Origin of the sequence: Winogradskyella sp., assembly GCF_025210595.1 — a bacterium.
Lineage (GTDB): Bacteria > Bacteroidota > Bacteroidia > Flavobacteriales > Flavobacteriaceae > Winogradskyella.
In genome coordinates this window covers 1-45,219 of the sequence record NZ_JAOARH010000064.1, presented here as the reverse complement: position 1 = coordinate 45,219, position 45,219 = coordinate 1, and the positions used below count along the sequence as shown (strand labels likewise).

Below are 45,219 nucleotides of genomic sequence, written 5' to 3'. Positions count from 1 at the left end.
AGATTGGTCAGGTCATCGTTGTGTTGGTACTAATGGTATGTGTAAGATTGAGCCAATGTTGGAAGGTAATTCATTCCTGAAAATTGAAAGTAATAAACTTGTTTTTATAGTTTATAGAGATAAGCTCACTTTAAGGGAAGAGATTACGATATTAGGAAAGGAAATAGCTGAGGAAGGAGAAGATATTTTTCTTATGCCAGAATCATTTCCTTTAAATAGAGAGATTAGTAATGCCTTAGGAATAAAAGAAGATGCTAGTATTATAGCTGGAGAATGTCCTATGATTATTACTAAAGATGTTATTGAAATTACATTTGAAATAGAAATGAAATAACTAAAAGGTTGTGCTAAGGTAGTCCTTGTTTAAAATCAAAGAAAGATGAGGTTAGGTATGTTACAAAAAGTATTGTTTGTAGTAGGGTTATGTTATGGTCTTTTTGGCTATTGTGGTAATAACCCCAATAAAGATATCGATATTGTATTGACGCAATGGGTAGATGAGATTAAAGAAATAAAATTTAGTTATGAAAAGCTAAATACACCATTGTTAAAAAGATTACAAAAAAATAAAAGTAGATTATGGAATACCAATGATAGTGAGGAACAATTGAGGTTATTGATAGAAGCAAAAAAGCTAGAAGATCAATTAAGCTACAATTACAGAATGGAGGCAACAGACCTTAGTAAGATAAGGTATATTAAAGGTTTGCAAATTATTAAAATATTATATGAAAAATCACTCTCATTAGACCATCATTTTGCTTCAGTAGCAACATTTAATGAAATTAATAATCTTAGTAACCCTAACCATTACCCGGAATTTTTAGAGTTAAAAGGTGATTTAAGTAGTAAGCAAAATAAAAAGACAGGTTTTAACCTTACGTCAATACTTGGTAATAATATTTACACATCTGTAGTGCATTCATTTGTGTCACTTTTTTCTAATGACAATACATCTAGAGCAAAAAAGGAAGCTGATCTCAAGGATGTTGAGTGTATTCTAGACTTTACCTTACGTATGCACAATGATCTTAATACCATTTATTTTGAAACAGCTTTTTTGCAAAAAAGTAATGACGGAATTTTAAAGGAACTAGAGCAGTTGTTTGCCGACTTTGCAAAACCAATAAGCTACAAAACAGCACTAAAAGAGTGTCGTAATAGCGATGACTGGGATACAGTAAAGGAAAAATTAAATGCATTTATGGATGAACTCACAAAGTTTGCAAATGATGAGTCATTAAAGTATAAAGCTCATAAAATGAGAATAAATTTGGAGTTTTCAATTGATAGGCTACTCAATTTTATTGCGGTTTATAACGCACACATAGACCAAGGTACTAAGTTCTATGAAAAGTTTAGAATTATGCTAAACAGTTATGAGAATGAGCAGCAATGTGCTACCAAAATACCACCAGAATATGCTAAGTTAAAAGAAAATATAACCATTACCATAGAAAAGTTTAATACAGCCTATAGACCTGTTGAAATAAATGGTAGTAAAATGAAAGAAATCCTATACGGTATTAATGAGTATGAATAAATAGTTAGTGATAGTTTAAGTACTTATTTATAAGACCACAACAGTGTGAAAATATTGTTGTGGTTTTTTTGTTTAATACTTTGGAAATCAATGTTTTAATTTAACATTTTGTATGGAGAAACCATAAAGAGCACTTGCAAACGCACCTTAGTTTTACGGTAGAATTTTGAATGCATTCGGATTTTAAAAAACAGTAAAAATTTAATAATCCAAAAACAAAATGAAAACCAAACTAATTATAGGAGCATTAGCTCTGGGAGTATTTTTATGCTCATGTACCGCTGAAGAATTACAAAACGATGACAATAATCTTAACGAAATTGAGGACATCTATAACGAAGACACAACTAGTGAGACAGATCTTGATACGGGTGGAGAAGAAAGTGAACCAGGAGAAGATTAATTATATAAACACATCTCTTTTTTTCTATATTTAGAACATGAAAAGAACGTTATTTTTAATAGTAAGTATGATAGTCTTGATGCTTTTGTCTTGTAAAAAAGGTCAAAGTCAAAGACCTAGCAAAGAACCACTCTTGCCAAAAAGAGTGGATTCTTTATTTAATGCTGCTTACAATAATGATATTTCTATAAAAACTAGAAAAGAAGCGATAAAGAATATAGAAGACTATTTAGGCCAAAGAGCGAACGATTCTACTAAGAGAAAATGCTACTTAAGAGTTGCTAGCAGGTATTATGTCATTAATGATTTAAAAGGAGAATATAATAGTGTTGTCAAAGCTTATAAACTAGCTTTAAAAGTTAAGGATACCAATATTATTGCTCGTAGCTGTATGTATATTGGACATAATTATTTAAACCGAAATATGATGGATAGTGCTTTTTATTACAATTATAAAGCTACTACGTTTTACCCAATAACTAAAGATAAAAATACTCAAAAGAGAGCGCTTTCTAATTTATCATTAATTTTAAAAACGGTAAAAGACTATGATAAGAGCGAACAGTATGCGGTTGAAGCTTTAAAAGTTGTAGAAAAAGATAGTAATTATGCAGCCAAATATGGTGTTTATAATACCTTAGGTAGATTGTTTATGCAGACCAACAAACTTAGTCTTGCTTTAGATTACCATGAAAAGGCCTTAAAAGCTACAGAGCAATTTAATAATAAACAACAATCATATCGGTTACGATTAAAATCTCAGTCTTTAATAAATATCGGTGTAACCATGATGTTACAAGGTTACCATAAAGAGGCAGAAGAGTACTTTAAAGAAGCGGATGATATTAATGTATTGTCCAAACAGTATCCTATTAATTATGCGTATTTATTAGAAAATAGAGCTTATAATTTACATAAGTTGGGTAAAACAGATATAATGCCGTTGTTTAAAAGAGCTTTAGAGGTGCACGACAGTATTAACTCAAAGAGTAGAGGTAATGCAGAGTTATTATTAGCAAACTATTATAAAGATATTAATAAAATAGATTCATCATTTTATTTTGCAAAAAAAGCCTATTTGTCGTCTAAAGAAGAAAGTGAGTTAGACCAAGAGCTAAAGGCATTACACCTTATGGCACAAACAGATGATACTAGTAAAAAACCATATTGGTACGAAACTTACTTGTCTACTCAAGACAGTGTTGCAAAAAACAATCGCCAACAACAAGAAAAGTTTGCATTAATAGCTTTTAATACCGAGAATATTAAAAAAGAAAAACAATTTGCAGAAGATGAAAGAGACAAAGCCAATACACGTTTTTGGAGTGCATTAGCTATAAGCTCACTTTTTGCTTTTGCTCTGGTTATGGTCTATATAAATCGTAATAGAAAATTAAAAAACAAGGAGTTAAAGTTAGCACAAAAAGAGTTGGAGGCTAACGAGACTATTTATAGTCTTATGTTAGATGAACAGTTTAAGATAGAGCAAGGCAAACACATAGAGAAAAAACGTATATCTCAAGAACTGCACGATGGTGTTTTGGGTAAGCTTTCAGGTATTCGTCTTAATTTGTTTGTGCTCAATAAAAAGCGAGATAATGAAACAGTAGAAAAATGCTTGCCATATATAAAAAGTCTACAAGAGGTTGAAAAAGAAATCAGAGCTATTTCTCACAATCTAAGTCAAGATTTATTTTCAGATCAAGTTAATTTCACAAAAATGGTATCGGGTTTGTTTGAAAATATAGCTGGGCATTCTAATTTAAAACTCAAATTATATTTTGATGAGCTTATTGATTGGAAAACCGTATCTAATACCACAAAGATTGAAGTGTACCGTATGCTTCAAGAAGGCTTTCATAATATCCAAAAACATGCTAAAGCAAATAATGTTGTTGTACGTATGGTACAAAACGAAACAGATATTATTGTAGAACTTATAGATGATGGTATTGGTATGTCAAGCTCTAATATATCTAATGGAATTGGGCTAAAGAATATGAAAGAAAGAGCGGATAAAATTAATGCAAAATTAACTATAGAATCTCAGACTAATAAAGGCACTGTACTTTCTGTAGCCATACCCAAAGCTTTCTAAAAAATAAAAACATTAATAATCATACACATAACAGTTCGTTATAAATTAATTTCTCTATATTTAAATTCTAAATTTATCTACGTCTTTAGAACTAAGTTATGGAAGTATTGATTATTGACGATCATCCTATACAAATAGATGGGTATAAAACAACACTATCTTTAAGCGACATAGAAGAACCTTTAAGGTTTACATCTTGTAATAATTGCGAAGAAGCATACAAGGTAATTACAGCGCCTCAAAACAAAAACCGATTTACCTTAGCCATTATAGATTATAGCATTCCACCTTTTGAATCTCAAAAGCTTTTTAATGGAGAAGATGTAGCGTTATTAATGCAACAACATTTTCCTGAAACCAAAATAGCCATTATTACATCTCATACCGAAGCTATAGTGCTTTATAACGTATTAAAAAAAGTAAATCCGCAAGGTCTTATGGTAAAAAGTGATATAGATGGCGAAAGTTTACTAGAGGCATTTTCTCAACTTACAAAAGGTAATGGCTATTATTCCGAAACTGTAAGACAAGCAAAAAAGACATTGATCTCTAAAGAAGATCTTTTAGATCCAACAAATAGAAAAATTATAGAATTATTAGCACAAGGTATAAAGACAAAGAATATACCAACACACTTAGCGCTGTCTCAAAGTGCTGTAGAGAAACGCAAATCTAGAATTAAAGATGTTTTAGATATTACCAAAGGTAATGACGAGGATATTTTAAGAGAAGTACGCAAATTAGGACTGCTTTAATCTATAAAATAGAGCCCTCATTTTTTATATCTGTTTCTATTTATTATTGTCATTCCTGCGACTTGTACTGAGCTTGTCGAAGTAAGGCGGGAATCTAAATAACGTGATTTCCATTAAAGTTATAATGTCACCTTGAAGATTAGTTGAAATCAAAATTTATTTTGATTGAAAGCACACTATAAGGTAGTCGAAAGGTCTTGAAAGCTTTATCTTTATAAAGATTATTACCGCTTTAATTATTAGTGTTTTACACTTTAACAAATAGTATGGTTTTACCGTAACGACACCTTTTCTTCCCTAATTACTTTTACAAAGTCAATACGTTGCAACAAAAATTGGTATTGTATAATTAATTAAAAAATCTTTAAAATTTAAAAAAATGAAAAAATTTAAAACTTTTGTCACCTTATCACTTACAATATTTCTTTCTTTTTTGTCTTCTGCTCAGGAAGTGAAGAACTATGGGAATATGAAAAATCCATTTGATAAAATAGGGCAATTACACAATGATGCGTTAGATTATATTATTGAACGCAATAGTAAGATTGATGTTAAGGAAATATTAAGCTTGGCAGATGAATATTTAAAAGCCAATAACTCTAAGCACTCTTTTAAGAATTCTATTGAGGCTAATTCTGAAACGGTAGATGCTTATTATAAAAGCGGAGATAAAGTTAATTTTTTACTTAATGGTAATTTCCTTAGTAATCAAGGAGCTTTAGTGTACGTAAAAATAATGAACTTGAAAACAAGTAAAGAAAATCCAGCAAATGTAATTAATAAAATAAAGGAAATAGAAGGTGAAATAATATATAACAAGAATCTTAAGGAAAAAGAGAGGCAACTTTTTTTAGTAGCTACATCGGTTTACAGATACAGTATAGCTTATTGGACTAACCCGAAGAATACTTCAAAGTGGGGAATTCCAAATAGTAACATGCATAATATGCAAAGTAAGTTTAGTTGGGGTGATTTAGCAGGAAGTGATGTTGAAGGTGCGATAGCAGGTGGAATAGGTGGTGCTTTTGGAGGGTCAGTTACACTTCCTGTAGTTGGAACAGTTGCTGGATGGGTTGCAGGTGCAGCTGGTGGTGCTATTGGAGGATCAGCAGCTAATGCTATTGGTCAACTTACAGGATGGTGGTAATAATAATTTAATAAACAATACAATGAAAAAAATCGCAATCGTAATTATAATAGTTTTAGTTTTTTATCCTTTGAGTAAACTTAATTTTTTTGAAAATTCAATAATTTTTAGTGGAATATTAAAAGGTATTGAAATAGCATTAATTGTTTTAACATTAAAACAAAAAGACTCAAATAATAAAAAATAATATTTCAAAAAGAGCTTTTTTTTGCAATAAAGTATTTACATGTGATTTTTTATGTAATAAGGTGATTCAATCATGTAATATTAACTTCGAAATCTATTGCTAAAAAGTTGGCAAGATTCAAAATACAGACATATTTGTTAGCCGTATTATTAATATTAGAAATAAGTTATCGTAGTAAGGTTAATTAAAGTATACTTGAAATCTAAACATTAGTAGAATTTAGTTAAATAATAGTTTAATGAAACGTTTCGTGTACATACCGTTACTTGTTTTGTTATCAGTAACAGTAGTCTCATTTGTATTTTGGTTAATAACAGGAGAGCTTCATATAATTGCTCCAATACTTGGAGCTATGATAGTAGTAATACTATCAATTAAAAACTCAAAAAATTAGAAATTAAAATATCAATTATGAAAAAAATTATATTTGGCTTAATAGCCACAGTATTTATGAGTGTATTATCGGTTAATGCACAGTCAAAATTACAGCCCGTAGACATAGGTCTTGGTATGGTTTCTCCTACAATAGGAGATTGTATTAAAGGTCCTGCATTTTGTAGTTCAAGCTCAGATTTAACTATTAATTTTGAAAATTCAATAGTAGCTTTTGCTAAAGCTAGTAATGATTCGGTTAAAGTTGTGTTTAGTGAAAAATTCTATAATCAAAATAAAGAAAACCTTGGTGATGGTTTAGTTGTTAAAGCATCTACAACTATTCAGTTAGAGTTAGCAAGACGTTTAGGTTTTGAGAAAGCATTTGTGGTTGCTACAGGTACTTATAAAATAGTTTATAGTGATGGAAAGTACGAGACTGTACTAAAAAGAGCAAAAAGATAAGTATATCTTGTATTTAAAACTCAGGGTTTGTTATCATACAAATCCTGAGTTAATTTTTAATCTAATATCTGAGTTATGACAACATACATAAAGATTTTAATAGGTTTACTGGTTGCTACAGTGTTAAATAGTACACCAAATGAAGGAAGATTTAGTATTAACGGTAATATTTCTGGTTTTGAAGATGGTACCAAAGTAATGCTGTTAAATGCACAAAATAATATTGTTTTAGATACTTCGGTTGTTAAAGCAAACCGTTTTACATTTTTAGGAGAAACAACAAGTGAACCTCAAAGTTATGTTTTGTATATACCTATAGAAAACAATATGAAGTACACTTACCTTTTTATGGCAGATGAAGATGTATTTGTTGAAGGTGATATTAATGATTTCCCTAATAATCTTACAGTAACCGGTTCGGTACATCACAATCTTAAAGTTGCGTATGATAAACGCATTGCTGACTATGATAAAGAATTAACAGTTCATAAAAGCAAAATAGCAGAATTGCAACAACAAAACCTTTGGAATGATAGTTTACAACAAAAGTATATAGGAGAAAATGGTATTTTAAGAGAGATTAATGCTAAAAAAACAGAGGTAGAAAAGCAATTTATAGCAGATCATATAGACACCTATTACGCAATGCAAATTTTGTATTATAAGAAGTCTAATTATAAGGATAGGAAATTAAAAAAGATCTTTTCAAAATTTAGTAAAGAGCTTCAAAGTACCAAAAATGGAAAAGCAATACAGGCATATCTCAATAATCCTGAAATTAAAAAGGGTGAAAAATATACAGATTTTGAGGCTTTAAGTAGAGATGGATCTATAAAGAAACTATCAGAACAGTTTGATGGCAAAAAATATGTGTTGTTAGATTTTTCAACACCAACATGTCCACATAGTCAAAAAGCTATACCAATGTTACAAGACCTTAATGAAAAATATAAAGAGGATTTAAATATTGTTACTTTTTATACGGAAAGTAAACAAGAACATTTTGATTATATCTCAAATCTTGAAAAGAACACTTGGCAATTCTTATGGACAAAAGAAGGAGAAGAAGGTTTTCCATATAAACGCTATAGAATAAACAGTACACCAACATATTATTTGTTTTCTCTAGAAGGAAAGCTAATTGAAAAATGGTCTGGATTTCAACAAGGTTATTATGATGCTACTCAATCTAAAATAGAAAAGCTTATAGGAGTGAAATAAGAATGCAAAAGGTTTAGTTTTGATTGGGTCTTTTTTAACTTAGAAGATAAAATAATGAAGCCATATTTTTATGAAAACTTCAAAAAGTTTTAAATCAAATCGTAAACAAATAAAACATATGTAAGGCAATTAATTTAATTTTATTTATATTATTACATATAAAATATAAATATGTTTAAAGGTGAAATAAGTAAAGGTCGTGGTGCGCAGCTTAATGTGCGCAACCGTTTTTTTGAATTGTCTCACGAAATGCGAGATGATTTTTTAGAATTCTGTGAAAAAGAAGGTGAGATTGCTGACAAGAATAAAACCTTATACCTTAACGTATTTCCTAAAACTATAGTCAATAAAGTAAAGAGTCCAGATGTTGGCATGGCATATTCTATGAATATGTATCAAGGTTGCGAACATGGTTGTATTTACTGCTATGCACGCAATAGCCATGAGTTTTGGGGTTATAGTGCAGGTTTAGATTTTGAGCGACGTATTTTAGTAAAGAAAACAGCTCCCAAACTTTTAGAAGACCTATTGAAAAAGAAAAGTTGGAAAGCGCATCCAATTGTTATGTCTGGTAATACGGATTGTTATCAGCCAGCGGAGAAAAAATTTCAATTAACAAGGCAATGTTTAGAGGTGTTTTTAAAGTATAAGCATCCTACAGCAATAATCACTAAAAATGCACTTATATTAAGAGATTTAGACCTGTTAAAACAGTTAGCAAAGGATAATTTAATCTCAGTTAATGTATCTATAACATCTTTATCGGAAGATACAAGGCGCATTTTAGAGCCAAGAACAGCAACTATAAAAAGAAGGCTCAAAACAGTAAAGGAATTGAGTGATAATGGTATTCCTGTAAATGTAATGTTGGCTCCAATAATTCCGTCTATAAATAGTCATGAGATTTTGCCTCTGGCAAAAGCAGTTTCAGAAGCTGGAGCTTTAAGTGTTGCTTATACAATTGTTAGGTTAAATGGTGCTATTGGTGAAATTTTTACAGATTGGATTAGAAAGACTCTGCCAGATAGAGCAGATAAGGTTTTACATCAAATAGAGAATTGTCATGGAGGTACGCTAAATGAAAGTGTATTTGGCCTAAGAATGCGTGGCGAAGGTCAAATAGCTAAGCATATTAATGACCTAATGCAATTAGCTAGATTAAAATATTTTAAGAATAAGACTATGCCAAAACTTAATACAGAATTGCACAAGCAATATAAAGATGGACAGTTAAAACTATTTTAATCATTTTTCACTTTCCCATTCAGCATAAAATTGTTTTAAAAAACCTTCCATGTACTTATTTTTTATCAGATAGAATAATTGTTTAACGCTTTAAAGTAAAATGACTAGTATATACTCTTCCATCTTGTCGTTTTAAAACAAACCAATAATCGCTAGTTGGTAATTTATTCCCATTGTAACTACCATCCCAACCAATACTATTAGATCTTAATGTTGCTAAAAGTTTTCCATAACGATTATAGATGGATATTTTATTTAGAGGCTCTCTATTTGAGTTTTTAATTTGCCAAAAATCATTTTTTCCATCTCCGTTTGGTGTGAAAAACTTAGGGTACGACAATAAATATGTTGATCCACTAACAATTCCACAGCCATTTTTTTCTCTAATATAAACGGTAAATTCTTTAGGCTGCAAATTTGTGAAAATATTACTGTCTTGATAATTAATGCCGTCTATTGAAAATTCATAATCGCCAGAACCTTCTACAAAAACAGTTATAATGTTTTGGTTTTGAGTCCAATCTACAGTCTCAAAACCTAAAAGAGTAGCTGCTTCTGTTTCAATTACATTTACAGTTTTTGAAGTGCTGCATGTTATTCCGTCAATAGTTTTTGTAGCAGTGACTGTATATTCTCCAGCTTCAGATATAATAATACTCTGTGTTGATTGTCCTGAAGACCAGTTGTAAGAATCGTATAAGTTATCTGCAATCAGCTCAGTAGAATCACCTCTGCATAAGAAAATTTCTTCAGGTAAAGTGCTTATTTGAGGAATAGAAACAACATTTAGGCTAATATGCTCTCCAAGTCCTAGACAAGTATTGTTTATAGTGCTATCAACCCTTACAAAAATTCCTTGAGTATTTGGAGATCCTATATTTTCGTAATTTGTTATATCTAAGATTTGATTAGTTTCTAAAAGAGCATCGTTAATGCTTCTGTAAAAGGAGAGAACAATCTCTTCATTATTAGGGAATAAGCTTTCAATTTCAGGGATTATAGAACTGAAATCAAAGGTGGTAATACCATCGTTTGTGTCTAATCCTGTATCGCATTGATAAAACTCTCTTATAAAACTACTTGGGATTTGAGTTGTTGAAACGGTTAACATAATTTGGGAAAAATTGTAACAACCATTAGAGTTTTCTACTCTAGCCCAGATTTCATCTGAACTAGCAGTTTCATTTACATAACTAGCTGTATTGAAAATTTGATTAAACCTATTTTGTGCATTGAAAAGAGTTTTGTAAAACGTAATAGTTTCATTATCGCTGTTTTCAGAGATATCTGTTAGTATTCCATTAAGATTAAAATTGCTGAAACCATCTAAATCATCGTCACACTGATTGAACTCAATAATTGGTGCGACAATAGGTGTTTCATTTATAGAAATATATTTGGTTTCTGATGAAGTATTGGTTCCAGAGATTACAGTCAATTTCACTTCATATTCACCTGAATTATTATATACATGAGAAGGATTTTCTTCAATAGAGGTATTACCATCTCCGAAATCCCATAAGATACTATCATATGTTTGAGATACATTGGCAGTAAACATAGTTGTGTCTGATTCACATAAATTCTCAACTTGAAATCCAACAAAGAAAAAAGATTGAATAAATGGAGGTAAGCCTAATCTTGAAATCTTACTACCTAAATATAATCCGTCTTCCATGTATTCACATTCTTCTCCTAAGTTATTAGGTTCAGATATTACGTGTAAGAAGAGATTGTCCCATTCAGCAATATAAATTCTGCCATTAGGACCCAATTGAATTCCTCCATATCCGTATGCAGAATCTGTATTTAAAACAACTGTATATTGAGATAGAAGTAATTCGCCAATTGTTGTACTTGTTAGGTCATATTGAAATATGCCAACACCAGAACTAACATATAAAATTTTACTATCTGGAGAAAACTCAATGCCGTATGGAGAGGCAGTAAAATTGTTATATGTGATTGGAATGCTTATAGGATTAGAAACCTGACCAGTTGTTGGATTAAAGTCCAATAATTCAACACCACCATTTTCATCTTCTGGTGCGGATCTAGCAACTGCTAATTTTGTTCCATCGGGTGATACTTTTATTTGACCTCTTGTATTTCCTTTGTCAAAAAGAGGTGTAATAGGTAGTCCTGTAGCGCTAATTATTGGTTCTGAATCTACACCATTCTCAGAAATTCTATAAACTAAAAATTCGTTATTGCCGTATTTATGACTAATAACCCAATATTCATTTAATGTTGCATGTTTTATAGCTGTTAATTTTTCTGTAATTGGTGTGTAGAGTGGAATGTTTTTGTTTGTTGTAATTCCACCCAATCCAGCATCTAAATTCATATCCACTTCAGAGTATTGTAAACCAAATTCTCCAGCATCATCATCTGCAGTAAAAATGTAGTAAATGTTTGATGAATTAGGTTTTGGAACTACTATAGCTGAGTGGGAGCTTGAAAAATCTCCATTTAAATCATTACCGTTAAGCATTACAGAATGCTGTGCATTGTAAACTGTTTTGCCATCAGTATAGAATAGTAAATTTCCATTGGCATCAGAAATACTAGCACATCCTTCACCAGTATTAAGTTGCCCATTTGTTAATATTGTAGGGTTTCCATTATTAAAATCTAATCCTGCATTTTCTCCAAAGTACCAATTATTAGCTTCGTTTTGAGAAAAGCAAAAAAAGCAATTAATAATAAAGAGTATAATTAAAGTGTTTTTTTTCATTAAAAAAGTTGATAATCAAAACCTCAAGATAAACAAAAACATTTTAATCAAAAATTGATATATGCTAAGTTTTATAAATTCATTTGACCAATAAAATTATTTTAATCATTTCTCACCTTCCCATTCAGCATAAAATTGTTTTAAAAAACCTTCCATATACTTATGTCTTTCAGTAGCAATTCGTTTTCCGGTTTTTGTGTTCATCTGATCTTTTAGCAATAACAATTTCTCATAAAAATGATTAATTGTTGGCGAATCAGAAGTTTTATATTCTGCTTTAGTCATATCTAAATTAGGTGAAATATTAGGATTATATAAAGCTCTATTTTTAAAACCGCCATAGTTAAAACAACGTGCTATACCAATTGCACCAATAGCATCTAATCGATCGGCATCTTGTACAACTTCCATTTCTTTAGAAGTAAATGATGGGTTTAAATCAAAAGAATTTTTAAAAGACATGTTCTCAATAATCTGAGTAACATGCTCTATAATTTCACTATCTACATTTTGTTTTAATAAAAATTTGCTTGCAACTCTTGGCCCAACAGTTTCATCACCATTATGAAATTTAGGATCAGCAATGTCGTGTAATAGAGCAGCTAGAGCAACTACAGTCATATCAACTTTTTCTTGTTTTGCAATGAGTAATGTGTTTTTATAAACACGCTCTATATGAAACCAATCGTGACCGCCTTCGGCATTTTTGAGTTCATTTTTTACAAAAGCAATGGTAGAGGCTATTAACTCTTCATTTTTCATTGTACAATACTATTTTTTATCTGAGTTTCAATAAGATTTGTCAATTCTAATTTGTCTTCAAATAGATTGGCTTGTATAGGCTTATGAAGTATAAAAGAAATATTAGCTCCTAAGCCCATTGGAAATTTACCATACTTTAAAGTTTTCCATGAATTATTGATTGTAACAGGTACAATTAAGGCATTTGGTGTATGCTCTAGCATAGTCAGTAGTCCTTTGGTTTTAAAAGGTTTTGGATTGCCATCTCTACTGCGAGTGCCTTCGGGAAAAATTGTTGCAGCCCATTTGTTTTTTTCAATACGTTTTGCGAAATCTTGAATAGCTTTTATAGAGCCTATAGGATCTTTTCTGTCTATAAGTACAGAACCTCCATGACGTAGATTATAAGAAACACTTGGTATACCTTTGCCTAATTCTTTTTTACTTATAAATTTTACATGGTGCTTACGAAGGTACCATATTAGAGGCGGAATGTCATACATGCTTTGGTGATTAGAAACCAAAATTAGAGGTACACCTTTTTTAATTTTATAAGGATTGTTGAAAGTGAAAGTTGTACCCAATATATTAAGGCACCGCATTATAAAAAACTGTAACCAGTCAACGCTAACTTTATGAGCTTTGTACCCAAAAATATTTTTGTAAAACCACTGTATAGGATGAAAAATTACTAAGGTTAATCCAAAGCAGGTGAAATATAAAACTGTAAGAGGATAGGCTAATATTTTTTGCATATCACAAAAGTAAATCAATGGTAATGAAGCACAAAAAAACCACGAATAATAAATCCGTGGTTTTATTTTATATTTTAACTAAATCAATTTTAGCAATGCTCATTATAAGCATCCATAAGATTTTCAGCAATTAATTCTGCTGGACGACCTTCTATATGATGACGTTCTAACATATGTACTAATTCTCCATCTTTAAATAAAGCCATACTTGGCGAACTTGGTGGAAATGGAACCATATATTCTCTTGCCTTATTTGTAGCATCTCTGTCTACACCTGCAAATACAGTCACTAAATTATCAGGACGTTTAGCATTTTGTATACTCATACGAGCTCCTGGTCTTGCATTTGCTGCAGCACAACCACAAACAGAATTTACAACAACAAGAGTTGTGCCTTCTTTTGCCAATGCTTCATCAACAGCTTCTGTGGTATGTAATTCTTCAAAACCAACATTGGTTAAATCTTCGCGCATTGGTTTTACTAATTCTGCTGGATACATATTATTTCTTTTTTAATTAACATTTTAATTCCGATAGTTCTCGGTATGCAAAGATACGTAAAAATAGTCTCCAATACTTTGTATTCAGTAGGCAGAATAAATTGTGCTATCAAGTTTTTCAATAGTAACAAAAACAAAAAAATATCTACTAACATATAGTATATTTGAACTTCAATTGATAATACATTTACACATGAGTTTAGCAAAGTGGATAGGAGGTGCTATTGGTTGGTCTTTTGGTGGGCCAATAGGTGCTATTATTGGTTTAGCGTTAGGTAGTTTTGTTGATAATTTATCGGATAATGGTGCGCCTTTATTGGGTGATCGACAAACAGGTAGAACCCATAAAAGAGACCCTTACCGTCAGCGTCCAAAACAAACCAGAAGAGATGAAAGGCCAAAAACGCAATCTGGTGATTTTGAGGTGAGTTTGTTAATATTAGCTTCTATTGTTATTAAAGCAGATGGAAAACAAGATAGGCGAGAACTAGATTATGTGCGTCAACAGTTTAGAAACATGTATGGTAAAGAACGTGCCAACCATGCCTTTGAGTTATTTAAACGCGTGTCTAAGCAAAATATATCTATGCGTCAAGTGTGTATGCAGATTAAGCAAATGATGGATCACGCGTCGCGTTTGCAATTACTTCATTTTTTATTCGGAATAGCTAAAGCAGATGGCCATGTTGCTGAGGTAGAAATAAAGCAAATCTATACCATGTCTGGCTATTTAGGTATTAGTAGAAAAGATTTTGAAAGCATACAAGCTATGTTCTATGATATGACTAATAATGCTTATAAAATACTAGAGGTTGATAAGACTGTTTCAGATGATGAAGTAAAACGTGCCTATAGAAAAATGGCAAAAAAATACCACCCAGATCGTGTTGGGCACTTAGGTAAAGAACATCAAGAAGGAGCTGAAGAAAAATTTCGTCAAGTGCAAGAAGCTTATGAGTATATTCAAAAGGAGAGAGGGTTTAAATAGATAAAACCTTCAATCCAATAAAAAACGTACGTGGCATTCCTGGTCCGTAAACATAGTTACTGTCTCTATTTTTACCAGTATCAAAATCATTTTGGTAGGCATTAAAAATGTTCTTTACACCGCCAAAAATTTCTAATCCTGTGTTTAGGTTGTTAAGATTAAATCTGTAGCTGCTTCTCCAGCTAAATTCATGAAAAGAAGCTGTTGTTTTGTATTCATTAATAAGTTGTTCTGGTGCGCCAGCAAAATGAGCTATGAGCATATCACCTGTGTAAACGTAATTAAGATTAGTATTAAACCTGTTGTTTGGCATATAGCTTAAGGTTGCAAAGCCATAATGATTTGGAGTTCTCAAAAACTCACGTCTAGGATTTAATCCTTCAATAGTTTCTACAGCAGTGTCAAACTCACTTTTTTGAATGGTAAAACCAGCTTCTAATTGTACTTTTTTATTATAATTTGCTCTAGCTTCTAAAGTAATACCTTGTACAGCAGCAGCATCACCATTTTGTTTTTCAAATAACTGGCCAAATTCATCTTCACCAATTGGGTTAAGGTAAAAAGCATCCTTTAGTTTGGTATAAAAACCTTCTAGTGTAAAGCCTGCAATGAATTTTTCAGAAGCTTTATCATAATTAATAGAGGCGCTAAAACTATTAGATCGTTCTTCGACTAAATCGTCATCTAAAGATACTCTAGAAATGCCTCCGCCAGCAAAGGCAATGTGCAAATCTGTATCAAAAGCCTGAGGTGCTCTAAAGCCAGTACTCCATGTAGCTCGTAATTGTACATTAGATTCAGATTTATATAATAAAGAAAATCGAGGACTAACAATTAGATTATCGACTAAGTTGTTGCTGTCTACTCTAAAGCCAGAAAGCAAGTTGAGTTTTGGTGTTATTTCCCAATCGCTCTGAAAAAATGTACCAAGGTTTTTTGTGGTTTGGTCAATGTTGTAATTGTATGATTCAATAACATCCTGTACGTCATCAACTAAATATTCAGAACCAATAGTTAAGACGTTGCTGCCATTAAAAAAGTTGTTTAATCTATGGTTAAACTGTGCACCACCTTGTAAAGTAACTGTTTTTGAAGTGCCATAAGGCGGATTAGATATATGTGCTTCAATTTCATTGGTGTCATCAGGAAAAACACCAGTATAATGATCTCTATCGGTTTGCTGACCAGCAAAATAAGTGATTAAAGAGCTGTTGTTGTTATTGAAATTAATTTGATAATCTAAGCTTCCCATTATAACATCGTGAGTTCGTTCTTCTGCCTGTTGTGTCAAATAAGCTGGTCCATCAATCATTTCTCCTCCATAACGATATTCGTTTAGCTTGCTAAAACTTGCTTCTAGCTTTTGGTTTTCTGATGGTAAAAAGAAGAAATTAGCACCAAAAGAATTATTTTTTAGTGTTGTTAATTCAGAAAAATTATCATCATTGTGATCGTACATATCTCGATTACGATTGTTTATGAATAATGATACTCCTGCGTTTTTGGATTTTGAAACTACGGTTGCGTTTCCAGATACCATGTGATCATCAGCACCTCCATTTATATTTTGATATGTGTAATTAACGTCAAAATTATTGGTCTTAGGAACTTTTGTAATAACGTTAACGACTCCTCCAATGGCGCTAGAACCATAAAGTGATGAACCACCACCACGAATTGTTTCGATACGCTCTATCATATTTACTGGAATTTGCTCTAAGCCATACAAACCTGTTAACGGACTAAAAATTGGTCGTCCGTTAATTAAAATTTGAGAGTAACCACCTCCAAGACCATTAATTCTTAACTGTGTATAATTACAAGTTTGACAATCTGTTTCTACACGCAAACCTGGTTGAAATTTAAGACCATCTGAAAGGTTACAAGCTTGCAGTGTATTTAGACTTTCACTATTTAAAATATTAACAATAACCGCAGAATTGGTTTTGCGTTTAAAAGTACGTGTACCAGTAATAACCACTTCATCTAATGATTCTGTTTCCAAATCAAAGTTTAAAGTTAAGTTATCATCTACCTTTATTTGTTTGCGTTGTGTCTTGTAGCCAGTCATAGATGCCACAATAGTATACGTGTTTGTTTCAATGTTTTTTAATTCATAAAAACCATCAGATCTGCTAACTGCTCCAGTAGGTGTAGTTTCTAGGTATATATTAGCATAAGTTAAAGGTGTTCCATTAGATGTTACATAACCACTAATAGTGTGTTTAGATTGTGCATAAGCAAATTGTAAGGTTGCAAGAATAACAAGTAATACTCTACTAGACATATATAATATTTTGAAGCAAAGGTAAAATAAAATTTAGATAAGACTAAAAATTTATTTACTTAAATAAAATAAAGTTATATTTGTAGAAATTTTTAACAGTATGCTTTCTTTATCAGAAGAAAATTATCTTAAAGCCATATATCATTTAGAAAGCCAAAAAGGTATGGCTGTTAGTACCAATGCTATTGCAGAAAAAATTGAGACAAAAGCCTCTTCTGTTACAGATATGGTTAAGAAACTAGCAGATAAGGAATTAATAAACTATGTAAAGTACAAAGGAGTTAGTCTTACAGAAATTGGCACAATCACTGCAGTAAACATTATTAGAAAGCATCGTTTGTGGGAAGTGTTTTTAGTAGAAAAGCTAAATTTTTCATGGGATGAAGTTCATGATGTAGCTGAGCAATTAGAGCATATTAAATCACCAAAATTGATTAATGAATTAGATGCTTTTTTAGGTTTTCCATCTCACGACCCTCATGGTGATCCTATACCAGATAAAGATGGAAATATCACAAAATCTGATAAAGTAAAACTGTCTGATGTTGTTGTAAATACAAAATGTGTTTTTGTTGGTGTTAATGATTCTTCTTCTGAATTTTTAAAATACTTAGATAAAAACCATATTGCTTTAGGAAGCCAAATAAAAGTGCTGGCAAAAGAACCATTTGATGAGTCAATGACTATTTTAATTAATGATTTTGAACTAAATATATCAAAAGCGGTTTCTAATAATTTATTTGTTAAAACGAATTAATATGATACAAGACATTATTCAATATTTTGAAACTATAGATCCTGTTTTAGGGGCACTTTATGCGTCTCTTTTTACATGGATTCTAACTGCTTCAGGAGCAGCGTTAGTCTTCTTTTTTAAAGGAATGAATCGTGCTGTTTTAGATGGTATGTTAGGGTTTACAGGTGGTGTTATGGTTGCTGCAAGTTTTTGGAGCTTATTAGCGCCTGGCATAGAAATGAGTAAAGGAGAAGGGTTTGAAAAAGTAATTCCTGCAGTTGTTGGGTTTTCATTAGGTGCTTTATTCATTTTTGGTTTAGATAAAATTTTGCCACATCTGCATATTAATTTTAAAGAAGATGAAAAAGAAGGTGTTAAAACACCTTGGCGCAGAACTACACTTTTGGTTTTGGCAATTACATTGCATAATATTCCTGAAGGATTAGCTGTTGGTGTATTATTTGGTGGTGTTGCGGCCGGAATTCCAGAAGCAACAATAGGAGGAGCTGTAGCATTAGCTTTGGGTATTGGTATACAAAATTTTCCTGAAGGGCTTGCTGTATCTATGCCATTACGTCGCCATGGCGTGAGTAAATTTAAAAGTTTTTGGTATGGACAAATGTCTGCAATTGTAGAACCTATTGCAGCTGTGGTTGGTGCTGTAGCAGTAACATTTTTTCAGCCTATATTACCATATGCTTTAGCTTTTGCTGCTGGTGCTATGATATTTGTAGTTGTTGAAGAAGTAATACCAGAAACTCAACGTGATAAATATACAGATATAGCTACCCTAGGCTTTATAGGTGGCTTTATTGTTATGATGACTTTAGATGTTGGTTTAGGGTAAATAAATCTGTTTACTCATTCCCAATTAAGCTAAAGGCTCCATTCAACAATAATTTATCGTTCTTCGTTAAAGCATCAATGTTTTTAATTTCGGTGTAATTATTTTTAGTTAATCCAACATTAACTTCTAATGGTTTAAAATAGTAGTTAATATCATTTTCTTCATCTAGGACTAAAACAAAAAATTGATCTTCGTCTTCAACGATTGTGGTTTCAGGAAGCGCTTTAGTTTTGTTTTCGGCAATAATGATTTCTGCGTTCACAAACATACCAGTTAAGAATCGCTGCGATTCATCATTTGGATGCGCATGCACTTTAATCGTTCTGTTTTCTTCTATAGATGTGCCAACGAGGTATACTGAAGCTTCATAGACTTTTCCGGAAGTTTCAGGAATATTAAACAGCATTTTTTGATTTTCTTTAATGTTCATAATATCTTTTTCAAAAACAGATAATTCCAAATGAATATGACTATTGTCTATAATTTCTAAAATAGCAGTAGAGGGAGATACATAGCTACCTTTAGAAACATTTACTTTAGTAATACTACCATTTATTGGCGCATAAATATTAATTACCGAAGTTATCATTCCTTGTTCTACACTTTTAGGGCTTATGTTGAGCAACAGTAATTGTTTTTTAAGCCCATTATAGCTAGCAAGAGCAGTTTTGTATTGGCTTTGAGCTTTTAAAAACACTTTTTCTGAAATTATGTTTTCACCAAACATCGTGTTTTGACGCTCGTATTCATTTTTTAAGTAATTAAGTTGCTCTTTAATTTCCATGTAGTTTTGCTGAAGACTCACAAATTCTGGACTTTCTATGGTTGCTATTATTTGTCCTTTTTTTACAGTATTACCAACTAAAAGAGGAATTGTTTTTATATATCCACCTGTAATGGAATTAACAATGGCTTTGTTTTCTGGTGGTACATCAATTATTCCATTAACTTTAATGCTAACAGGAAATAGTTGCTCTTCAATACTGCCTAGCATCATATTGTTTTGCTGAAATTGTGCTTTAGACACTACAATACGATTGTCTTGGTTTTTATCTATATCTGTTGTTGACTTACTTTCAGAGTTTTTACACCCAAAAATTACTAGTAATAGAATTGCACTATATATTTTTAAAAATGATTTCATCTGTTGTGTTTTTATTGCTTTTAACTTATAAGGTTATATAATTAATAGCTACAACGGTTTGGTTGTATGCATTTAGATTTTCAATATAATTAAGTTGTATCTCATAAGCATTTTCTACACTTATGATGTACTGAAAAAAGTCTATTTCACCATGCTTAAAACTACGATTAGCAGTTTTTAATATTTCATTAGAAAGCTCAAGACCTTCTGTTTCATAATAGTCTAAAGCCTTTTGCTGTTGATTTAATTGAGAAAGCAATACCTCATTTTTAGTTTTTAATTGTATGGTATAATCTTGCAAACTTTCTTCAGCAATATTCTTTTCAATTTTTGATGCTTTTATTTTTGAAGATTTTCCCATGAATAACAATGGAATTTTTAAACCTAATTGATAGCCATATAAGTTTGAATTAATACCTGAATTGCTGCCTTGAAAATAGTTTAGAGTAATATCTGGTAATAATTGTTGTTGCTCAAATTTTCTTAAACGTTCAGCTAATGAAACTTTGCTGGAGACATAATTCAATTCTGGACTTTCGGTTAGGTTAAGAACTTTAAGAGTTTCTTTTTTGAAGGGTTCAAGAATAATTTCAATACTATCCTTACTTTGTATTAGACTTACTAATTCCTTATAGGCTATATAGGTATCTTCTTTTGCTTTTGTTAAATTAAGTTTTATTTGTCGATGTTTAGATTTAGCGGTTATTTTCTCTAGATAGTTGGTTTCACCTAGTTCAAAACGCCTTTTGGCAGTTTTAGAAAAGTTTAGATATAAGCTATCTAAAGTTTTATGTATTTGTTCTTTTTCAATAGCGTATTGGTAGTTGTAGAATGCCAATTTAACTTTACGTTTCAATGCCTTTTCTTTGATGGCATAATTGGATGTTTCTAATTGGTGATTTGCTTTGTTAAGCTTTTTTTTAGATAAATAAACCGTTGGAAACGAAAACTCTTGCTGAATACCAAACACACTAATTGGCTTTTCGTTAATGGCTAAATTATTTTGGTCATAACCATAGTAAACCTCTGTCTTTTCAAAATCAAATGCACTATTTATTAAAATATCTGCTTGTTTTACTTTTAATCTTTTTACTTTAAGATCAGCATTATTGTCGATAGCAATTTGTATAAGATCGTTAACCGTTTTCTTACTGGTTTGACCAAATGCAGATGAAGAAATTAATACAAAAATGATAAGCGTAATTATAGATTTAGACTTCTGTAAGGATTGTTTCTTAGGACTATCATTAAGTTTGTTGAAATAACTATAAAGTATTGGCAGCACTACTAATGTTAGTAGTGTCGCGGTTATGAGTCCGCCAATTACAACTGTAGCTAAAGGTCTCTGCACTTCAGCTCCTGCATTGGTTGAGATAGCCATAGGTAAAAAACCTAAAGCTGCTGCAGAAGCGGTTAAAATTACAGCGCGCAAACGATCTTTAGCACCTTGTTTTATTAATGTGTCCATAGTTTCAAAATTATTATTTTTTAGTTCTTTAAAATGCTCAATGAGTACTATTCCGTTGAGAACAGCTATACCAAATAGTGCAATAAATCCAACACCTGCAGAAATACTAAAAGGCATATCTCTTAACCACAATAACAAAACACCACCTACTGCAGCTAGTGGAATTGCAGAAAAGATTAGTAAAGCTTCTTTTAAGGATTTAAATGCAAAATAGAGTAATATGAAAATGAGAATTAAAGCTATTGGTACAGCTACCAGTAGTCTTGATTTGGCTGTCTGTAAATTTTCAAACTGTCCTCCATAGGTAATGTTATAACCTACAGGAAGATTTATATTATTTTCAATTAAAGACTGTACATCATTGACAACAGATTCAAGGTCACGGTTTCTCACATTTATACCAACAACTATTCTTCTCTTAGTATCGTCTCTAGATATTTTAGCAGCTCCCTTTTTATAGGTTATATCTGCTAATTCATGTAGTGGTATTTTTCCGCCTTGAGGTAAATCAACCAACAAGTTTTTTATATTATTAATGTCGGTACGTTTAGATTTATCTAACCTTACAACAAGGTCAAAACGTTTTTCACCCTCAAAAACGCTTCCTGTGGTTGTTCCAGCAAATCCCATCGAAAGCATGTCGTTGAGGTGTTTAATATTTAATCCGTAGCGTGCAATTTTTTCACGATTGTAGCTTACATTCATTTGAGGTAAACCATCTATTTTTTCGACTGTGATATCAGAAGCACCTTCAACATTTTCTATTAGGGATTTTATTTCATTTCCTTTTTTTGAAAGCACTTCTAGATCTTCACCAAAAATCTTAATGGCAATATCAGCTCTAACTCCAGTAATGAGTTCATTAAATCGCATTTCAATAGGTTGGGTAAACTCTACTTCCATACCTGGAATTATGGCTAATGCTTCTTTAAATTTGTCAGCAAGCTCATCTTTTGTTGATGCAGAAGTCCATTCTTTTTTTGGTTTTAGGACTATAATCACATCACTTTCTTCCATAGACATAGGATCTGTTGGTACTTCTGCTGCGCCAATTCTAGTAACGACTTGTTTAACTTCTGGGAATTTTTCGATTAATATTTGTTCTATTTGAGTAGTGATTTCTGCGGTCTTTTTTAAAGATGTTCCGGTTTTTAATACAGGTTGAATTACAAAATCTCCTTCATCTAAAGTGGGAACAAATTCACCTCCCATTGTTGAGAATATATATACTGTTAAAGTCAATAAAACAGAAGCTAAGACAAGTACTAGCTTTTTATTTTGTAGTGCCCAATTAATTACAGGCTCATATAATTTGTTGAGCCAATTCATTAATCTAACCGAAATATTACTTTTTGAATTTTTAGTGGGTTTAAGAAAAATAGAAGCTACTACAGGCACATAGGTGAAACAAAAAATCATGGCACCTATAAGCGCAAAGCTAAATGTAGAAGCCATGGGCTTAAACATTTTACCTTCTACACCACTTAATGATAGTATCGGAATAAAAACAATAAGAATTATGAGTTGTCCAAATATGGCAGAGTTCATCATTTTAGAAGCTCCATTGAAAATTATTTTATCTTTGAATGGTTGAACTTCATTTTTAGCAAGTGACGAGATCTCGGCTTGCTTTTTCGTAATCTGAAAAGCTATAAACTCTACAATGATGACAGCTCCGTCTATTATTATCCCAAAATCTATAGCTCCAAGACTCATTAAATTAGCGTCTATTCCAAACAAGTACATTAAAGAAATAGCAAATAATAGGCATAGTGGTATTACTGATGCTACTACTAAACCTGAGCGAATATTTCCTAGTAAAAGCACAACAACAAACACAACAATAAGACAGCCTAACACAAGGTTTTCTGTTATTGTAAAAGTGGTTTTGGCAATTAATTCACTTCTATCTAAAAAAGGATTAATATATACGCCTTCTGGAAGTGATTTAGATATGGAAGCGACACGTTCTTTTACAGCTTCTATTACTTTTTTAGAATTGGCTCCCTTTAGCATCATTACTTGTCCTAAGACTTTTTCTCCTTCTCCATTTCCAGTAATTGCACCAAAACGTGTTGCACTACCAAAGCCAACTTTTGCGACGTCTTTTATATATAGAGGCAGCCCATTGGTGTTCTTAACTACTATGTTTTTAATATCTTCAATAGAAGAGACTAAGCCATCACCTCGAATAAAATAGGCTTGATTTGCCTTTTCTATATAACCACCACCAGCAACACTATTGTTTTGCTCCAAGGCTTCAAAAACCTCATGGGTAGAAATCTGCATAGCATTAAGCTTATCAGTATCTATTGCAACTTCATATTGTTTTAAAAATCCTCCCCAAGTATTTACTTCTACAACTCCAGGTATTCCAGATAGTTGTCTTTTAATAACCCAATCTTGAATGGTACGTAAGTCTTGCACAGAATAACGCTCTTTGTATTCAGGTTCTACATCTAAAATGTATTGATATATTTCACCTAAACCTGTAGATATAGGTCCCATTTCTGGCGACCCAAAACCCTCTGGAATTTTTTCAGAAGCTGATTTAATTTTCTCAGCTATGAGTTGGCGTGGTAAGTAAGTGCCGATGTCATCCTTAAAAACAATAGTAACAACTGATAAGCCAAATTTAGAGATAGACCTAATTTCTTCCACATCTGGAAGGTTGGCCATCTCCAATTCTACAGGATATGTAATAAACTGCTCCATATCTTGCGTAGAAAGATTGCGAGATGTTGTAATTACTTGTACTTGATTATTGGTAACATCTGGCACTGCACCTATAGATATCTGAGAAAGGGCGTATAATCCAAAACCTATAATAAACCCTGTGAATATTAGAATAATAATCTTATTCCGTAAGCTAAATTTTATAATATGTGATAACATAATTCATGAATAAAAATATTGTCAACTACATAATCACTTATGAGTTGAAAAGAAAATATTTGAAAACGAATAAATTATGCTTTCCGAGGAGGTTGTAGGAATTCTTTCTCGATAAGAGAAGCGTATAGATTTATGTAATGAAAATTAGATTCGGTAGTACTATAAAAGTTTATACGATTAATATTATAAGAAGTGATGTGTGATAAAAAAGCTACCATTGAGACGCTATACCCTTGGCATTGAAATGGCAATTGCTCGTGGTCATTCTGTTCTTCTTGATGATTCTTAGTGTGTTCTGCTTTTAGTTCTCCATAATGTTTAGAAAGAAAAACAATGAAGCTATCGCCATGTTCTTGTTTGTGAAATTGAGCATGTTCAATCAATTCGTCTAATTGCATAACATCTTTGATACCTATTTGTAAACTTTGAATAAGTATAAAGCTCGATAATATTATGGATATCAATTTATTCACTAATACAAAGTTAGTGAATTTGAAGAAAGAAAATTTGATAAATATCAGTATTTAAATACTAAGGCAAAAGTTTAGTGGCAATTACAATCATTAGTTCCACAATTAGTTGCCTTTTTTTTCTTTGGCTTCCATAAAAACTTATATACCAAAAAGCCAATTGCTAATATTAAAGCAGAAAAAACTAATATATTTTGAATAATGGTGTTCATTTATTTAAATAACTGAAAGGCAACTAGTGCAGCGAGATAAGCAATTGAGCTCATAATAATAAGTTGATATAGTGGCCATTTCCAAGAGTTGGTTTCGCGTTTTACAATTGCTAGTGTGCTCATACATTGCATAGCAAAGGCATAAAAGAGTAAAAGAGAAATACCCGAAGCAAAGGTAAAAACTTTATTACCATTACTATGAACCTCTTTTGCCATTCTATTTTTTATAGTGGACATTGCTTCATCTTCATCTTCAATGTCATTAGCGCTTCCTATACTATAAATTGTAGCTAAAGTACCTACAAAAACCTCTCTTGCTGCAAAAGAAGTTACAAGGCCAATTCCTATTTTCCAATCGTAGCCTAAAGGTTTTATAGCAGGCTCTATAGTTTTGCCAATAATACCTATATAAGAGTGTTCTAATTTATGCTCGGCAATCATATCGTTTTGTGCCTGTTCTGAAAGGTTTGGATGTGTTTTTTGAACAATAGCTTCTGCATTGTTAAATTGCTCTCCTGGCCCATAAGATGCTAAAAACCATAGCACAATAGAAATTGCTAGAATTATTTTACCGGCTTCAAAAACAAAAGTTTTGGTTTTTTCTAAAACAGTAATAGCTACATTTTTAAAAAGAGGTAACTTATAATTTGGCATTTCTACAACAAAAAAGGTTTTGCCTTTTATTTTTAAAGTTTTATTAAGAATGTAAGCAGAACCAACAGCAGCAGCAAAACCAATTAAATAGAGTAGCATTAAGGTTAATGCTTGATAACTTAAGCCTAAAAAACGACCTTCAGGAATTACTAATGCAATAATTATTAAATAAACAGGTAGCCTTGCAGAGCAGGTTGTAAAAGGTGTTACCAGAATTGTAATAAGACGTTCTTTCCAGCTTTCAATATTACGTGTTGCCATTATAGCAGGAATGGCACATGCTGTTCCTGAAATTAATGGAACTACACTTTTTCCGCTAAGTCCAAAACGCCTCATAATACGATCCATTAAAAAGACAACACGACTCATGTAGCCTACCTCTTCTAGAATGGCAATAAATAAAAATAAAAAGGCAATTTGAGGAATAAAAATAACAACTCCTCCAAGTCCAGGAATAATACCTTCTGCTATTAAATTTGTGAAAGCTCCTGCTGGTAAGACACTTTTTGCCCATTCACTTAATGATGCAAAGAGACCATCTATAAAATCCATTGGAACTCCTGACCAATCATAAATAGCCTGAAATATTAGGAGTAGTATGAGACTAAAAATAAGATAACCCCAAACCTTATGAGTTAAAATTCTATCTAGTTTTACTCTTAAGTCTTTAGCTGCTTTTAAATCTATAGTTTGTCCTTTTTTAAGGGTATTGTTTATAAATTGGTAGCGCTTTATAGTTTCTTTTTGTTGAAGACGTTTTAAATCTGATTTTGATTTAATCTTAAAACCTTGTGTTTCTTCTATGGTTTTTCGGTTGGTTTTACCAAAGTTAACATCTTGGGTAATTACTAACCAAAGCTTATATAGCAATTGATTTGGAAATGCCTTTTTTAGATTTTCAAAATACTGTTTATCAATTGTAGAGGCATCCAAACATGGTTTTGTAGGGAGTGATTTATAATCGGTAATCAGTTCTTTTAATTCATTAATTCCAGTTTTTTTTCTAGTGCTAATTAACGCGATTTTAGTGTTCAGTTCCTTCTCTAAACAAGCGATATCTAATGAGATACCTTTATATGCCATACGATCAGACATGTTAATGGCTAAAATCGTCGGGATTTCTAAATCTTTAATTTGAGTGTAAAGAAGTAAGTTTCGTTTTAGGTTTTCTACATCGCTAACTACTACAGCTACATCTGGGAAATCTTTATCTTTCTTGTTTAAGAGTAATTCTATAACAACACTTTCGTCTAGAGATGAAGCATTAAGACTATAGGTTCCTGGTAAGTCAATAATATGGGCCTTAACTCCTTTAGGAAGTTTGCAAACACCTTCTTTTTTTTCAACAGTAATGCCAGGATAGTTGCCAACTTTTTGATTAAGACCTGTTAAGGCATTAAAAACAGAGGTTTTTCCAGTGTTTGGATTTCCTATTAACGCAACATTAATCTGCTTACTCATCTACAATTTCAATTAATATATGAACAGCTGTTTCTTTTCTAATTGCTAAGTGCGATCCGTTTATGTTAAGATACATAGGGTCTGCAAAAGGAGCAACTTGCACAAGTTCTACAGTGTTTCCTGGTAAACAACCCATTTCTAATAATTTTAAAGGAATATGAATTGAGGAAATATCTATTATTATTGCCTGTTGTCCGCGTTTTAAATCAGCTAATGTCAACTGCTTGCTTATTTAGAATAATTTTAAAGAAGCAAAAATAAGCTAAATATTTAAGTGTTTAAAGCTCTTTTTAAAGAAATTATGACTCGTCTTTTAGAGTTTTTATGTCTTCTAATAGGCTTTCTATATCTTCTGGTTTAGTACCGTCATAAAAGCCTCTAATCTGTCTTTTTTTATCTATTAACATAAAATTCTCAGTATGTATCATGTCATATTCATCACCATTACCTTGAGTTTTAACTGCGAGATAACTTTTTCTTGCCAATTCGTAGATTTGTTTTTTGTCACCAGTTACTAGGTTCCATTTACGGTCAATCACACCTTTTTCTTTTGCGTATTTTTTAAGTTGAGCAACACTATCAATTATTGGAGTTACAGAATGAGATAATAGCATAACATCATCATCATTAATAATTTCCTTTTGTATTTGATACATATGATCTGTCATAATAGGACATATGGTTTGACATGTTGTAAAAAAGAAATCTGCTACATAGATTTTATCTTTATAAGTGTCTTGTGTTATAGTTTTACCATTTTGATTGGTTAAACTAAAATCGGCAATCTTATGATATTTCATTTGGTGCTGAATAGAGCTGTCTACTAATTCCTCGCTAACCATAGCTGGTTGATAAATTGGTAGTGGTTTTTTTACATTTAAAGCATTATAAATAATAGAAATAATAATAATGCATAATACAGAGAAGAAGACTCCAAATTTTTTGTAACGTTTAAAAAACGAAAGAAAAGACATAAAATTTTTTTTGAAACGCAAAGTTACGATACAAGCTAATTTTCCTAAACTTTTTTAACACAAATATGATAACCAAACCCACTGATTAATAAATCATTGTTAAAAATAAACCGATAAGAATTACAATTATTTTCTAAATGCCTTTAAAACATTACTTTTGTCAATCGAAATTTGAAAATACTGCATGGAATTTGTAATTAAAATATCCCAATTTTTACTAAGCTTATCGCTTTTAATTGTACTACACGAGTTAGGTCATTTTATACCAGCAAAACTTTTTAAAACAAAAGTTGAAAAGTTTTATCTCTTCTTTGACGTAAAATATTCACTTTTTAAAAAGAAAATAGGTGAAACCGTTTATGGTATTGGTTGGTTGCCACTTGGAGGTTATGTGAAAATAGCCGGAATGATAGATGAGAGTATGGATAAAGAGCAAATGGCTCAGCCACCACAACCATGGGAGTTTCGCTCTAAACCAGCTTGGCAACGTTTAATTATTATGTTAGGTGGTGTTACAGTTAATTTTATTTTGGCCTATGTGATTTTTGTATTTGTGTCATTTGTTTATGGTGATACAGATATTAAGATAGATAGTCTTAAAGGAGGATATTATATTGAAAACCCAGTACTAAAAGAAGCGGGTTTTAAAACTGGTGATAAAGTATTAGCTATTAACGATGAAAAATTAGAAAAGGATTCTGAAATAGGGCAGCACATCATTGGAGCAGAACAAATTACCATAGAACGAGATGGACAACAAAAAACTATAAATCTTCCTGAGAACTTTTTAGGTCAATTATCAGATGAAGGCAGTAAAAACTTGTTTAAATACCGTTACCCTTTTATTGTAGAATCTATACCAGACTCATCTGCTAATAAATCTGCCGATTTAATAAAAGGAGATGTTATTTTAAGTCTTAATGGTAAAAAACTAGAGTATTTTGACCTTTTTGAAAACGAATTAGAAAATTTGAAAGGACAAACCATCAATGCTGAAATATTAAGAGGAGATGAGGTGATTGAACGAAGTCTTACTGTTAATGATAAAGCTAAGCTTAATATTTTTAGACTTATTGATGCAAAAAGATTTACAGAGCTAGGTTATTACGATGTTATAAGAAGAGAATACTCATTTGGTGAAAGTTGGGCAGCTGGTGGAATTAAATTTAAATCAACAATAGTTAATTATTTCTCTCAGTTGAAAGCTATTTTTAATCCAAAAACTGGTGCCTATAAAGGACTAGGAGGATTTAAAGCTATTTATGATATATTTCCAGATTTTTGGAGTTGGGAAGCTTTTTGGAAGTTAACAGCGTTCTTATCAATAATGTTAGCTGTTTTAAACTTATTACCAATACCAGCTTTAGATGGTGGTCATGTTATGTTTTTACTATACGAAATGGTTTCAGGTCGTAAGCCAAGCGAGAAATTTTTAGAGCGAGCACAAGTCGTAGGATTCTTTATTTTAATAGCATTAGTATTGTTTGCAAACGGAAATGATATTTTTAAAGCTATAACGCGTTAAAAAAATAAGATTTATTATTGTTTAGATAAAAAAATGATTTATATTTGCGCTCGCTAAAGCGAAAAACATCTTCCTCTTTAGCTCAGTTGGTTAGAGCATCTGACTGTTAATCAGAGGGTCCTTGGTTCGAGCCCAAGAAGAGGAGCAAAAAAGTTCAACAGAAATGTTGGACTTTTTTTGTGGAATTTATTCAGAGATTAAATTGTCTAAATGTTTGTTTACATATGTTACTAAATAATGATAAAGTCTAAAAGTAAAAAAAAGCCATCTTAGATGGCTTTTTTTACTTTTAATGGTATTATAAATAAGTTAAGACTTATATTTTTTATTTAGTTCTTTTAACATCACTTCTGTCATTTTATCTAAATCAAACTGATGTTTCCAGTTCCAATCTTTACGAGCAATAGAGTCATCTATAGACGATGGCCAGCTATCTGCAATGGCTTGTCTAAAATCTGGCTTATATGCTATTGAAAAATCTGGTATGTGTTGTTTTATGCTTTCAAAAATAGTTTTAGGTGTAAAAGAAATGGCAGATAAATTATAAGAAGATCTAATACTTAGGTTTTCAGCAGGTGCTTCCATTAAATCTATAGTGGCTTTTATGGCATCATCCATAAACATCATTGGTAAACTGGTATCTTCAGATAAGAAACATTCATAGTTACCAGTTTTAATAGCTTCATGATAGATTTCTACTGCGTAATCCGTAGTACCACCACCTGGCATAGCTTTATGACTTATAATACCAGGATAACGAAGACTTCTTACATCTACATTATATTTTTTATGATAATATTCGCACCAACGTTCTCCTACCTGTTTTGTAATGCCATAAACAGTAGTTGGCTCGCATATAGTATGCTGTGGTGTGTTCTCTCTAGGTGTTGTTGGTCCGAAAACAGCAATACTGCTCGGCCAATATACTTTTTTTACTATACCATTTTTTGCTAAGTTAAGCACGTGGAATAGCGAATTCATATTAAGATCCCAGGCTTCCATCGGATATTTTTCTCCTGTTGCGCTTAATAAAGCTGCCATAAGATAGATGGTGTCTATATTGTTGTGCTCACAACAATCTTTTATAGCATTAAAATTTTTGGCATCAATAATCTCAAAAGGACCAGAATTAACTAGGTTTAAATTTCTAGTATTAATATCACTAGCTATAACATTATCTACTCCATGAATTTCTCTAAGTTTGGTAGTAAGCTCAGTGCCTATTTGTCCGCAGGCACCTATTATTAATATTTTTGAAGACATAGGGTTGTAATTAAAATATCCTCAAAAATAATAAGAATTTAGCTGTTCAAAAATTAAAATTCTTAAAAAAAGAAGCTTTTAATTAAAAAGTTGGCAATCTTTATTTTAGGATTATATTATAAACTCAAAGTAATAGTTTAAGTATCTTTACAGCAAATAAGCAATCGCATGAAAACAAGATTTTTTCTCATAAACTTATGTTTCCTTCTTTTAATCAATTGTGGAGATGATAAGGTTTTATCTGAAACTGAGAATGAAGAAAATTCGAATCAAAAAAGCGTTATTACTGCTAAAGCTATTGAGGGTTTTAAATACACCGATTATGTTTTAAGCCCACGAGGTAAAAAAGCTGTTGCTAATTGGGAAAAATATAATGAATTAGCCATACAGGTAGATTATCTTAAAAAAGCAGATTTGTCATTTTTTAATGGAGACAAAGAGCTTTTAAAAGTCTTTATAAATGAATTAAAAACTAAAATTCCAGATGCACTAAAAACTAATCCTATTGTATCTAGAACCGTAATTATAGAAACAACACTTTTTAAGCTTAATGAGAATTTAACACTTAATAATATTAAAGACCAACTTAAATTAGAGAGTGTAAAAGAGGTTTTAGTAGCTTTTTCTAATCTTAATTACCAGATAAACAAAAAACTAGAGCGTGATATTTATGAAAAGATTAAGTCTGAATATTAATAATCTATAATCTTAAAGTTTTGTTAAGTTGTAACAATTACTTTTATATTCGGTCTTATTACTAACTACATTTAATTCGAATTAACTAAAACCAAATTATGAGTACCAATCTTAATCGCGTTCTAGCGATATCAGGTTTGGCTTTCTTTACTATATTAGGTTGTAAAGAAGAAGCCAAGAAAGACACTGCCTCGGCAGAAGAGAAAATTCCAGGTATTATACTGGAAAATATGGATACAAGTGTAAGTCCAAAAGAAGATTTTTATAAATATGTCAATGGAAAATGGGTGGAAACTAATACCATACCAGATGATGAAACACGTTGGGGAGGCTTTGGTGTGCTACGTAAGTCTACAAGAGACGATGTGTTGGCCATTCTAAATACATCTAAAGAATTAGGGAAGTATAAAGATGGAACAGATCAGAAAAAAGCCTTATTAATTTTTGAATCTGAACTAGACACTGTAGCACGTAATAAAGCAGGTATTGAGCCTTTAAGACCTATTTTAGAAAAAATAGACGGCATAAAAACGCTTGCTGATATGCAAACGGCTTATGCTAAAGTTATTGGGCTTTCTGCGCCATTTGCTGGTCTTGGATCTGGTCCAGATTTAAACGATAGTAGTATGAATACCGCTTGGATTGGTCCAGGAGGAACAGGTTTGCAACGTGATTACTACTTAGATCAAGACGATAAATCAAAAGAAATTAGAGAAAAGTACAAAGCACACATTTCTCGTATGCTTCAGTTTATTGAGTATAGTAAAGCAGATGCAGATGCAGCAGCTGTTAAAATTATAGCGATGGAGACTAAGCTTCAAGAGCCTAGGTTAGATAAAGTTGCTGCTAGAGATGCACGTAATTACAATAATCCAAGGTCTATAGCACAAATTCAAGAGATGTGTCCTGCTATAGATTGGAATAAAATGATTTCAGATTTAGGTATTGAGAAACAATTAGATACAATTCTTGTAGCGCAACCTAAATATATGACAGCTCTAAATACATTTTTAAAAGAAACATCTATTGAAGATATTAAAACATTAATGGATTGGAGTACAATAGATAATGCAGCGGGATGGTTAACTACAGATATTGAAAAAGCTAACTGGGAGTTTTATGCAAAAGAGCTTAGTGGAGCTAAAAAACAACGTTCTGCAGAAGAACGTGCATTAGAAACTGTAACAGGTTCTGTTGGTGAAGCAATAGGTCAACTATATGTTGAAGCAAAGTTTCCTCCTGAAGCTAAAGCGAAAGCTGAAAAAATGATAGCTAATGTTGTAAAAGCATTTCAAAATAGAATACAAAAGTTAGATTGGATGACTGCTGAAACAAAAGCTAAAGCCATAGAAAAGTTAGATAAGTTTACAATAAAGATTGCATATCCAGATGAGTGGAGAGACTACTCAGAAATGATGGTAAAAGAAGGGAATTCTTATGCCGAAAATATGTTAGCTGTTGGGCATTGGGCTAATCAAGAAAACTTAGCAGACATTAATGAGCCAATAGATAAAAAAGAATGGGGAATGCCACCGCAAATGGTTAATGCTTATTATCACCCTATAAATAACGAGATTGTTTTTCCTGCAGCAATTTTGCAACCTCCTTTCTATAACTATACAGCTGATGATGCTGTAAATTATGGTGGTATAGGTGCTGTGATTGGTCATGAAATTTCGCATGCGTTTGATGATTCTGGATCGCGTTTTGATGCTGATGGAAATTTAAAAAATTGGTGGACAGAAAAGGATCTGGAAGAGTTTACAAAACGTGGTAAGCAATTAGCAGATCAATATAGTGCTATAGAAGTTTTAGATAGTGTTTATGTTAATGGTCCTTATACACTTGGCGAAAACATTGGAGATTTAGGTGGTGTTCTTGGAGCTTATGATGGCTTACAATTACTTTTTGAAGAAGAAGGACGACCAGAAGATATTGACGGTTTTACAGCTGAGCAACGCTTCTTTATGTCTTGGGCAACTGTTTGGAGAACTTTAACAAGAGAAGATGCATTAAGACGATTAATAAAAACTGACACGCATTCTCCAGGAAAAGTTAGAGCAACACAACCATTAAAAAATGTTGATGCTTTTTATGAAGCATTTGATATTAAAGAAGGTGATGCTATGTATTTAGCGCCAGAAAATCGTGTAAGAATTTGGTAAAAAACAATTCAAACAAAAAATGCTGCCTAATTATAGGCAGCATTTTTTTTAAAGCTATGTTATTTAATAACAATTAGTTTTTATTTGCGGCAGCAGCAGCTTGTTGAGCTTTTTGGTTTTCTAATGCTTGTCTGCTTACTTTGGCTAAATTAAAATTAGGATCAATTGCAAGTGCATCATTCATCAATTTTATAGCTGCATCTATATTAGCAGTTTTGTTTTCTGAAAACGTAAGTAAACCTTTTAAACATAATAGAGCTGCTTTCATAGATGTTTCATAAGGTTGCTGGCTTTCGTAAAAAGCACGCTTCATATCATCTTTTACATTTGTTAAAGCATAATCAATATTAGATTTTGCTCCAGCAAGATCATTAACCTGAATTTTCATATCAGCCATTTCATATGCTAAATACACATTTGGATCTCTCTTAAATAAAACTTCAAAGTGCTCTAAAGCTAATTTTGGCTGATTTAAATTTTTAAGTGCTAAAGCTTTAACTTCTACATTCATATCAGAATCTGTAGCGTTTTTTTCAACACCAATGGTGTTAAGAGCTTGCATGTATTTGCCTTCAGAAAGATATAAATACGCTAAAGTATCTTGTCTTGCTATAGATGGTTCTAAAACATTTAGATGCGTCATTGCATTAATTATACCTTGTACATCACCTTGTTTCTTCATTTGCTTATAGTAAGCTTCATAGTGTGTTTTTAATTCTGAATTGGTTTGGGCAAAAACACCTACTGATAGTAGCATTGCAAATGCAATTGTAATCTGTTTCATTTTGAAAAAATTTAAAGGCTTAAAACTATGAAAATTACATCATATAGCCTTTAAAAACTATTAAATTCTAAAGGGCTTGCTTAAAAGTGTAATTTAAAAGATTCTCTAGTTGAGAACTTTCAATAGTTTTTCCTTTACTTATTTCATCATAATTAAACTCGGGTAATTCCAAATGATGTTGTTTACAATAATTAGTATAATATGCCTTTTTTTGTGGGTGTTTTGGGTTTACAGCATTTAGTGACACGTTATAAATTTCCTTTTTTAGAATTAATGATATAATGTTAATACAATCTTTTTTATGAATAAGATTTATAGGTGCATTAGGATTAGGTATATTTTTTTTACCAGAGAGATAATTTGCAGGATGTCTTTGTTCATCAAATAAACCTCCAAAGCGAAGAATAGTAGTGTTTAAATTTGATTTTTTTAGTAGCTCTTCTATTGCTATGAGTTGTTTTGCTGTGTTTGATGTTGCATTGGGTTGGGTTTTGCCATCAATTAAGGGGAAATTGTTTTTGTCTTTAAAAACAGAAGTAGAACTTATGTAAATAACATACTTTATATTATGTGCCTCAATGGCTTTTATTAAATGTTCTATTTCGACTACATGATTTTTGTTGGGATTTTTTCTTAGGCCAGGAGGTATGTTAATTATAGCGATATCACTACCAGAGAGTAAATCGTAATGATTACCAGCAATTCCTTTTTCATTTATTGTAATTAAAAAGCTTTCTATAGCTGATTGATTAAGAGTTTGTAGTTTGTTTTTTGAAGTTGTAGAGCCTTTAATTTTATAATCACTGGCAACCAAAAATTCAGCTAAAGGAAACCCTAACCAACCACATCCAATAATACTAATTTGCTTTTTCAAATTTTGGGAATAATTAGGTTATAAAAATACGTAACTATGACTAACTTTTTTTCATTTTGTTAACTGGTTAATTTTCAGTAACTTTAAAATAAACTCTAAAAATGATAACGTTATGGGAATAAAAAGTTTTCAAGGTTCGCGAAAGCATCAGCAAAATGTTAAGCCAACACCTGCGCTTAAAGTAAGAGATTATATGGCAACAAATCTTATAACGTTTAGACCTCATCAAACCGTGCAAGAGGTGGTGGAGTCTTTAATAAAATATAAGATTTCTGGCGGACCTGTAGTTAATGATAAGCAAGAATTAGTAGGTATAATTTCTGAAGGAGATTGTCTTAAACAGCTCAGCGAAAGTCGCTACTATAATATGCCTTTAGAGCATGATAATGTAGAGAAACGTATGGCAAAAGATGTTGAGACTATTGATGGTAACATGGATGTGTTTGATGCTGCCAACAAGTTTTTAAACTCTAAACGACGACGTTTTCCAATAGTTGAAAACGGAAAGTTGGTTGGGCAAATTAGTCAACAAGATATTTTAAAGGCAGCATTAGAGTTAAAAAGTGTAAATTGGAATAGTACAACCAAAGGCTAGTCATCACGCTTTACCAAAGCATAATAATCGCCTTCTAAAGGTAAGTACCCTTGATCGTAAACAAAATAATAAATAGTGCCAGCTTTGGTAGTGTAAATGCTTGTAAAGTAATTAAAATCAAAACCGTTTTCAATAAGTTTGGCTCTAGAGCATTTGGTTTTTTTATTAGGATTTAAGGCTTCTAATATCCTGTAGTTTTTTCTTAAGCGATTATTAGTATTTCTAATAAGGTTTTTAGAATCTTTATTTATTCTATTATTATGAGCATTTCTACAACCGTCACTACAGAATTTTTTGTCTATTCTGCCAATAATTCTGTCACCACACTCAGGACATGTTCTTTGTGTCATAATTTAATTTAGTATTGATATATATGCTGTCCAAGGGCCAACCTCAGTTTTATATTGTTTTGCCATAACTCTACTTATTTGAGCAATATGACCTAAATCGTGAGTTACCCAAGTAGATATTAATTGCGACAAGTTCACTTCTCCAAATTCTGGGTGTGTGCCTTTAAGCTGTAATTGAACTTTAGATAAATTAAGCTGTTTAACAATAGTGAGATTTTTATGTCTTAAAGTTGCAAACTCATTAAGTAATTGTGTTATTGTTTTGTCTTTAGAAGCTTCAAACTGAGCAAATCTATCAAAAGGCGCAAAAGTTTTGTTTTTAGAATTACTAAGAATGATTTTTAAACGTGGAACCCAATCTGTTTTTTCTCCATGAATTAAATGACCAACAATATCGTAAGGACTCCAAGTATTTTCACCTTCATTATTATGAATCCATTCATCAGATAAATTTCCTAAAAAAGAGTTTAAAGTTTTAGGTGTTTGTTCTAAAATCTCTAGAGCTTTAGTTGTATTGTACATCATAATACATACAAGTTACAAAACATTAGCTTACAAATGTTTACGATAGGTGTTGTTGTGTAACTTTTGTTACAAAAAGCAGTAATTAATGCGTTTACTTTACAACTGTATTTATTTACATTATGAAATATTAAGATTTGTTAGGGTATCTTAATGTTTTCCTCTAAATTAATAGCTAATAAAAAGCGCTTCTTTAAAGAAGCGCTTTTTTCTTTGCAACCAAATGGGTTTGCTTATGAGTTTGATGATATTTAAAATGGTTTCGATTGAATGATATAGCATGAAATCATTTTTATTATGAAACTGTTAGTGTTAGAGAATAGTGTTAATCTTGAACTAAGATACTAAGGATGCACTGAGCAATGTGGTACTTCTTATTCAATATAGGCAACGCTTTCTCCTATTTTATACCTTAATTGATTTTTTTTCAATTTAGGGGTTTCTTGAATTGTTCCTCCGTTCATAATAACTTTATAAGCTCCATAAACAATCACTTCTTTAGAAACTTTATCGATTATAATTTTATCAGCATTCTGAAATTCAAACACACTGGTTTTTAAATTTGCATTTCCGATAAGAGTAATGGTTTCTTTGTTAGAATTGATATTAACTAATTCATCTGCAGAATAGGTTAATTCATTTTCGTTTTTCACTTCTTCTTGTGCATAGCTATTTATTCCAAATACTAAAATTAAGCTTAGAGTAAGAAATATTTTTTTCATAATTCAATAATTTTTAATTCCTGTTTAGTTAATTTCATTATATATAATGTTCTCTTAAAGAGGGTTTTTATGGATTAAATTTATAACAATTTTTATTTGCTTGATTCAAATTTTTCAAAACTCTTTCCATTAAATTTATATGCACCATTTTTGTGAGTCCCAAGCCAAAGTTCTCCGTTGTTGTCGTTGTATATGCTAAATAAAGAGATTTGTTTGGATTTTTCTTGAATTGGATAATGTGTGATTTTGGCTCCGTCATATTTCCAAACTCCATCAAGATATGTCACAAACCATAAGTTATTATTCTTGTCTATTACGCTTGATAGATATTCATTTAAACTGCTGTCCTTTTTACCATCCAATTCACCAATGCTTTTATGTCTTGTGTAAAATTTATTGTTTTTTAATGTTGTGTTGTCATAAATACCATAACGATATTCAGTATTAAACCAAAAGTTACCATTTTTGTCCTCTAGGATTGAACGTACTCCGTTTGCACCTTCGTTACGGAATTCTGTAACATCTTCTTCTGTAATCCATTCAAATAATTTTCCATCGTATCGACACACTCCAACAGGATTAGTGCCAAACCAAATATTTCCTTTTTTGTCTTTATAAATGCTATAGACATCAAATGGATTGGATAAATTAGGTGGGTTAGGAAGTTGTAGTTCAAATAAAGTATTACCATCATAACGATATACTTTTCCTGTATTTCCATAAGAATATTTAAACCATATATCTGTGGGCTTAAGTTTCCAGTTTTCGCTTGGAACTGCCTTCAAAGTGGTAAATGTTTTTTCGTTAAACTTTGATATTTTAGATGTTGCGTTTGCACTAGAAAAATAAATGTTACCAAATTGATCTTCTTTTATTTCATCAATTCTGTTGTTTAGTAAACCGTGTTTTGTTGTGTAATTAACTAATTCTTTTCCATCATATTTATATATTCCTGTTTCCCAACTGCCAAACCAATAAACATTCTTCTTGTCTTGATAAATAACCATTATACTTTTACCAAGTTTTGTTACTTTATCTCCTTCTACAATGTTTTCTGCTTTAATCTTTTGTTTTGTGATTTGTCCGTTACAAGAGGTCAACAAAATTAATGTGCTGAAAAAAGCAATTATATTCAATTTTATACTCATCTACTTAAAGTTTGTACGGTTGTTATTTAAGTTGCAGCTAACGATTTTGTGTATGGTTAGTTGTGTGTTTTAGGAACTAATTAGTAAAGATTTTAGAAGTAGGCGAGAACGGAGATATTACTTACAACCATGTTCTAGCCAGTTATTTTTTTCCAATTCGTACGTTCTATCGGTACAATTGTCACTTTCATTAAAGAATTCACGAACAGGTGTCATAAACTTATCTAAAATTTTTACCGACCCAATATTAGCGATATTTACATCTGCTGTTACTTTTTCTACTTTCATTTGCTTAAAATAATAGTCTAGCATTCCTTTTGTTGTTTCTGTTCCGTATCCTTTTCTCCAATAATTTTTTCTAAAACGATATCCTAATTCTTTTTCGTCATCTTCATTTATTAAAAACAGAGCAAGTCCAATCAATTCAGTATTTCCTTTTTCATATATTCCACAAGCACACTTTTGGTTGTTTAAATCCCTTAAATGCAAATGCAGGCTTTTATTAAATATTTCTGTTATTTGATTTTCTGTAAATGGCGTTTGAGGTATAAGTTCTAAAACTTTAGGGTCAGTGAACAATTCAGCAAAGTGTTCCTTGTCTACACTTTTTAAGCGTCTAATTTCTAATCTTTCAGTTTCAAATATTTTCATTTTTCTATATGATCGATTTTAATTGGTTGTAATGGTTGGGCTATGGCTAGTTACGTAGGTTAGCACTTAACTTAGTAAATCATTTTTAATGTACTACATAAACTAATGACATCGAAGCTATAGTATCTTTATTTTTATCAAAGAAAAAGTGTTCATATCCAATCGAGCCTAATAATCCAGTTTGAAAATTAGTAGAACTTACGTAAAGAATTTGTTTCTTTTCGTGTTTATCATAAATAGAAAATGGAATATTCATTATTAAGTCCGATATGATATATTCATCACTGTTTTTAGACAGACTCCTATCAATTTCTTGATTATATTTTAATAATTCATCTTTACGTTTAGCGTAAACAAGATATGTCACATCTTTTTCGCTTTTTTTAATCTGCTCGTCAAAATGTTTAATTACATCTTTATAACAGAAAGAGTATTGGAATTCATATTGATTAAAAATAATTTTTTGTTCACACTCAATTTCCTTATTAAAATATTCTTTAGTGCTAACCCAAGCTCCAAAGTATCCATATCTACCTTTATCAGTATGATGAATTCCATGAACTTGTATTGTGTCATTTTTCGTAATTAATTTAACATCATTCTCATTTGAAAAATATTTAATTATATTTTTAAGAACAGGTTCGTTAATTCCATTTCTTGTTTTATAGTGAAACACCTTTGAATCATTAAAATATTCTATGTTTGTTTTGTGTTCACAACTAAAAAGAACGATCAAAATAAATATGTTAATCAGTTTTTTCATCAAATGTTTACCAACTCAGATGTGTCAAGTATCTATTATTAAGCTATAATAAAATTACGATAAAGCCCTTCAATAACAAAGCTTTATGTAATTATAAACGACTACAAATGTTTACAAATGAATTTAAATGTGTAGTTACCAACTAATTTTAGCAAACCATCTCATCTTTGCATTGTCGAAACATAAGAAATCGATTAGTATTAACTGTTTAACATTAAAAAATTATGAACGCATTAAAAAACAAAGTACAGTTGATTGGACATTTAGGAAACGATCCAGAAATCATTAATTTAGAAAGTGGTAAAACCTTGGCTAAATTTTCTATAGCAACAAACGAGAGCTATAAAAATGCTAAAGGTGAAAAAGTTACAGACACGCAATGGCATAGTATTGTAGCTTGGGGAAAAACAGCACAGATTGTAGAAAATTTTGTGTCTAAAGGTAAAGAAGTTGCTATAGAAGGAAAATTAACCACACGATCTTGGGAAGATAAAGACGGAATGAAACGTTACATCACCGAAGTGGTTTGCAATGAGCTCTTAATGCTCGGAAAATAATACATCACAAAAAAGAGTAGTCGTTACGAGACTACTCTTTTTTATAATGATAAAACTATAGTATAGTTTTAAAAATTTATAGCTGATATAAGTTTGGTTACTCAACAGTTAATGTATACTGTGGCGTATTGTTAAAGGGACAAAAATATTTATAAGTTCCTTTTTTTAAGGTTACCGATTTTGAAGATTCTGTCTTTCCATGCTTAACCATTTGCGACACATAGGCTTCTTTAATATGATTGTTAGCATCAGATCCGTCTTTGCCTGCTTCTATTAAAACCAAGCCTACTTCTGGTGCAGCATTATGGTTAGAGACTTCAAAAACATAAGTGCCTTCAGATAACGTTAAGCTTTTTTGAGTAAACTCACCTTTGGTTTGTTCTAAAGAAACGGTTTTTACATCGTTCTTTTTCATCGTTTTATCTTGAGCATGGCTTGATAATGTAAAGCTTAATGCAATTACTAATATTGAAATTAATTTTTTCATGATTTATAATTTTTAGGTTTTAATGTTTATTAATGATTATACAGTTTTTGTTTCTAATGGTTGAGCTACAGGAAAGTCAACAGGTATCTGAGTTGTACTATGAATGTAGTTAGATATTGTTTTGTCTCCAACTAAAGAAATAGTATCAATTAAGTTGCCTTTGTTGTAGCCAGCATTAAAAAAGTTTTCTAATACGTTCTTATCTGTGCGTCCTCTATTTTCTGTTATATTTTTAGCTAATTTGGCTAAAGCATCTAGCTTAGAATTTACAGAAGAATAACCTGCTCTTAATTCGAGGATTTGCTCATCCGTAAAACCATTCATCTTTCCTATTGCAGTATGCGCAGAAAGACAATAGATACAATCGTTAACTTGGCTTACAGCTAAATTTACTACCTCTTTTTCTTTTGCAGATAGTGATGTTTTTGCATTGGCAAAGTTTAAATAATTTTCTAATGCTGTATCACTGTGGGCATACGTTGCGTATAAATTTGGTACAAAGCCCAAACCTTTGTTTAGGTTATCGAAAATAACTTGGTTATTAGTACTTACTTCTTCTCTTGTTGGTACATTAAATATATTATTCATGTTTTTTTAGTTTTATGCTGTATTATTTCAGCGTTTATTATTATTTGTTTTGTTGATGCAAAGTTGATGTAAATTAGAGCTCAATAGAATGGTCATTATTCCTGTTTGCTTGTCATTTTTTCCTTAGTGACTAATGTGTGGTTTTTCAGTGTCACAATAAAAATCGTGCATTTGTTTATGTTCGCAGTGTGCCTCAGGTATTGTAGTGTTTACTTTGCGTTTTGGACTTTTTCTAAATATTTCAATAAGATTGAAAATAGATTTGTTTTTTAGTTTCATCTTTTGTTGTTTTAATATTACAATGCAAAGATGACATGGAATTCAGTTTTAAAGAATGGTGAATTTACCCAGAGACTTGTCAATTTTTCCTAACCATTGGGTTTAAGAGTTTTTTTAAACTCAGAAGGAGATAGAGATGTATGTTTTTTAAATAAACGACTAAGATGAGAAGCATCATCAAAACCAACTTCGTAAGCAATTTCTTTTGCAGATTTGTCTGTATAGGTTAACAAGCGCTTGGTCTCTAAAACGATACGTTGATGAATTATTTGTAGAGGGCTTCTGTTGAGTTTAGCAAAATTATTAGATAAGGTTTTAGGCGATTTAAATAATTTTTCTGCATAGAAAGACACACTATGTTCTTGCTTAAAATGCTGTTCTACAAGAAAGTTAAAAGATCTTAGTAAATCTATTTTAGAACTTTTTGGAGTATCAATAACACCTTCTTTAGCTTTTAAAAGACGCGTACTTTTAATAATGAATCTTGCCATGAGCATACGTAACATTTCTGCCTGTATGTTATCTTTTGTTTCTAATTCATCTATAAAAACTTCATGTAGGGTTTTATATTTATGCTGTTCTTTATTGTCTAAACTTATAATAGGAATGTTTGTGTTTCCAAAGAATAATATACCAGCACAACTTACTTCTTGGTCATGATCTTTAATGCAATAAAACTCTCTATTAAATTGATATACTATAGCATCATTTCCGTTTACATATTGTAAGTATTGTATAGGCGTTAATGCAAGGATATGATTAGGTGGTAGTGTTATAGGAACACTATCTACAATTAATTTAATAGCTTGTGTGTTTGCCCAAATAAAAGTGTAAAGATTAACTTGTTGTGGTTTGTGAAAGAGATTTAAATCTTCACTATTGCCAATTTTAAAAAGCGCTCCTGTAGAAAATTCTTTAAATTCATGAATCATATTTATGTAAGTCTACATACATTACAAAACATTACATTAAAAGAGTTTTTTAAGCCACTTTCTTTAATAAATCAAAGCATGGACATTTTTTGCAGCGTTTGTTTTCTGCCTTTTTATATTTCTTGCAGCATTTAGATTTCACTTTTCCTAAAGCTTCAAAGCTCGAGGTTTCAAGAACTTTAATGCGTTCTTTTTTTAGTTTTTTATCTTTCTTCTTTTTGCCCATCTATTAGTTCTCCTAAAATGGAAATTTCTAAATTGAGCTGCAAAAATAACTATTTTAATTTATTCTAAATAAGATTTAACATTTTAAGCATAAAAAAACTGGTGAAGGTTATTGCACCAACACCAGTTAAACTTTTAAATAATAAGTGTTTACTGTTGCGCAGAGATATCTGCCGCAGAAGTTACCGTAAGTTGTTGTATGTCTCTATCAAATAAATATAAACCACCTTTATCGTCGCCAATTAGGTTGATTTTGTCTAAGATGGTGCGTGCTACGGCTTCTTCTTCAATTTGCTCAGCAACATACCATTGTAAGAAATTGTGAGTAGCATAATCGCGCTCTTCAAGAGAAATATGTACGAGTTCATTAATACTTTCAGACACAAAAATTTCGTGTTTAAGTAAGGTTTCAAACATTTCTTGAAAGGATTTGTAGCTGCCTTCAGGAGCTTTTAAATCTGTAATTTTTGCGTGTCCACCACGTTCATTTACAAACTTTACTAACTTAAGCATATGTTCACGCTCTTCATCAGATTGGTCATACATAAAGTTAGAAATGCCTTCTAGACCTTGTACTTCTGCCCAAACAGCCATTGCTAAATACACTTGAGATGATTCTGCCTCTATTCTAATTTGCTTATTTAAAGCATCTTCTATATTCTTTTTTAACATAAGTTCTATCTTTTTTACAAAAATAACGACTATAACCTTAATTTCTAGTTAATTGTTTTGTGTCTTATTAATTCAGATTTATTCTAATTTGATTTAGAGGTTTTAGACTCATAATTGCACATAGCAGTTTTTAATTTTTTATGTATGCGTTCTCTAAGTTTCACTGGTTTTAAGACTTCTATACTATCTCCAAATCCTAAAATGAGGCGTTCTAATTCAAAATTAACCTGAACAAAGATATTAAAAACAACACCATCTTCGGTTTGTTTAATAAGGCGTTGAGAGGCATGAAATGGTTTTGTAATAACATAAGGTGCATTATGCTTATCTATCCAAAACTCTATGCGTTGAGGTTTAGAATTAGACACCGTAACTCCAACGACATCTTTATAATAATTATCTCCATCAATATTATGGTCAATATAATCTGTAGTATTTACTTCAGCAATCTTAGACATTCTATCTAATGCCAAAGTGATGTACTTGCCTTTATGAGAAGCGAGTAAAAACCAACGGTTATTAAATTCTTTTAATAATTGCGGATGCACAGTTATTGTGCTAGCTTGTCTAGCTCTAAACGATTGATATTCTATTTCTATTACTTTTTTATTCTGAATAGCAGCATAGATGGCATCAATATATTCTAAGCCTTTGAGTTGTTCATTTTTATCTAAATGTATAATGGCGCGTTTATCTTTTTGAGACGAATACACTGAATCTTCTAATCGCTGTAAAACACCATCCATTTCTTTAAACAAGGAAAAATCTTTAAACTGACGTAAGACTTGTATGGCTTCGTTCATTACTTTAACGTCCTTGTCAGTCAGAGGAATATTAACAATGCTGTAGTCTGCATCATCATATTTGTAGTACTTTCTGTCGTAAACCACAATAGGTGCATTGTAGCCTAACTTGTCGCTACGCATCATTTGTATATCGAGTTGTATAGTACGTTTACTTACATCGACGTCTTTACCTTCGTATTCATAAAGTGCATCAGAACAAGCTTCAATTAAATCATTCAATGTCCATTGTCTGTAATTATTTTGAAGACATTTATCTATGGTTTTATAACGGATTAGTGCGTTTTTGTTGATTGGCATTTTAAGAATTTTT

The 45,219-nt window shown here is 31.3% G+C and carries 46 protein-coding genes and 1 tRNA gene; 19 read left to right on the top strand and 28 right to left on the bottom strand.

All coding sequences use genetic code 11. From position 1 onward, the window contains the following. The 10 genes from N4A42_RS06825 to N4A42_RS06780 form a co-directional block, all read left to right on the top strand. Window positions 1-334, top strand: a 334-nt coding sequence (locus N4A42_RS06825) for a hypothetical protein (protein ID WP_294071768.1), incomplete at its 5' end; no start/stop codon positions are given. 45 nt (window positions 335-379) lie between these two features. Further along, on the top strand, window positions 380-1,543 hold the full coding sequence (locus N4A42_RS06820) for a hypothetical protein (RefSeq protein WP_294071766.1): 1,164 nt from the start codon (window positions 380-382) through the stop codon (window positions 1,541-1,543). A gap of 220 nt (window positions 1,544-1,763) precedes the next feature. Further along, window positions 1,764-1,946 (top strand): hypothetical protein, encoded by a 183-nt coding sequence (locus N4A42_RS06815; RefSeq protein WP_294071764.1) that lies wholly within the window; start codon window positions 1,764-1,766, stop codon window positions 1,944-1,946. A 145-nt stretch (window positions 1,947-2,091) separates the two neighbouring features. Then, window positions 2,092-4,044 carry an ATP-binding protein gene (locus N4A42_RS06810; protein ID WP_294071761.1) on the top strand — a complete coding sequence of 651 codons (1,953 nt, stop codon included), beginning with the start codon at window positions 2,092-2,094 and terminating at the stop codon, window positions 4,042-4,044. A gap of 98 nt (window positions 4,045-4,142) precedes the next feature. Further along, complete coding sequence (locus N4A42_RS06805; protein WP_294071758.1) at window positions 4,143-4,799, top strand: response regulator; 657 nt, start codon at window positions 4,143-4,145, stop codon at window positions 4,797-4,799. Window positions 4,800-5,178: 379 nt separating this feature from the next. Further along, the gene (locus N4A42_RS06800; protein WP_294071755.1) at window positions 5,179-5,946 is read left to right on the top strand and encodes a hypothetical protein; all 768 of its coding nucleotides are present in this window, start codon (window positions 5,179-5,181) and stop codon (window positions 5,944-5,946) included. 22 nt (window positions 5,947-5,968) lie between these two features. Beyond that, window positions 5,969-6,133, top strand: coding sequence for a hypothetical protein (locus N4A42_RS06795; protein WP_294071753.1), 165 nt, complete (start codon window positions 5,969-5,971; stop codon window positions 6,131-6,133). A 411-nt stretch (window positions 6,134-6,544) separates the two neighbouring features. After that, complete coding sequence (locus N4A42_RS06790; RefSeq protein WP_294071751.1) at window positions 6,545-6,970, top strand: hypothetical protein; 426 nt, start codon at window positions 6,545-6,547, stop codon at window positions 6,968-6,970. Between the two features lie 75 nt (window positions 6,971-7,045). Beyond that, window positions 7,046-8,191 carry a DUF4369 domain-containing protein gene (locus N4A42_RS06785; RefSeq protein WP_294071749.1) on the top strand — a complete coding sequence of 382 codons (1,146 nt, stop codon included), beginning with the start codon at window positions 7,046-7,048 and terminating at the stop codon, window positions 8,189-8,191. Window positions 8,192-8,362: 171 nt separating this feature from the next. Further along, the gene (locus N4A42_RS06780; protein ID WP_294071747.1) at window positions 8,363-9,436 is read left to right on the top strand and encodes a PA0069 family radical SAM protein; all 1,074 of its coding nucleotides are present in this window, start codon (window positions 8,363-8,365) and stop codon (window positions 9,434-9,436) included. Between the two features lie 82 nt (window positions 9,437-9,518). Here N4A42_RS06780 and N4A42_RS06775 read toward each other — a convergent pair whose 3' ends face one another. The 4 genes from N4A42_RS06775 to N4A42_RS06760 form a co-directional block, all read right to left on the bottom strand. After that, window positions 9,519-12,173, bottom strand: a complete 2,655-nt coding sequence (locus N4A42_RS06775) for a T9SS type B sorting domain-containing protein (RefSeq protein ID WP_294071745.1) — start codon at window positions 12,171-12,173, stop codon at window positions 9,519-9,521. A 105-nt stretch (window positions 12,174-12,278) separates the two neighbouring features. Next, window positions 12,279-12,935: an HD domain-containing protein gene (locus tag N4A42_RS06770; RefSeq protein WP_294071743.1), complete on the bottom strand. Its 657-nt coding sequence runs from the start codon at window positions 12,933-12,935 to the stop codon at window positions 12,279-12,281. Further along, the gene (locus tag N4A42_RS06765) at window positions 12,932-13,669 is read right to left on the bottom strand and encodes a 1-acyl-sn-glycerol-3-phosphate acyltransferase (protein ID WP_294071741.1); all 738 of its coding nucleotides are present in this window, start codon (window positions 13,667-13,669) and stop codon (window positions 12,932-12,934) included. The genes N4A42_RS06770 and N4A42_RS06765 overlap by 4 nt, the downstream gene beginning before the upstream one ends. Before the next feature lie 89 nt (window positions 13,670-13,758). Beyond that, window positions 13,759-14,169 carry a BrxA/BrxB family bacilliredoxin gene (locus N4A42_RS06760; RefSeq protein ID WP_294071738.1) on the bottom strand — a complete coding sequence of 137 codons (411 nt, stop codon included), beginning with the start codon at window positions 14,167-14,169 and terminating at the stop codon, window positions 13,759-13,761. Window positions 14,170-14,362: 193 nt separating this feature from the next. On the opposite strand from N4A42_RS06760, the gene N4A42_RS06755 reads away from it, so the two are divergent. Next, complete coding sequence (locus N4A42_RS06755) at window positions 14,363-15,157, top strand: TerB family tellurite resistance protein (protein ID WP_294071734.1); 795 nt, start codon at window positions 14,363-14,365, stop codon at window positions 15,155-15,157. Here the strand turns inward: N4A42_RS06755 and N4A42_RS06750 are convergent. Beyond that, window positions 15,150-17,444, bottom strand: coding sequence for a TonB-dependent receptor (locus N4A42_RS06750; protein ID WP_294071731.1), 2,295 nt, complete (start codon window positions 17,442-17,444; stop codon window positions 15,150-15,152). The two genes, N4A42_RS06755 and N4A42_RS06750, sit on opposite strands and share 8 nt — an antisense overlap. A 100-nt stretch (window positions 17,445-17,544) precedes the next feature. Between N4A42_RS06750 and N4A42_RS06745 the strand changes: the two genes are divergently transcribed. Next, the gene (locus tag N4A42_RS06745) at window positions 17,545-18,201 is read left to right on the top strand and encodes a metal-dependent transcriptional regulator (protein ID WP_294071729.1); all 657 of its coding nucleotides are present in this window, start codon (window positions 17,545-17,547) and stop codon (window positions 18,199-18,201) included. A gap of 1 nt (window position 18,202) precedes the next feature. Next, window positions 18,203-19,027 carry a ZIP family metal transporter gene (locus N4A42_RS06740; protein ID WP_294071710.1) on the top strand — a complete coding sequence of 275 codons (825 nt, stop codon included), beginning with the start codon at window positions 18,203-18,205 and terminating at the stop codon, window positions 19,025-19,027. A gap of 10 nt (window positions 19,028-19,037) precedes the next feature. Here the strand turns inward: N4A42_RS06740 and N4A42_RS06735 are convergent, their stop codons facing one another. The 7 genes from N4A42_RS06735 to N4A42_RS06705 all read right to left on the bottom strand — a co-directional run bounded on the left by N4A42_RS06735 (window position 19,038) and on the right by N4A42_RS06705 (window position 28,305). Then, the gene (locus N4A42_RS06735) at window positions 19,038-20,171 is read right to left on the bottom strand and encodes an efflux RND transporter periplasmic adaptor subunit (protein WP_294071707.1); all 1,134 of its coding nucleotides are present in this window, start codon (window positions 20,169-20,171) and stop codon (window positions 19,038-19,040) included. 25 nt (window positions 20,172-20,196) lie between these two features. Continuing rightward, on the bottom strand, window positions 20,197-24,534 hold the full coding sequence (locus tag N4A42_RS06730; RefSeq protein ID WP_294071705.1) for a CusA/CzcA family heavy metal efflux RND transporter: 4,338 nt from the start codon (window positions 24,532-24,534) through the stop codon (window positions 20,197-20,199). Between the two features lie 74 nt (window positions 24,535-24,608). Continuing rightward, on the bottom strand, window positions 24,609-24,932 hold the full coding sequence (locus N4A42_RS06725) for a hypothetical protein (RefSeq protein ID WP_294071703.1): 324 nt from the start codon (window positions 24,930-24,932) through the stop codon (window positions 24,609-24,611). Window positions 24,933-25,078: 146 nt separating this feature from the next. Then, the gene (locus tag N4A42_RS06720) at window positions 25,079-25,216 is read right to left on the bottom strand and encodes a FeoB-associated Cys-rich membrane protein (RefSeq protein WP_294071699.1); all 138 of its coding nucleotides are present in this window, start codon (window positions 25,214-25,216) and stop codon (window positions 25,079-25,081) included. Next, complete coding sequence (gene feoB / locus N4A42_RS06715) at window positions 25,217-27,331, bottom strand: ferrous iron transport protein B (RefSeq protein WP_294071696.1); 2,115 nt, start codon at window positions 27,329-27,331, stop codon at window positions 25,217-25,219. Beyond that, window positions 27,324-27,551 carry a FeoA family protein gene (locus tag N4A42_RS06710; protein ID WP_294071693.1) on the bottom strand — a complete coding sequence of 76 codons (228 nt, stop codon included), beginning with the start codon at window positions 27,549-27,551 and terminating at the stop codon, window positions 27,324-27,326. Before N4A42_RS06710 ends, feoB begins: the two co-directional genes overlap by 8 nt. A gap of 79 nt (window positions 27,552-27,630) precedes the next feature. Next, on the bottom strand, window positions 27,631-28,305 hold the full coding sequence (locus N4A42_RS06705; RefSeq protein ID WP_294071690.1) for an SCO family protein: 675 nt from the start codon (window positions 28,303-28,305) through the stop codon (window positions 27,631-27,633). A gap of 184 nt (window positions 28,306-28,489) precedes the next feature. Here N4A42_RS06705 and rseP point away from each other — a divergent pair, with 184 nt between their 5' ends. Both rseP and N4A42_RS06695 read left to right on the top strand, forming a co-directional pair. Continuing rightward, a complete protein-coding gene (gene rseP, locus N4A42_RS06700; RefSeq protein WP_294071688.1) occupies window positions 28,490-29,830 on the top strand; it encodes an RIP metalloprotease RseP in 1,341 nt (446 codons plus the stop codon). Between the two features lie 71 nt (window positions 29,831-29,901). Further along, window positions 29,902-29,975 (top strand) — tRNA-Asn (locus N4A42_RS06695). A gap of 164 nt (window positions 29,976-30,139) precedes the next feature. On the opposite strand, the gene N4A42_RS06690 is transcribed toward N4A42_RS06695, so the two are convergent. Continuing rightward, on the bottom strand, window positions 30,140-31,093 hold the full coding sequence (locus N4A42_RS06690; RefSeq protein WP_294071685.1) for an NAD-dependent epimerase/dehydratase family protein: 954 nt from the start codon (window positions 31,091-31,093) through the stop codon (window positions 30,140-30,142). 168 nt (window positions 31,094-31,261) lie between these two features. Here N4A42_RS06690 and N4A42_RS06685 point away from each other — a divergent pair, with 168 nt between their 5' ends. Both N4A42_RS06685 and N4A42_RS06680 read left to right on the top strand, forming a co-directional pair. After that, window positions 31,262-31,789, top strand: coding sequence for a hypothetical protein (locus tag N4A42_RS06685; RefSeq protein ID WP_294071682.1), 528 nt, complete (start codon window positions 31,262-31,264; stop codon window positions 31,787-31,789). Window positions 31,790-31,887: 98 nt separating this feature from the next. After that, a complete protein-coding gene (locus N4A42_RS06680; protein WP_294071679.1) occupies window positions 31,888-33,954 on the top strand; it encodes a M13 family metallopeptidase in 2,067 nt (688 codons plus the stop codon). Between the two features lie 73 nt (window positions 33,955-34,027). Here N4A42_RS06680 and N4A42_RS06675 read toward each other — a convergent pair whose 3' ends face one another. Together N4A42_RS06675 and N4A42_RS06670 are read right to left on the bottom strand one after the other, a co-directional pair. Next, window positions 34,028-34,738, bottom strand: coding sequence for a hypothetical protein (locus N4A42_RS06675; RefSeq protein WP_294071676.1), 711 nt, complete (start codon window positions 34,736-34,738; stop codon window positions 34,028-34,030). Window positions 34,739-34,805: 67 nt separating this feature from the next. Beyond that, window positions 34,806-35,612 carry an NAD(P)H-binding protein gene (locus N4A42_RS06670; RefSeq protein ID WP_294071673.1) on the bottom strand — a complete coding sequence of 269 codons (807 nt, stop codon included), beginning with the start codon at window positions 35,610-35,612 and terminating at the stop codon, window positions 34,806-34,808. Window positions 35,613-35,724: 112 nt separating this feature from the next. Here N4A42_RS06670 and N4A42_RS06665 point away from each other — a divergent pair, with 112 nt between their 5' ends. Next, complete coding sequence (locus N4A42_RS06665) at window positions 35,725-36,207, top strand: CBS domain-containing protein (RefSeq protein WP_294071670.1); 483 nt, start codon at window positions 35,725-35,727, stop codon at window positions 36,205-36,207. Here the strand turns inward: N4A42_RS06665 and N4A42_RS06660 are convergent. The 6 genes from N4A42_RS06660 to N4A42_RS06635 form a co-directional block, all read right to left on the bottom strand. Then, the gene (locus N4A42_RS06660; RefSeq protein ID WP_294071667.1) at window positions 36,204-36,557 is read right to left on the bottom strand and encodes a hypothetical protein; all 354 of its coding nucleotides are present in this window, start codon (window positions 36,555-36,557) and stop codon (window positions 36,204-36,206) included. The genes N4A42_RS06665 and N4A42_RS06660 overlap by 4 nt on opposite strands. Window positions 36,558-36,560: 3 nt before the next feature. After that, complete coding sequence (locus N4A42_RS06655) at window positions 36,561-37,082, bottom strand: DinB family protein (protein ID WP_294071664.1); 522 nt, start codon at window positions 37,080-37,082, stop codon at window positions 36,561-36,563. A 371-nt stretch (window positions 37,083-37,453) separates the two neighbouring features. After that, entirely contained in the window at window positions 37,454-37,801 is a 348-nt protein-coding gene (locus N4A42_RS06650; RefSeq protein ID WP_294071661.1) for a hypothetical protein, read from the bottom strand. A 92-nt stretch (window positions 37,802-37,893) separates the two neighbouring features. Continuing rightward, window positions 37,894-38,949, bottom strand: coding sequence for a two-component regulator propeller domain-containing protein (locus N4A42_RS06645; RefSeq protein ID WP_294071658.1), 1,056 nt, complete (start codon window positions 38,947-38,949; stop codon window positions 37,894-37,896). 117 nt (window positions 38,950-39,066) lie between these two features. Beyond that, complete coding sequence (locus N4A42_RS06640) at window positions 39,067-39,600, bottom strand: GNAT family N-acetyltransferase (protein WP_294071655.1); 534 nt, start codon at window positions 39,598-39,600, stop codon at window positions 39,067-39,069. A gap of 85 nt (window positions 39,601-39,685) precedes the next feature. Continuing rightward, window positions 39,686-40,363: a hypothetical protein gene (locus N4A42_RS06635; RefSeq protein WP_294071652.1), complete on the bottom strand. Its 678-nt coding sequence runs from the start codon at window positions 40,361-40,363 to the stop codon at window positions 39,686-39,688. A 224-nt stretch (window positions 40,364-40,587) separates the two neighbouring features. Between N4A42_RS06635 and N4A42_RS06630 the strand changes: the two genes are divergently transcribed. Continuing rightward, complete coding sequence (locus N4A42_RS06630) at window positions 40,588-40,920, top strand: single-stranded DNA-binding protein (protein WP_294071649.1); 333 nt, start codon at window positions 40,588-40,590, stop codon at window positions 40,918-40,920. A gap of 97 nt (window positions 40,921-41,017) precedes the next feature. Here the strand turns inward: N4A42_RS06630 and N4A42_RS06625 are convergent, their stop codons facing one another. The 7 genes from N4A42_RS06625 to N4A42_RS06595 all read right to left on the bottom strand — a co-directional run. After that, the gene (locus N4A42_RS06625) at window positions 41,018-41,407 is read right to left on the bottom strand and encodes a cupredoxin domain-containing protein (RefSeq protein ID WP_294071646.1); all 390 of its coding nucleotides are present in this window, start codon (window positions 41,405-41,407) and stop codon (window positions 41,018-41,020) included. A gap of 36 nt (window positions 41,408-41,443) precedes the next feature. Then, complete coding sequence (locus N4A42_RS06620) at window positions 41,444-41,995, bottom strand: carboxymuconolactone decarboxylase family protein (protein ID WP_294071643.1); 552 nt, start codon at window positions 41,993-41,995, stop codon at window positions 41,444-41,446. Between the two features lie 123 nt (window positions 41,996-42,118). After that, complete coding sequence (locus N4A42_RS06615; protein WP_294071640.1) at window positions 42,119-42,274, bottom strand: hypothetical protein; 156 nt, start codon at window positions 42,272-42,274, stop codon at window positions 42,119-42,121. 89 nt (window positions 42,275-42,363) lie between these two features. Next, window positions 42,364-43,206: a helix-turn-helix domain-containing protein gene (locus N4A42_RS06610; protein ID WP_294071635.1), complete on the bottom strand. Its 843-nt coding sequence runs from the start codon at window positions 43,204-43,206 to the stop codon at window positions 42,364-42,366. Window positions 43,207-43,255: 49 nt separating this feature from the next. Further along, the gene (locus tag N4A42_RS06605) at window positions 43,256-43,432 is read right to left on the bottom strand and encodes a hypothetical protein (protein WP_294071632.1); all 177 of its coding nucleotides are present in this window, start codon (window positions 43,430-43,432) and stop codon (window positions 43,256-43,258) included. Between the two features lie 149 nt (window positions 43,433-43,581). Continuing rightward, entirely contained in the window at window positions 43,582-44,103 is a 522-nt protein-coding gene (locus N4A42_RS06600; protein WP_294071629.1) for a ferritin, read from the bottom strand. 83 nt (window positions 44,104-44,186) lie between these two features. Beyond that, on the bottom strand, window positions 44,187-45,219 hold a 1,033-nt coding region (locus N4A42_RS06595; protein WP_367172497.1), incomplete at its 5' end, for a helix-turn-helix transcriptional regulator.

Coding starts and splice junctions, on each gene's coding strand:
- N4A42_RS06705 (WP_294071690.1), bottom strand. CDS start 28,305: ATGTCTTTTCTTTCGTTTTTTAAACGTTACAAAAAATTTGGAGTCTTC.
- N4A42_RS06685 (WP_294071682.1), top strand. CDS start 31,262: ATGAAAACAAGATTTTTTCTCATAAACTTATGTTTCCTTCTTTTAATC.
- N4A42_RS06610 (WP_294071635.1), bottom strand. CDS start 43,206: ATGATTCATGAATTTAAAGAATTTTCTACAGGAGCGCTTTTTAAAATT.
- N4A42_RS06615 (WP_294071640.1), bottom strand. CDS start 42,274: ATGAAACTAAAAAACAAATCTATTTTCAATCTTATTGAAATATTTAGA.
- N4A42_RS06765 (WP_294071741.1), bottom strand. CDS start 13,669: ATGCAAAAAATATTAGCCTATCCTCTTACAGTTTTATATTTCACCTGC.
- N4A42_RS06650 (WP_294071661.1), bottom strand. CDS start 37,801: ATGAAAAAAATATTTCTTACTCTAAGCTTAATTTTAGTATTTGGAATA.
- N4A42_RS06770 (WP_294071743.1), bottom strand. CDS start 12,935: ATGAAAAATGAAGAGTTAATAGCCTCTACCATTGCTTTTGTAAAAAAT.
- N4A42_RS06750 (WP_294071731.1), bottom strand. CDS start 17,444: ATGTCTAGTAGAGTATTACTTGTTATTCTTGCAACCTTACAATTTGCT.
- feoB (WP_294071696.1), bottom strand. CDS start 27,331: ATGAGTAAGCAGATTAATGTTGCGTTAATAGGAAATCCAAACACTGGA.
- N4A42_RS06780 (WP_294071747.1), top strand. CDS start 8,363: ATGTTTAAAGGTGAAATAAGTAAAGGTCGTGGTGCGCAGCTTAATGTG.
- N4A42_RS06790 (WP_294071751.1), top strand. CDS start 6,545: ATGAAAAAAATTATATTTGGCTTAATAGCCACAGTATTTATGAGTGTA.
- N4A42_RS06740 (WP_294071710.1), top strand. CDS start 18,203: ATGATACAAGACATTATTCAATATTTTGAAACTATAGATCCTGTTTTA.
- N4A42_RS06800 (WP_294071755.1), top strand. CDS start 5,179: ATGAAAAAATTTAAAACTTTTGTCACCTTATCACTTACAATATTTCTT.
- N4A42_RS06785 (WP_294071749.1), top strand. CDS start 7,046: ATGACAACATACATAAAGATTTTAATAGGTTTACTGGTTGCTACAGTG.
- N4A42_RS06675 (WP_294071676.1), bottom strand. CDS start 34,738: ATGAAACAGATTACAATTGCATTTGCAATGCTACTATCAGTAGGTGTT.
- N4A42_RS06630 (WP_294071649.1), top strand. CDS start 40,588: ATGAACGCATTAAAAAACAAAGTACAGTTGATTGGACATTTAGGAAAC.
- N4A42_RS06720 (WP_294071699.1), bottom strand. CDS start 25,216: ATGAACACCATTATTCAAAATATATTAGTTTTTTCTGCTTTAATATTA.
- N4A42_RS06735 (WP_294071707.1), bottom strand. CDS start 20,171: ATGAAATCATTTTTAAAAATATATAGTGCAATTCTATTACTAGTAATT.
- N4A42_RS06745 (WP_294071729.1), top strand. CDS start 17,545: ATGCTTTCTTTATCAGAAGAAAATTATCTTAAAGCCATATATCATTTA.
- N4A42_RS06730 (WP_294071705.1), bottom strand. CDS start 24,534: ATGTTATCACATATTATAAAATTTAGCTTACGGAATAAGATTATTATT.
- N4A42_RS06660 (WP_294071667.1), bottom strand. CDS start 36,557: ATGACACAAAGAACATGTCCTGAGTGTGGTGACAGAATTATTGGCAGA.
- N4A42_RS06775 (WP_294071745.1), bottom strand. CDS start 12,173: ATGAAAAAAAACACTTTAATTATACTCTTTATTATTAATTGCTTTTTT.
- N4A42_RS06640 (WP_294071655.1), bottom strand. CDS start 39,600: ATGAAAATATTTGAAACTGAAAGATTAGAAATTAGACGCTTAAAAAGT.
- N4A42_RS06690 (WP_294071685.1), bottom strand. CDS start 31,093: ATGTCTTCAAAAATATTAATAATAGGTGCCTGCGGACAAATAGGCACT.
- rseP (WP_294071688.1), top strand. CDS start 28,490: ATGGAATTTGTAATTAAAATATCCCAATTTTTACTAAGCTTATCGCTT.
- N4A42_RS06760 (WP_294071738.1), bottom strand. CDS start 14,169: ATGTATCCAGCAGAATTAGTAAAACCAATGCGCGAAGATTTAACCAAT.
- N4A42_RS06600 (WP_294071629.1), bottom strand. CDS start 44,103: ATGTTAAAAAAGAATATAGAAGATGCTTTAAATAAGCAAATTAGAATA.
- N4A42_RS06635 (WP_294071652.1), bottom strand. CDS start 40,363: ATGAAAAAACTGATTAACATATTTATTTTGATCGTTCTTTTTAGTTGT.
- N4A42_RS06665 (WP_294071670.1), top strand. CDS start 35,725: ATGGGAATAAAAAGTTTTCAAGGTTCGCGAAAGCATCAGCAAAATGTT.
- N4A42_RS06815 (WP_294071764.1), top strand. CDS start 1,764: ATGAAAACCAAACTAATTATAGGAGCATTAGCTCTGGGAGTATTTTTA.
- N4A42_RS06680 (WP_294071679.1), top strand. CDS start 31,888: ATGAGTACCAATCTTAATCGCGTTCTAGCGATATCAGGTTTGGCTTTC.
- N4A42_RS06795 (WP_294071753.1), top strand. CDS start 5,969: ATGAAAAAAATCGCAATCGTAATTATAATAGTTTTAGTTTTTTATCCT.
- N4A42_RS06755 (WP_294071734.1), top strand. CDS start 14,363: ATGAGTTTAGCAAAGTGGATAGGAGGTGCTATTGGTTGGTCTTTTGGT.
- N4A42_RS06620 (WP_294071643.1), bottom strand. CDS start 41,995: ATGAATAATATATTTAATGTACCAACAAGAGAAGAAGTAAGTACTAAT.
- N4A42_RS06725 (WP_294071703.1), bottom strand. CDS start 24,932: ATGCAATTAGACGAATTGATTGAACATGCTCAATTTCACAAACAAGAA.
- N4A42_RS06645 (WP_294071658.1), bottom strand. CDS start 38,949: ATGAGTATAAAATTGAATATAATTGCTTTTTTCAGCACATTAATTTTG.
- N4A42_RS06655 (WP_294071664.1), bottom strand. CDS start 37,082: ATGATGTACAATACAACTAAAGCTCTAGAGATTTTAGAACAAACACCT.
- N4A42_RS06605 (WP_294071632.1), bottom strand. CDS start 43,432: ATGGGCAAAAAGAAGAAAGATAAAAAACTAAAAAAAGAACGCATTAAA.
- N4A42_RS06805 (WP_294071758.1), top strand. CDS start 4,143: ATGGAAGTATTGATTATTGACGATCATCCTATACAAATAGATGGGTAT.
- N4A42_RS06820 (WP_294071766.1), top strand. CDS start 380: ATGAGGTTAGGTATGTTACAAAAAGTATTGTTTGTAGTAGGGTTATGT.
- N4A42_RS06625 (WP_294071646.1), bottom strand. CDS start 41,407: ATGAAAAAATTAATTTCAATATTAGTAATTGCATTAAGCTTTACATTA.